The 49184-nt window shown below is 66.1% G+C and carries 43 protein-coding genes and 1 pseudogene; 22 read left to right on the forward strand and 22 right to left on the reverse strand.

All coding sequences use genetic code 11. The annotated features are described in order from the left end of the window. The 3 genes from OXK16_15365 to OXK16_15375 form a co-directional block, all read left to right on the forward strand. A partial coding sequence (locus OXK16_15365) for a hypothetical protein (GenBank protein MDE0377321.1) occupies nucleotides 1–191 on the forward strand: 191 nt, incomplete at its 5' end. Nucleotides 192–231: 40 nt separating this feature from the next. Next, nucleotides 232–1113 (forward strand): hypothetical protein, encoded by an 882-nt coding sequence (locus tag OXK16_15370; protein ID MDE0377322.1) that lies wholly within the window; start codon nucleotides 232–234, stop codon nucleotides 1111–1113. Continuing rightward, on the forward strand, nucleotides 1110–1370 hold the full coding sequence (locus OXK16_15375) for a hypothetical protein (GenBank protein MDE0377323.1): 261 nt from the start codon (nucleotides 1110–1112) through the stop codon (nucleotides 1368–1370). The genes OXK16_15370 and OXK16_15375 overlap by 4 nt, the downstream gene beginning before the upstream one ends. Before the next feature lie 67 nt (nucleotides 1371–1437). Here OXK16_15375 and OXK16_15380 read toward each other — a convergent pair whose 3' ends face one another. Then, on the reverse strand, nucleotides 1438–1866 hold the full coding sequence (locus tag OXK16_15380; GenBank protein MDE0377324.1) for a hypothetical protein: 429 nt from the start codon (nucleotides 1864–1866) through the stop codon (nucleotides 1438–1440). Between the two features lie 163 nt (nucleotides 1867–2029). Further along, nucleotides 2030–2878 carry an exonuclease domain-containing protein gene (locus tag OXK16_15385; protein MDE0377325.1) on the reverse strand — a complete coding sequence of 283 codons (849 nt, stop codon included), beginning with the start codon at nucleotides 2876–2878 and terminating at the stop codon, nucleotides 2030–2032. A gap of 310 nt (nucleotides 2879–3188) precedes the next feature. On the opposite strand from OXK16_15385, the gene OXK16_15390 reads away from it, so the two are divergent. After that, entirely contained in the window at nucleotides 3189–3518 is a 330-nt protein-coding gene (locus OXK16_15390; protein MDE0377326.1) for a hypothetical protein, read from the forward strand. Nucleotides 3519–4657: 1139 nt separating this feature from the next. Here OXK16_15390 and OXK16_15395 read toward each other — a convergent pair. The 3 genes from OXK16_15395 to OXK16_15405 are packed head-to-tail and all read right to left on the reverse strand — an operon-like array spanning nucleotide 4658 to nucleotide 9598. Next, nucleotides 4658–7141 carry an FAD-dependent oxidoreductase gene (locus OXK16_15395; protein MDE0377327.1) on the reverse strand — a complete coding sequence of 828 codons (2484 nt, stop codon included), beginning with the start codon at nucleotides 7139–7141 and terminating at the stop codon, nucleotides 4658–4660. A gap of 12 nt (nucleotides 7142–7153) precedes the next feature. Next, on the reverse strand, nucleotides 7154–8239 hold the full coding sequence (gene ald / locus OXK16_15400) for an alanine dehydrogenase (protein ID MDE0377328.1): 1086 nt from the start codon (nucleotides 8237–8239) through the stop codon (nucleotides 7154–7156). A gap of 30 nt (nucleotides 8240–8269) precedes the next feature. After that, complete coding sequence (locus tag OXK16_15405; GenBank protein MDE0377329.1) at nucleotides 8270–9598, reverse strand: aminotransferase class III-fold pyridoxal phosphate-dependent enzyme; 1329 nt, start codon at nucleotides 9596–9598, stop codon at nucleotides 8270–8272. A 63-nt stretch (nucleotides 9599–9661) separates the two neighbouring features. Between OXK16_15405 and OXK16_15410 the strand changes: the two genes are divergently transcribed. Then, complete coding sequence (locus OXK16_15410; GenBank protein ID MDE0377330.1) at nucleotides 9662–11140, forward strand: PLP-dependent aminotransferase family protein; 1479 nt, start codon at nucleotides 9662–9664, stop codon at nucleotides 11138–11140. Nucleotides 11141–11481: 341 nt separating this feature from the next. Here the strand turns inward: OXK16_15410 and OXK16_15415 are convergent, their stop codons facing one another. Then, complete coding sequence (locus OXK16_15415; GenBank protein MDE0377331.1) at nucleotides 11482–13908, reverse strand: FAD-dependent oxidoreductase; 2427 nt, start codon at nucleotides 13906–13908, stop codon at nucleotides 11482–11484. Between the two features lie 164 nt (nucleotides 13909–14072). On the opposite strand from OXK16_15415, the gene OXK16_15420 reads away from it, so the two are divergent. Beyond that, entirely contained in the window at nucleotides 14073–14330 is a 258-nt protein-coding gene (locus tag OXK16_15420; GenBank protein ID MDE0377332.1) for a hypothetical protein, read from the forward strand. A 10-nt stretch (nucleotides 14331–14340) separates the two neighbouring features. On the opposite strand, the gene OXK16_15425 is transcribed toward OXK16_15420, so the two are convergent. From OXK16_15425 to OXK16_15445, 5 genes are all read right to left on the reverse strand, one after another. Beyond that, nucleotides 14341–16566 (reverse strand): ATP-binding protein, encoded by a 2226-nt coding sequence (locus OXK16_15425; protein MDE0377333.1) that lies wholly within the window; start codon nucleotides 16564–16566, stop codon nucleotides 14341–14343. Between the two features lie 2 nt (nucleotides 16567–16568). After that, nucleotides 16569–17654 carry an ABC transporter substrate-binding protein gene (locus OXK16_15430; GenBank protein MDE0377334.1) on the reverse strand — a complete coding sequence of 362 codons (1086 nt, stop codon included), beginning with the start codon at nucleotides 17652–17654 and terminating at the stop codon, nucleotides 16569–16571. 185 nt (nucleotides 17655–17839) lie between these two features. Beyond that, a complete protein-coding gene (locus OXK16_15435) occupies nucleotides 17840–18277 on the reverse strand; it encodes an ATP-binding protein (GenBank protein MDE0377335.1) in 438 nt (145 codons plus the stop codon). Nucleotides 18278–18279: 2 nt separating this feature from the next. Further along, nucleotides 18280–19494, reverse strand: a complete 1215-nt coding sequence (locus tag OXK16_15440; GenBank protein ID MDE0377336.1) for a SpoIIE family protein phosphatase — start codon at nucleotides 19492–19494, stop codon at nucleotides 18280–18282. A gap of 83 nt (nucleotides 19495–19577) precedes the next feature. Beyond that, nucleotides 19578–19913 (reverse strand): STAS domain-containing protein, encoded by a 336-nt coding sequence (locus tag OXK16_15445; GenBank protein ID MDE0377337.1) that lies wholly within the window; start codon nucleotides 19911–19913, stop codon nucleotides 19578–19580. A gap of 552 nt (nucleotides 19914–20465) precedes the next feature. Here OXK16_15445 and OXK16_15450 point away from each other — a divergent pair. Beyond that, nucleotides 20466–20933, forward strand: coding sequence for a DUF2269 family protein (locus OXK16_15450; protein MDE0377338.1), 468 nt, complete (start codon nucleotides 20466–20468; stop codon nucleotides 20931–20933). 66 nt (nucleotides 20934–20999) lie between these two features. Here the strand turns inward: OXK16_15450 and deoD are convergent, their stop codons facing one another. After that, complete coding sequence (gene deoD / locus OXK16_15455; protein MDE0377339.1) at nucleotides 21000–21719, reverse strand: purine-nucleoside phosphorylase; 720 nt, start codon at nucleotides 21717–21719, stop codon at nucleotides 21000–21002. Between the two features lie 420 nt (nucleotides 21720–22139). Between deoD and OXK16_15460 the strand changes: the two genes are divergently transcribed. After that, the gene (locus tag OXK16_15460; protein MDE0377340.1) at nucleotides 22140–22883 is read left to right on the forward strand and encodes an IclR family transcriptional regulator; all 744 of its coding nucleotides are present in this window, start codon (nucleotides 22140–22142) and stop codon (nucleotides 22881–22883) included. A gap of 56 nt (nucleotides 22884–22939) precedes the next feature. Here the strand turns inward: OXK16_15460 and OXK16_15465 are convergent, their stop codons facing one another. Next, nucleotides 22940–23494 carry an HD domain-containing protein gene (locus OXK16_15465; protein ID MDE0377341.1) on the reverse strand — a complete coding sequence of 185 codons (555 nt, stop codon included), beginning with the start codon at nucleotides 23492–23494 and terminating at the stop codon, nucleotides 22940–22942. A 188-nt stretch (nucleotides 23495–23682) separates the two neighbouring features. On the opposite strand from OXK16_15465, the gene OXK16_15470 reads away from it, so the two are divergent. From OXK16_15470 to OXK16_15485, 4 genes are all read left to right on the forward strand, one after another. Beyond that, nucleotides 23683–25533, forward strand: a complete 1851-nt coding sequence (locus OXK16_15470) for an AMP-binding protein (protein ID MDE0377342.1) — start codon at nucleotides 23683–23685, stop codon at nucleotides 25531–25533. A gap of 55 nt (nucleotides 25534–25588) precedes the next feature. After that, nucleotides 25589–26569, forward strand: coding sequence for a D-glycerate dehydrogenase (locus tag OXK16_15475; protein ID MDE0377343.1), 981 nt, complete (start codon nucleotides 25589–25591; stop codon nucleotides 26567–26569). A gap of 74 nt (nucleotides 26570–26643) precedes the next feature. Beyond that, the gene (locus tag OXK16_15480) at nucleotides 26644–26853 is read left to right on the forward strand and encodes a type II toxin-antitoxin system HicB family antitoxin (protein ID MDE0377344.1); all 210 of its coding nucleotides are present in this window, start codon (nucleotides 26644–26646) and stop codon (nucleotides 26851–26853) included. Beyond that, nucleotides 26840–27064 (forward strand): type II toxin-antitoxin system HicA family toxin, encoded by a 225-nt coding sequence (locus OXK16_15485; GenBank protein MDE0377345.1) that lies wholly within the window; start codon nucleotides 26840–26842, stop codon nucleotides 27062–27064. Before OXK16_15480 ends, OXK16_15485 begins: the two co-directional genes overlap by 14 nt. 13 nt (nucleotides 27065–27077) lie before the next feature. Here OXK16_15485 and OXK16_15490 read toward each other — a convergent pair whose 3' ends face one another. After that, complete coding sequence (locus OXK16_15490) at nucleotides 27078–27728, reverse strand: thiamine diphosphokinase (protein ID MDE0377346.1); 651 nt, start codon at nucleotides 27726–27728, stop codon at nucleotides 27078–27080. Next, nucleotides 27729–29069: a hypothetical protein gene (locus OXK16_15495; GenBank protein ID MDE0377347.1), complete on the reverse strand. Its 1341-nt coding sequence runs from the start codon at nucleotides 29067–29069 to the stop codon at nucleotides 27729–27731. Between the two features lie 106 nt (nucleotides 29070–29175). Here OXK16_15495 and OXK16_15500 point away from each other — a divergent pair, with 106 nt between their 5' ends. The 9 genes from OXK16_15500 to OXK16_15540 all read left to right on the forward strand — a co-directional run bounded on the left by OXK16_15500 (nucleotide 29176) and on the right by OXK16_15540 (nucleotide 39187). Continuing rightward, entirely contained in the window at nucleotides 29176–29811 is a 636-nt protein-coding gene (locus OXK16_15500) for a NifU family protein (GenBank protein ID MDE0377348.1), read from the forward strand. A 408-nt stretch (nucleotides 29812–30219) separates the two neighbouring features. After that, nucleotides 30220–32037, forward strand: a complete 1818-nt coding sequence (locus OXK16_15505; GenBank protein ID MDE0377349.1) for a putative DNA binding domain-containing protein — start codon at nucleotides 30220–30222, stop codon at nucleotides 32035–32037. A gap of 110 nt (nucleotides 32038–32147) precedes the next feature. Continuing rightward, nucleotides 32148–33203, forward strand: coding sequence for a PstS family phosphate ABC transporter substrate-binding protein (locus tag OXK16_15510; GenBank protein ID MDE0377350.1), 1056 nt, complete (start codon nucleotides 32148–32150; stop codon nucleotides 33201–33203). A 101-nt stretch (nucleotides 33204–33304) separates the two neighbouring features. Then, nucleotides 33305–34264 (forward strand): phosphate ABC transporter permease subunit PstC, encoded by a 960-nt coding sequence (gene pstC / locus OXK16_15515; GenBank protein ID MDE0377351.1) that lies wholly within the window; start codon nucleotides 33305–33307, stop codon nucleotides 34262–34264. Beyond that, nucleotides 34261–35628: a phosphate ABC transporter permease PstA gene (pstA, locus tag OXK16_15520; GenBank protein MDE0377352.1), complete on the forward strand. Its 1368-nt coding sequence runs from the start codon at nucleotides 34261–34263 to the stop codon at nucleotides 35626–35628. Before pstC ends, pstA begins: the two co-directional genes overlap by 4 nt. Before the next feature lie 56 nt (nucleotides 35629–35684). Further along, the gene (gene pstB / locus OXK16_15525; protein MDE0377353.1) at nucleotides 35685–36476 is read left to right on the forward strand and encodes a phosphate ABC transporter ATP-binding protein PstB; all 792 of its coding nucleotides are present in this window, start codon (nucleotides 35685–35687) and stop codon (nucleotides 36474–36476) included. After that, nucleotides 36473–37162 carry a phosphate signaling complex protein PhoU gene (gene phoU, locus OXK16_15530; protein ID MDE0377354.1) on the forward strand — a complete coding sequence of 230 codons (690 nt, stop codon included), beginning with the start codon at nucleotides 36473–36475 and terminating at the stop codon, nucleotides 37160–37162. The genes pstB and phoU overlap by 4 nt, the downstream gene beginning before the upstream one ends. Continuing rightward, nucleotides 37159–37854 carry a response regulator transcription factor gene (locus OXK16_15535; protein ID MDE0377355.1) on the forward strand — a complete coding sequence of 232 codons (696 nt, stop codon included), beginning with the start codon at nucleotides 37159–37161 and terminating at the stop codon, nucleotides 37852–37854. The genes phoU and OXK16_15535 overlap by 4 nt, the downstream gene beginning before the upstream one ends. 109 nt (nucleotides 37855–37963) lie before the next feature. Further along, nucleotides 37964–39187 carry an ATP-binding protein gene (locus tag OXK16_15540; GenBank protein MDE0377356.1) on the forward strand — a complete coding sequence of 408 codons (1224 nt, stop codon included), beginning with the start codon at nucleotides 37964–37966 and terminating at the stop codon, nucleotides 39185–39187. A 388-nt stretch (nucleotides 39188–39575) separates the two neighbouring features. Here OXK16_15540 and OXK16_15545 read toward each other — a convergent pair whose 3' ends face one another. From OXK16_15545 to OXK16_15555, 3 genes are all read right to left on the reverse strand, one after another. Then, complete coding sequence (locus OXK16_15545; protein MDE0377357.1) at nucleotides 39576–40961, reverse strand: NAD-dependent malic enzyme; 1386 nt, start codon at nucleotides 40959–40961, stop codon at nucleotides 39576–39578. A gap of 101 nt (nucleotides 40962–41062) precedes the next feature. Next, nucleotides 41063–41554, reverse strand: coding sequence for a hypothetical protein (locus tag OXK16_15550; protein ID MDE0377358.1), 492 nt, complete (start codon nucleotides 41552–41554; stop codon nucleotides 41063–41065). After that, nucleotides 41551–42237 carry a DNA methyltransferase gene (locus OXK16_15555; protein MDE0377359.1) on the reverse strand — a complete coding sequence of 229 codons (687 nt, stop codon included), beginning with the start codon at nucleotides 42235–42237 and terminating at the stop codon, nucleotides 41551–41553. The genes OXK16_15550 and OXK16_15555 overlap by 4 nt, the downstream gene beginning before the upstream one ends. A gap of 214 nt (nucleotides 42238–42451) precedes the next feature. On the opposite strand from OXK16_15555, the gene polX reads away from it, so the two are divergent. Beyond that, nucleotides 42452–44194: a DNA polymerase/3'-5' exonuclease PolX gene (polX, locus tag OXK16_15560; protein ID MDE0377360.1), complete on the forward strand. Its 1743-nt coding sequence runs from the start codon at nucleotides 42452–42454 to the stop codon at nucleotides 44192–44194. 60 nt (nucleotides 44195–44254) lie between these two features. On the opposite strand, the pseudogene OXK16_15565 reads toward polX, so the two are convergent. The 4 genes and pseudogenes from OXK16_15565 to OXK16_15580 form a co-directional block, all read right to left on the reverse strand. After that, nucleotides 44255–45034 (reverse strand): annotated as a pseudogene (locus OXK16_15565) (alpha/beta hydrolase). A 75-nt stretch (nucleotides 45035–45109) separates the two neighbouring features. Then, nucleotides 45110–46093: an alpha-ketoacid dehydrogenase subunit beta gene (locus tag OXK16_15570; GenBank protein ID MDE0377361.1), complete on the reverse strand. Its 984-nt coding sequence runs from the start codon at nucleotides 46091–46093 to the stop codon at nucleotides 45110–45112. Between the two features lie 10 nt (nucleotides 46094–46103). Continuing rightward, nucleotides 46104–47072: a thiamine pyrophosphate-dependent dehydrogenase E1 component subunit alpha gene (locus OXK16_15575; protein MDE0377362.1), complete on the reverse strand. Its 969-nt coding sequence runs from the start codon at nucleotides 47070–47072 to the stop codon at nucleotides 46104–46106. A gap of 161 nt (nucleotides 47073–47233) precedes the next feature. Further along, nucleotides 47234–49027: a 1-acyl-sn-glycerol-3-phosphate acyltransferase gene (locus OXK16_15580; protein ID MDE0377363.1), complete on the reverse strand. Its 1794-nt coding sequence runs from the start codon at nucleotides 49025–49027 to the stop codon at nucleotides 47234–47236. Nucleotides 49028–49184: the final 157 nt, after the last annotated feature.

Raw genomic sequence — 49184 nt, forward strand, 5'->3', positions numbered from 1 at the left:
AAGTCTCTCTCTCTCTCTCTCTCTCTCTCTCTCTCTCTCTCTCTCTCTCTCTCTCGGAGAATCAGACGATCTACGTCACCGGGCCGGGAGCGTCCGTCGGCTTCTCAACACTCGTTACGGACAGCCCACCGGACCTGCACCTGCTGTCAGGCGGACAAGCGTTCCCCCGATACACCCACCCGAGCGGATGAATCAGGTGATCAGCATGACCGGACCAGGCTGGAAAGCCCCATTCTCGACGCTGATAAGCGACATCCCAGCGGACATCCAGTTCATGGGCAACGGTCAGGTGTTTTCCCGGTACACGTATCCGAAGGAGCCGAGCCGATGACCGCCGACACCGCCCCGACGCTGGACTTGGGAGACCTGGACCCCACCGGTGACCGGCCCGACGAGTCCGGCCGGGTGGACAACATCACCGACTGGTGCCTCAACCAGTTCCGCAGCCGCTACCAGGATCCTGCCATCACCAAAGACCACATCTGGGCGTACATATACGGGGTGATGCACGCCCCCGACTGGCGAACCAGATACGCGAACGATCTAAGCAAAGGTCTACCCCGCATCCCCTACGCCGACGACTTCTGGCCGTTCGCCGAGGCAGGCCGGGAGCTGATCGACCTACACGTCGGCTACGAAACCTGTGAGCCGTATCCGCATGTGCGAGTGTTGGTAGACGGACAGGCAGGCGACCCAGACCTCGAGGCTTACCGTATCGACAGGCCGATGCGGTGGGCCAGAACCCGCGGCGAAGACGGGAAACTCATCGACGACCTGAGCGTGCTCGTGGTCAACGACCGTTGCCGAATCGAAGACATCCCCCCTGAAGCACACGGGTATGTGGTCAACGGGAAAACCCCGCTCAGCTGGGCCATCGACCGTCTACGGGCAACCCGAGACCAAACGAGCGGGATCACCCGCGACCCGAACCAGTGGCACACCTGGGCAGACCGGCCCTACAACCTGATCGAACACCTATGCAGGCTGATCACCGTGTCCGTCCACACCGTCCGTATCGTCAACGGGCTACCCCCCTCGCTGCCCCCAGACAACCCGCACCCCGCCGGCAACGCCGAGCGCACCGCCCGCCTCGACGCCGAAGCCGACGCATGACCCTCTATCCGTATCCGCCGCCGCTGTGCATCGTATGCGAACGGTTCGAGCCCTACACCGAATCGTGCGCCGCCTACCCGGCCGAAGACGGGGGTATCCCCATCGAGATCCTGGACGGACAGTGGGACCACCGGAAGCCGGCACCCGGCGACCGTGGCATCCGCTTCGACCCTACCGACGGCTACGAAAAGGACTCGGCGGATGCGTGGCTCGCAGACGCTGTCAACCCCGACGCGGAAGCCATTACAACCGAATGAACCAGGGGCCGCCGCCCCAGGGCGGCAGGGACGGCACAAGGAACTGCCCCCAGACTACGCCGCGTGCCTAAACGATGATCCAGTCGCCGTTATCGAAGTCGAACTTCGAGCCTGTGTCACGAGCGAACGGCTCTACATCACATACCTTGTTCCCTCGGGTATTCCAACTGATCTCCCCGCCGTCGCTCGAGCAGATCAACTCCTTCTCGGCCACTGTGTCGGCATTCTCAACGGTCTCAGCCACGATCACGATGTTGTCGTTGACGGTCTGGATGCTGTCGTTGACGAACTCGGCCATGGTCACGATGTTGTCGTTGACAACCACGATGTTGCTGTTGGCAGCGCTCAGGAGATGGGTGACTCGCCACATGTAGAAGGCGGCCATGCCCACGCCCACAAGTATGAGCACGGCCACTACCCGCAGAAACCAGTCGCGCACGATCTTGCGGTGCGCCTCGGCTTTCATCGCGTCTACGTATGTCGGCTTGTCGGTCACGATGTCTCCTCTCTCCGGTTGAGTCTGTCGTCGCGGATGATTGCTCTACCCGTGGCGGGGGTCGGGTAGGTCCTTTGGTTGTTGTGGTTTCGGTCCGTACATAGGGCGCTCTGACGCGCAGGGTGAGATCGCTAGCAGAACTTTTGGCACGCTCCGGCGTCGGCTACCTGATTGCCACAAGTTCTACGAAGTCGTCTTCGGACAAGATGCGTAGGTCGGCACCTTGGGCCATCAACTCTTCCGCTTTGCGGTGTTTGCTGCTCTTGTCGTAGCCGGCCAGGACCGCCTTGTTCTGGAGGCCGACCACAAGCAGCGTAGTGTTCTTCGTGACAGCGTTACGCACATTGCATCCAGCGGCGGCGGCCAGGTCAGCTGCTTCCCTTCGGACCATTCCAAGACGACCCGTGAACACGACCGTTTCTCCATACAAGTTCCCTTCTGGATGCCCCGTCCGTGACACTGACGAAGACGAACCTGAACCCGAACCCGGGTAGATGCTGTGTCGCACTCGTTCCAACCACCCATTGACGGTCAGGCTGCTTGTGGCGCACGCTTGGAGAACAATCTGTGCGGCTGCTCTGGCATCTTCCAAGGCGTCGTGGTGCGCAAACGCGATACCGGGATCGTCAGCAACGTTCTTTAGGCCGTAACCACGGCGGCTGTATTGTTCGGGCCATGCCCGACGAACGATCCGGGCGCTGTCCAGCCATGTCACCGACAACGGTTCTAAGTCGTATCGAGCTGCTGCGCGACCCAACGCGACCCGATCAAAGGGCATGTGACTCACGAGAACCGCGCTGTCCAGGCTCACGCGCAGCCACTCCAATACTGCTGGCATGGTCGGCTGGTTCTTGACATCTTGTGGCGCGATGCCATGGAGCGCGGTATTCCACGGGTCGAACCAGTCCTCGGGATCGACCAGCGTTACGTATTCGTCAGTCATGGCACCGTCCACAACACGGACGACGCCAACCTGGCAGATGCTGGCATAGTCAGCGTTGGCGGTCTCCACGTCAATCGCCCAGAAGTTGATCTCACCCCTGGAACGACCCTCGTTCGCTTTCTTGCACGATTCCGCTGCATTGCCCTCAGCGGACGCGGGACCGTCACCGCCAGGTCCTGTCTCAACCCCCTGTTGGTCGTCCGGTCCTGCCGCGTGGTAGGCGACCCGCTGGCGCTTCTGCTTCCTTCTGAATATCACGGTTTACCTCTGTGTTGGAGCTACCGGGCGGCGGTGGGGTCTGTGAACGGGAGCCGGTCGGGTATCGCCCACTCGGCTGCCTCCAACCCGTCAGGGCTAAACAAGGCACACGCCTAATCCTATGACGGGCGAAGACGGGAAACTCGCCGACGACCTGAGTGTGCTCGTGGTCAACGACCGGTGCCGAATCGAAGGTATCCCCCCGGAAGCGCACGGGTATGTGGTCAACGGGAAAACCCCGCTCGGGTGGGCCATCGACCGTCTACGGGCGACCGGTGACAGAACGAGCGGGATCAGCCGCGATCCGAACTGGTGGTACACCTGGGCAGACCGGCCCTACAACCTGATCGAACACCTATGCAGACTGATCGCCGTGTCCGTCCAAACCGTCCGCATCGTTAACGGGCTACCCAACTCGCTGCCCCCGGATGACCCACACCCCGCTGGCTGAACTGTCGGCGAGGCCGGCTGGGTTGTCAGCCGGTCCGGCACGATTCGCGTGGAGAGTGCTGCCATGGGCGTCATACAGACACGATTATGGCTGATCGGTCTAGCGATCGAATCGCGGGCAGGCCCGCGTCGTTGATGACGTCTTCGCACACGCGGGAAGCCTCCACCGCGGACGATGAATCCGGACTCGGACACCGCTCTGACCTAAGTCCGGAGCGGAGAACTCCGAGGATCTGGACAGACTAGAGACAGGTGACCGGTCTGCTGCTGCCGGCGGATAGGAGGAGGGACCGTTCGAAACGGGGCACAGTAGGAATATCTAGCAGACTATGTAACATCATCATGTTTAAATAGGGGCACTAGCCCTTCGTAGAGTTCGTTCTGGACGGGTTCCACGGTGTCTTGCCACTGCTTGAGGTCCAATCCTAACCCTGCGATAATGATCTGTGCTGTATCTATGAGAAGATCAAGAGCCCTCAGGATAATCTGTGCGCGGCGCTCTGTCCGGTTCGGACTACCTAGTATGGGATCATGATTGTCGAGATAGCTCGTGGTGGCACCGAGTGATTCAATAGATACGTGGACTGGAGATGATTCATGACGAAAGATGATGTATCGATCTGGTCGTGCTAGTGCTTCAAAGATCTGTCTGGCCTTGGGGAGTCCCTTAATTGGCCCACTTTGTCTTTCATATTCGAGGATTCGCCGTTCTCGATTTGTGACGTGTTCACCTAATTCCATCGTGGCTGGTGGTACGTGGTCTGACTGATAGTCAATGGTCTTACGCAAGTGAGTGGTGCTGTCTTTGTATATTCTTCGAGCTCGGTCCATACGGTTGTCTCTATTGTCTGGTTGCATCATCCAAGCAACTCGTGACCATGTCTCGCTTAGTCCACGAATCAATTGACCGGCCTGTTCTGAGTAGAAGGGTTCTTCATCGTTACCGACAAGAATACAGATCGCCTTCACCTGTCGAACGGTGTGGACACAGAATTGAGCTAGAAGGAGTTCATAGTCCGGCCCGACCTTCTCCCTGTGGAGTCCGGATAACATCGCATAGAGTTGTGAAGCAAGATCGGTAAGACGTGCTGCTGACGCTCGCAACGAGATTGGCTCGTCACTTGTCGGTAGCATCCAAACTCATGTCCGGGTCTGGGCCGTGTAGAAGGGTCGGAGTTGGGCGGCGGCGGGGATGCGGGTTCCGGCCAGCTCGATGTCCCAGGACCCGCTCTCGATCCACTCCGGGGTCACGCCCTCCTCGTGGAGTACGTAGCCCATGGCCAGGCAGGCGCCGAAGGTGTGGCCGTACATTCCGGACGTGGTACGGCCGACCAATTGGCCGTCGCGTCGGATCGGCTCGTCGTGGTACGCGATGGCCTCCGGGTCGTCGAGCTTGAACTGGACCAGCCGTTTCGGCAGCGGGGTTGCGGCCCGCTGGGCGAGGAGGGTTTGGCGTCCCAGGAAGCCGCCTTCCTTGTCCCATGCCACCGCGAAGCCCAGCCCGGCCTCCAGCGGGGTGTCCTCGTCGGTGATGTCGTGGCCCCAGTGCCGGTAACCGGATTCCAGGCGAAGGGTGTTCATGGTGTGGTAGCCGGCGGGGTGGATGCCGTGTGCCCTTCCCGCCTCCATGACCGCGTCGAACAGGTCGACCGCCGCTTCGCGGGCGACGTACAGTTCCCATCCCAGTTCGCCCACGTAGCTGACCCGCAGAGCGCGCACCGGTATGCCGGCCACTGTCATCTCCCGTGACCATCCGAACGGGAAGGATGCGTTGTCGAGGGGGGTGTCGGTCAGGGCGCTCAGCAGGGCGCGGGATCGCGGGCCCATGACCCCGATGGTGGGGAGTTCCATCGTGATGTCGACCAGATCGGCGTCGTGGCCCCGCAGGGCTCGGCGCAGGGTGTGGTAGTCACGGTTGGCTGCTGCCGCTGCCGTCACCACCATGAAGTCCTCGGGGCCGGTGCGGGTGACGGTCAGGTCGGCCTCGATACCGCCCCGGTCGTTGAGCCACTGCGTGTAGACGACCTTGCCGATCGGCGTATCCACTTCGGCCCCGCCGATGTGGTTCAGGACGGCCAGCGCGTCCGGTCCCCGTACCTGGAACTTGACAAAGGAGGACTGGTCGTACAGCGCCACGCGCTTGCGGGTTGCCTCGCACTCGGCGGCCGACGCCGGATACCAGTTCTGCTTGCCGTAGGAGTACCGGTACTCGCGTTCCATGTCCCCCGTTGCGAACCAGTTGGGTCGCTCCCAGCCCGCCACCTCTCCGAACACCGCTCCCAGGTCGTCCAAGCGGTCGTGGAGCACGGACCGGAACACGTCGCGGGCCGACTCGAACTGGCGGAACGGCCAATGCATGGCGTACAGCAGCCCGAGGCTCTCCGAGATGCGGTCCTCCAGGTAGGTCTTCTCCCCCTGGAAGGGGAAGGCCCGGCGGAGGTCGACCGCCGACAGGTCCATCGGCGGGCGCTGCTCCGCTATCCAGTCCGCCAGCACCCAGCCCGCCCCTCCCGCCGACTGGATGCCGACCGAGTTGAAGCCGGCGGCCACGTAGAGGCCGTCAACTTCCGGGGACTCACCCAGGTAGTAGACGCCGTCGGGTGTGAAGGCCTCGGGTCCGTTGAGGAAGAGCTGGATGCCGCACTCGGCGAGGGCGGGGATGCGGTGGATGGACCTCTCGAAGATCGGCCCGACGTGGTCCCAGTCCTCGCCGAGGGTGCCGAAGGAGAAGTCCCTGGGAACCTCGTACTTCCAGGTCTTGGCCCTCGGCTCGAAGAAGCCGGCCATCAGCTTGCCGGTCTCCTCCTTGAAGTAGGTGTAGTTGGTCGGGTCGCGCAGGGTCGGCATCCCCGGCAGCATCCCGTCAAGCGGTTCGGTCACCACGTAGAAGTGCTCGCACGGATGGAGCGGCACGTTCACTCCCGCGGATGCCGCCAGCTGGCGGGTCCAGATACCACAGGCTAGGACCACGGTCTCCGCCTCCACGTAGCCTGCCTCGGTCTCGACCCCGACCGCCGCCTCGTTCTCCACCCGCACCCGCTCCACCGCGATTCCCTCGCGGATCGTGACGCCCCGGTCCCTGGCGCCCTTGGCGAGGGCCATCGTGGTGTCGACCGGGCTCGTCTGGCCGTCCCCGGGTATGTAGACCGTGCCCACCAGGTCGTCGATGCGGAGCAGCGGCCACATCTCGCGCGCCCGCTCGGGGTCGATGACCTCCATTTCCACACCGGCCGTTCTGGCCATCGACATGCCGCGCAGGATCTCCTCCCACCGCTCCTCGTCCGAGGCCACCGAGATCGATCCGGTGGTGCGGTAGCCGGTGGACTGCCCGGTCTCGTCCTCCAACTCTTCGAAGAGGCGGGCGGTATACGTCGCCAGTCTCGTCAGGCTGTGGCTGGACTTGAGCTGGCTCACCAGCCCGGCCGCGTGCCAGGTGGTGCCCCCGGTCAGGGTGTTCTGCTCCAGGAGCAGCACGTCGGTGATGCCCCGCCTGGCCAGGTGGTAGGCGATCGCGCACCCGACGATCCCGCCGCCGACCACCACCACCTGGGCCCGGTCGGGAAGGGGTCCGCCGGACGGGCCGCCAGGCGCGGGCGTGACCGTGGAGTGGCCGGGATCCGTCATCGGCCCTCGTGTTCACCCACCGAGCGCGGCCCTTACCGTCTCGTTGGTGATGAAGCCGCCCCTGGTGTTGAGGCCCTCCCCCAGCTCCGGGCGCTGCTCGATGGCGGCGTCGACGCCATGATCGGCCAGCAACCGGACGTAGGGAATGGTGGAGGCGGCCAGGGCGAAGGTGGCGGTGCGGGGCACGGCGCCGGGGATGTTACCGACTGCGTAGTGCACCACCTCGTCGATCATGTAGGTGGGGTCGGAGTGCCTGGTCTCCCGCGAGGTCTCGAAGCAGCCCCCCTGGTCGATGGCGATGTCGACCACCACGGAGCCCGGCTTCATGTCCCGCACGTCCTCGGCGGTCAGCACGCGGGGAGCTCGGGCGCCGGGTAACAGGACCGCGCCGATGACCAGGTCGGCCTCCAGCACCGCTGCCCGGACATCGGCTCGGTTGGCGATCAGGGTTGTCACCGCGCCTCGATACAGATCGTCGATCTCCCGCAGGCGGGCCGGGTTCAGGTCGAAGACCTTGACTCTGGCGCCCATTCCCACCGCCACCCGGAGAGCGTTGGCGCCGGCCATGCCGCCGCCGATCACCACCACTTCGGCGGGCTCGACACCCGGAACACCGCTCAGGAGCACGCCTCGGCCTCCACCCGATCTCTCCAGAAAGCGGGCCCCGACCTGGGTGGCCATCCGCCCTGCTATCTGGGACATCGGCGCCAGCAGGGGCAGGACGCCGCCGGGGAGCTTCACCGTCTCGTACGCCACCGAGGTGGTGTGTGCCCCACACAGCGCCGAGGCGACCTCCGGATAGGCGGCCAGGTGGAGGAAGGTGAACAGGATCTGGTCGTTGGACAGGTAAGCGAGTTCCTCCTCCTGCGGCTCCTTGACCTTCACGATCAACTCGGCCCCGGACCAGACATCGGTAGCGGCGTCGACGATGGAGGCGCCCGCTCGGGCGTAATCGTCATCGGAGATGTACGACCCCAGGCCGGCGCCCTCCTGCACCAGCACTTGATGACCCGACCCGGTCAGGGCTTCGACGCCGGCCGGCGTGAGGGCTACGCGGTGCTCATCCGGCTTGGTCTCGGTGGGTATCCCGATCCTCACGCGATCCCTCCACGGACGTTTACGGACTCGTTAGATGGTGGCGGCGAGCTGGACCAGGACCTGCGACACGCCGGCGATCATCTCGTCCAGCTCGGTGGTGGTGGCCACCAGCGGGGGAGAGAGCATGATCTTGGCGCCGCCCCGGTCGTCGACCCGGAGGTGCAGGCCGGCTTCAAGGGCCAACTTGGGGAGAGCCTCGTACACGGCCCGCTTTGTCTCCTCTTCGGAGTAATCCCGTCCTTCCTTGCGGCTATGCCCGAGAGCAAGCGCGTAAAGGTAGCCGGTACCCCGGACATCCAACACCTGGTCGTGGGCCTCCGCGAGGTCGTGGAGGCGCGCTTCGAACAGCGGCGCATTGCGGGCGACGTTCTCGATCACCCTCTCTTCCCGCATGGCGGTGATGTTGGCGACGGCGGCAGCCATGACCACCGGATGGCCTCCCCAGGTGGCGCCGTGCAGGAAGCTCCCGGCGGTCGAGTCCAGTACCTTGTCGACCAGCGGCCGGCGGACCAGGACGCCGCCGATCGGCGCGTAGCCCGAGGTGGCGCCCTTGGCGAAGGTGATCATGTCGGGCTCTGCGTCCACGACCTCCGATCCGAACCAGGCGCCGAGCCGTCCGAACCCGCAGATCACCTCGTCGGCGACCAGCAGCACCCCGTAACGGTCGCAGATGCGGCGTAACTCCCTCCAGTAACCGGCCGGAGGGACCAGGGCACCGCCTCCGTTCTGGACCGGTTCGGCGATGACCATGCCCACCTGATCCGCTCCCCGGCGCAGGATTTCCTCCTCGACCACTCGGGCGGCTTCCACCCCGTCCGAATAGCCGAGGGTGTTGGGCACGTGGGTGAAGCCCGGCAGGAGGGGCAGGAAGGGCTCCCTGACCGGTTTCAGACCGGTGGCCGAGAGTGCGCCCATGCTGGTGCCGTGATACGAGTCGATCCGCGAGATGACGCCGGTCTTGGTAGGCCGGCCGGCGGCCTGTTGGTACTGGCGGGCGAACTTGATGGCTGATTCGTTGGCCTCGGAGCCCGAGCTGACGAAGAAGACCGCGTCGAGGTCACCCGGCGCCAGGTCGGTTATCAACAAGGCGGCCTCGAGCGTGACAGGTGTGGTGGCCGACCAGGAGGGGAAGAAGGCAAGCTGCTCGGCCTGCTCGCTCATCGCCTTCGCTATGTCAGTCCTCCCGTGCCCTATCTGGACGACGAACAGCCCGGCCAGCGTATCCAGGTACCTGTTGCCGGCGTGATCCCAGAGGTAACAGCCCTCACCGCGGGCGAACACGGGGGCGGCGCCGGAGCGCCAGTACTTGGCGCTGGTGAAGTGCGGCAGGAGGTGGCTGAGATCAGGCGAGCTAGTCATGTCCCAAGTCTACCCGTCCGCCGGGCCTGGGTAGAGTGAGAAAGCCGATTGTCGGGGCGGTTGATGATGACGTCTGAGCAGCATTACGCGACGGTGGCCCGCCTGTCCGACTCCCTGAGCGACGAGACGGATAAGCCGCGCTATCGCCGTCTCAAGGACGGGCTGACCAGGGCGATCGAGCAGGGGGAGCTCCATGGGGGTGAGATGCTCCCCTCGTCCCGGGTCCTGGCGGACCACCTGGACGTCTCCCGCAACACCGTGAACCGGGCCTACCGGGAGTTGGCCGTGGAGGGGTTCGTCGAGCCGATCGAACGGGTCGGTTATGTGGTGAACGAGGGGCTCGGTGACGGCGCGGCCGGTGGGCCGGAGAGGGATGGATCATCCACTCCGCCCCGGGTCCGTTGGGATGAGAGGTTGGGCGCCCCGGCCGAAGGCGATGCCGAACGGACCCGGCCGGCCGATTGGCGCTCCTACCCGTATCCGTTCGTGGTGGGTCCCGGTCCGGAGGGGTTCCCGATCGGTTCGTGGACCAAGGCCATGCGCACGGCGCTGCGCGAGGAACACCGAGGCACCAGCCTCCACAACCTGGACGACCAGGATGACCCGCTCCTCGTAGAGCAGATCCGGCACATCATCCTTCCCGGTAGGGGCATCCAGGCCACGCCGGACCAGATTCTGGTGACGCTGGGAACCCAGCACGGGCTCCATCTGGTCGCGGAGGCACTGATCGGAGCCGGATCCACGGTGGGCATCGAGGATCCCGGCTATCCCGACGCCCGGAGGATGTTCCTCAAGCAGGAGGCGAAGCTGGTGCCGTTGCCGGTCGACGCCTTCGGCGTGACCGCTCCGCATGGTCTGTCGGGGCTGGACATGGTGTTCGTCACCCCGGGCCGCCAATTCCCTACCAACGTGACGATGACGATCGGCCGTCGGCGAAAGCTGCTGGCCCAGGCTGCCCGGGACGGCGCGCTGATCGTGGAGGACGACTACGACTCGGAGTACTGCTACTCCCGACGGCCCCCGCCGGCCCTCAAAGCCCTGGACACGACGGGGCGGGTCGTCTACGTCGGGAGTTTCTCCAAGTTCCTGGCCCCCGGGCTGAGACTCGGATTCGTGGTGGCCGATCCCGTCCTGATCGACCATCTGCGCCGGCTGCGACATCACATGCTCAGGCACCCTCCGGGGATCATCCAGCGCACCACCGCCCTGATGATGGAGGTCGGCGATTACGGGAGGGTGATCAGAAGGCACCGCCGGGTGCTCAGGTCCAAGTGGCAGGCCATCAACGAGGCGGTGGACGACCTCTTTCCGTGGCCGGTTCGGGGCACCGACGGCGGGATGAGCCTGTGGGTGGCCGGACCGGAGGATCTGGACGCAGCCGCCCTCGCCGATCGGGCCCTGGATGACGGGGTGGTGATCGAACCGGGCCGATCCTGCTTCCTGGGCCCGGACCGTCCTGCTCGCTACTTCCAACTCGGGTTCGCCGCCATCGATCGGGAGGCGATTCGCCCGGGAATAGAGCGTCTGGCCCGGTTCCTCTGAGGTAGATGGGCGTATCCCGCCGAACCGCCGCCGGCCCGACCTCCAACTCGGTGGGTGGTGGCTGTCGCACCCACGGGTATAGCCGGGTGGCGATGCTTAGGATAAACTATCGAATGGTAGGGGCGACAACCGAAGTCATCGCCCGCCACCACAACTTGGCGGGTATTGCCTGTTGGTACAGGACCGGGCTTCACACACTCGGAGCCGAGGAGAGACACCTCCTGGCTGCGGTTCGACTCCGCTGCCCGCCGCCGTTTCCCGCAGCCTTGCGAACAAGTGTAGCACATACTCTGTCATTGAAAGTATCCGCCAACGGGTATTTATCTTGGTTTGAGACGGGGCTAGCTACGCATCCGGACCCCTTGCGGATCGAACAGGGGAGCGGGCTGCAGGGTGGCCTTGCGCCGTTTCCCGAGGATCTCGATCTCGAAGCGCTGCCCGGGTTCGGCCAACTCGGACGGTACGTACCCGAGGGCGACCGAGCAGCCCACCGTGTGGGCGTAGCCCCCCGATGTCACCCAGCCCACCACCTCGCCGCCATGCCAGACCGGCTCGTCACCCACTGCGTCGGCATCGGCCGCGTCGACGACCATCGTGACCAACCGCCGCTCCGGACCTCTCTCCCGCTCCCGCCGGGCGGCCTCATCCCCTACGAATTCTCCCTTGTCGAGGGCTACGAACCGTGACAGGCCCGCTTCCGCCGGGCCGTAGACCGGCCGGTACTCCCGGGCCCAGGAACCGAATCCCTTCTCCAGCCTTAACGAGTCGAGGGCCCGGAGACCGAAGTCACGGATCCCGTGTTCCCGTCCGGCGTCGAGCAGCACCTCGTACAGGGCCACGAGGTGCTCCGGCCCCACCCAGATCTCGTATCCGAGGTCTCCGGTGTAGGTGAGCCTGCCGACCAGCGCCGGGACCATCCCGAGGTCCATGGCCTTGATGTCCATGAAGCGGAGGACGTCGGGGCCGACGTCCTGGTCCGCGACCGCCGCCAGCACGTGGCGCGAGGCCGGGCCGGCGATCGACAGTCCGACCATCGTCCGTCCGAGCGGCGCGACCTCTACCCGGCAGTCGGGGGGAATCCGGGAGAGGAACCAGCGCATGTGGTAGTCCTCGGCGGGACCCGAGCCGAACACGATGTAGTGGTTCCCGAGGTTGGCAACGGTGAAGTCGCCGATCAGCTTGCCCTGGTGGTTCAGCATCGGGCTGAGGGTGATGCGGCCGGGCGGCGGGACGTTGTTGGCGAGGATCCGGTCGAGCCATGACACGGCATCCCGACCCTTGACCCGGTACTTGGCAAACCCCGAAATCTCGATCATGCCCACCCCGCCACGGACCGCGGCGCACTCCGCGGCGACCACCGGGAAGGCGTTGGAACGACGGAACGTAACCTCCTCGACGGGCTCCCTACCGCGATCCTGGAACCACAGAGGCACTTCGAGTCCGAACGCGGCGCCCCACACGGCACTTGCCTGCGTGTACCGGTCGTAGAGAGGGGTGGTGTGGAGCGGCCGGGCTGCGGGCAGTTCCTCGTTCGGGAAGGTGATCTTGAACCGCCTCGAGTAGTTCTCGCGCACCTTGGCGTTCGTGTACTCGATGGTGGCCCAGTCGCCGAAGCGGGCGGCGTCCATCGCCCACACGTCGAGCCCGGGATCCCCCTCTGCCATCCAGTTGGCCAGGGCCAGGCCTACTCCGCCGGCCTGGCAGAAGCCTGCCATGACCCCCACCGCCAGCCAGAGGTTGCGTATCCCCTTGACCGGACCGATACACGGGTTGCCGTCGGGGGAGAAGACGAACGGACCGTGCACGATGTTCCGTATTCCGGCGTCGGCCAGGGCGGGGTAGTGGGTGAATCCCGCTTCGAGCTCGGGGGCGATCCGATCGATCTCCGGTGGTAACAACTCGCTTCCGAAGCTCCACGGCGTTGCCCGGGGGGACCACGGCTTGTGATCCTGTTCGTAGGTGCCCAACAGGATGCCGCCGGACTCCTCCCTCATGTAGATCTCACCGCCGAAGTCGACCACGGTGGGCAGCTCCTTCCCCGTGGCCTCGCGGTGCTCGGCGACTGCGGGCACGGGTTCGGTGACGATGTACTGGTGGGCCATGGCCAGCAGCGGCAGTTCCAGGCCGACCATCCGCCCTACTTCGCGACCCCAGAGCCCGCCCGCGTTGACCACGTGCTCGGTGTGGATGTCTCCCCGGCTGGTACGGACGTCCCAGGTGCCGTCCGCACGCTGCGATAGGGCTTCGACCATCGTGTTGCGAACCACGGTGGCGCCGCCCACCTCCGCGGCCCCGGCGTAGGCCCGCACGACCCCCGACGGGTCCACATGGCCCTCGTGCCGGTCCCACATGGCTCCCACGAAGAGCGCCGGGTCCATCAGCGGGAAGATCTCGGCCGCTTCCCGGACGGAGATGAGCTCGGTCTCCATCCCCAGGTACCGGCCCCTGGCGTGCACCGTCCTCAGCCAGTCCATCCACGCGGGGGAGTCGGCCAGCTGCAGACCGCCGGTCAAGTGGAGACCGCAGTCCTGCCCGGAAATCCTCTCGACCTCGGGATACAGCTCGACGGTGTACCGCTGGAGGGCGGCTAGGTCGACGCTCCCGTTGTGCGTGTGTATGCCTCCTGCCGCATGCCATGACGATCCGGCGGCCAGCTCGAGACGCTCGACCAGCATCACGTCGGTCCAGCCCGCCTTGGTGAGGTGGTAGAGGACGGAGCAGCCGACCACGCCGCCGCCGATCACCACGGCCTGAGCCTCCGACTTCAACGTGGGGTCACCTTGATGGGGAGGTCGACGTTCATGCAGGAGGCGACTTCCTGGGCAGACCCGGGAAGGCTGGACAGACCACTAGAGTCGGGATTGCGGGCGGGCTGCGGTAACGTGGCCGGTCCCGTCTGGGTTGCCTGTTCTTGCGGGGTCGAGAGGTGAAGATGGCGGATCACAGTTCGGATCAGGTTCGGGAAGGCGACGGATCGCACGATGCCGGTAGCGATCTGGCCTTCGGTATGGCCATCATGAAGGGCTCCATCGTCGGTCTACCCCTGATGATCGTCTTCATGACCGTCGCCGTCTGGTTGATGACCGGTCAGAGCTGGCAGACCTCGGTGGCTACCGCCTTGCTGCCGGGTGTCCTGTTCGGCGTTTTCGGCGGCGGTTTTCTCGGCATGATCCGGGCGATGGACCACTGAACGAGGGCTCTCACCCGTCCTCGTAGTCGTCATCCTCGTCGTCATCGTCATCCTCGTCGATCAACCGGTCCGCGTACGCCTGATCGGCTTCGGACGCTCCCTCGGGCCGTCTGAGTGGTAGGTCGACCGTCATCTGCGTGAACTCTCCCTCCTCCGACTCGACCGAGATGGCTCCGCCGTGCGTCCGGACGATGTCGCTCGAGAGCGCCAGACCCAGGCCGGTGCCCTTGTCGGTGGGCTTGGTGGTGAAGAAGGGATTGAAGATCTTGTCGATCACGTCCTCAGGGATGCCGTCCCCGTTGTCGCGGATGATGACCTGAGCCCGGTCGCCGACCCGTTTGGTCTTCAGCCAGACGGTGGGCATGTAGGGCGTGCCGTCGCGGGGCGTCTCCTGGATCGACACCCGCTTGAAGTCGACGGCCTGGCAGGAGTTGCCGACCATGTTGAGGAACACCCGGCCCAAGTCCTGCGGGATGGCCTCCATGTCGCCCACGTCGGGATCGAAGTCGCGCTCGATGGTCAGCTGGAAGTCGGGATCCACAGCCCGGGCGCTGTGGTAGGCCAGTTGGGCGTGCTCGTTGAAGACGGTGTTGAGATCGACGGTCTGCCACTCGCCACCACCCCGGCCCATCATCAGCATGTCCTGCACGATCCGGTTGGCCCGCTCGCTGTGCCGGCGGATCCGTTCGAGGTTGTCGGTCAGGTCCTCGACGATCTCGGCTATCTCGTCCTCGTCCAGGTCGTCCTCCTCGAGGATCTCCTCGAGTTCCTCCAGCAGTTCCTCGGAAGCCTCCGAGAAGTTCTTCACGAAGTTCAGCGGGTTGCGGATCTCGTGGGCCACCCCGGCGGTGACCTCACCGAGCGCCGCCAGCTTCTCCTGCATCACGATCTGGTCCTGGGCCCGCTCCAGCTCGGAGAGGACCTCCTCCAACTGGCTGTTCTTCTCGACCAGCTCGGCGGCCATCTTCTCGACCAGGTTCAGGCGCTGAACCTCGAGCGCGTGGCGGCGGAAGACCTCCAGGGCGGCGGCCATGTCGGCCACCTCGTCCCGGCCCTTGATGTTGACCTCGCCTTCGAGGTCCCCGTCGGCCATCTGCCGCATGCGAGCCGACAGTATGTGGATCCGGCGGAGCAGGACCCGGCCGACGAAGCCGTAGCTGATGGCGAAGGCTGCGAGCACGCCGAGGATGCTGATCGTCACCAGCAGGGCGCGGCCGGTGTTGATGGCGTTGTCGGATGCCTGGTTGGCCGCGTCGGCCGCCTGGTTTGCGGACGTGACCAGGCCATCGACCTCCGTCGTCAACTGTGCGGCCAATTCGGTCGTGTGGAGCAACAGGGCGTCCTGGCTCTCCTCCAGCCTGAGCTTCTCGATCAGGAGGTCGAAGCCGTCCCCCTGGGTCGTAGCCGTACTGAGCAGCTGATCGAAGAGGGGGGTGAGCGAGGCATGCAGATCGGTTCCCTCAATGGCGCCCAGGCTGATCGCCAGGCGCCCGGAGGTGGATTCGAAGCTCTCCTGGAGGGGTTCGATGTAGGCCGCGTCCGAGACGCTCAGGCCGCTGGATAGCAGCTGGGTCGCCAGCGTGGCCTCCGACTTGAGCGACGCGAGGTGGCGGTAGCGGTTGAACTCGGTCTCCGACAGGTAGAGGGTCCGGCTGACCGGCGGCTCGCCCAGATCGCGAAACCCGGTCAGCTGGTAGAACAACTGGTCGTCGATGGCGGGGACGATTATGTCGTCGAGCCGGGAGCGCAGGTCGATTATCAGCAACCTCAACGCCTCGGCTCGCTGGACGAGGGCGTGACGCTGGGAGAGCTGTCCCTGGATCCGGTCGATGTTGAACAGCAACTGGAAGAAGACCGCCTGCGCATTGGGGATGTAGGTCTGGATATGGTCTTCGGTTCTCGCCAGCCTTTGCAGTAGGAGGATCTGATCCTCGAAGCCCTGCTGGGCCTGGCGGATCTCCTCGGATATGGCGTCGACCTCGGTCGGCTGGGCGGCTACCAGCCTGGGAGCTGCCGCGGCGAGGGTCCGGCTGTACTCAGCCATCCGGAACGCCGCCTCCATCTCGGGCAGGCTCTCGCTCTCCACCCTGGCCTGGGCGGCGCCGACCCGGTTGAACGAGACCCAACCGACGAAGCTGGCCGCAATGGTCAGAGCGACGACGGCTCCGATCCCGATGTACATCTGGGTGGATATGAGGGTGCGGAGCGCCCAGAGACGACCGAGCCAGTTCGCCACGGCTACATCCTCTTGATCTCTTGGGCCGGTTCGTACTCGCCTTCGCTGTTGATGAAGGTGAGGAAGACGCGGTCCGAGCCCTGGTTGTCACCTGCGCCGAAGTTGAGGGGGAACCCGTCGATGTCCATGGCGCCGCCGTTCAGGATGCTGTCCAGGAAACAGGCGCGCGTCGGCTCGGGTCCGCATGCCTCCAGGCCGAAGATGGCCAGCCGTCCCGACAGGTAGCCCTCCAGGGAAACGAAGCTGGGCGAGGCATCCGGGGCGTAGGCCGCCAGGGCGTCTATGTATGAGGCCACGACCGGTATGGACGTATCCGTGGGGAACGGGACCACCTGGGTGACGAACACGCCCTGGCCGTCCGGGCCTAGCTCTCTCGCCAGGGCGTTGCTTCCCACGAAGGAGATGGTGATGAAGATGGGATCGAAGCCGATGTGTCTGGACCAGGCGATCAGGGCCGCCACAGGCTGGTAGGCGCCGACCACGATGACCGCGTCGGGGTTGCCCAGGGTGAGGTCGATGAGGCCGGTCTTGATGGCCGTCGTGTTGCGAGGGTAGATCCCCACCGACACGGGCTGCATGTCGCGGCGCTCTAGTGCGGCCTGGGCGCCCTGCAGTCCGGTCCGGCCGAACGAGTCGTCCTGGTACATGATCGCTATGCGATCGATCTCCAGGTCCTGGGTGAGGCGGGCCACCATCTCCTCGGTCTCCTGGGCGTAGGACGCCCTGAGGTTGACGATATTGGTCCAACTCTCGGACCGGAGGAAAGCAGCTCCGGTGAAGGGCGCTACGAAGGGGACATCCGCTTCGGCTGCCACCGGCGTGGCTGATCGTGATGTCGGGGTTCCCACCTCGCCTATCAGGGCGAATACCTGCTCGTCCTCGATGAGCTGGAGGGTGTTGGCGATGGCCAGTTCCGGTTCGTACGTGTCGTCGAGGCTGATCAGTTCGAGGCGGCGACCAGCCACCCCGCCGTTCGCGTTCACCTCGTGGAAGGCGGCGTTGATCCCCAGGCTCATCTCCAGCCCCAGTTCCTGGGCCGGGCCGCTGAGGGCAGCCGACTGGCCGAACAGGACCCGCTGGTCGTCCACACCCGGGGTGGTATGGCCCGAGGCGGCCGTGGTTGCGGAGGAGGTGGTGGTGGGATCGGTGTCTTGGGGGCCTTCGCCTGCCGGCTGCGACCCGCAAGCGGCCACTGCTAGGACGAGAATGCCTGAACCGATAGCCCGAAGAGTCCGTGACCAGCGGCTCCGGTCCCCTAACCGGTCGGAACGCCCTATTGGGCGCGCCTTATGGTGATGGTCAGATGATTCCAACCCTCTTCCCTTCGATACGCAAGGTCGTCCACCATCTCCCGGATGAGGAAGATTCCCAGACCGCCTATCGGTCGATCATCCATGTCCGCGTCGGGGTCGGGGATCGGCGCGTCCTTGGTCGGGTCGAAAGCAGCGCCGTTGTCATGCAGCTCGATCACTATCTCCTCGATACCGGGCGTGATCGATACCTGGAACTCGGACAAGCCCTGCTGCCGACCGTAGGTCATCGCGTTGAGCGCCAGCTCCTCCAGGCATAGCTGGACCAGGTAGAGCAACCTGGGGGACCACTCGTCCTCTCCCCCTATGCCTTCGATCTGAGCGGAGATACTCTCGAGCATCTCCGCGTTGGTCTCCTGCGTACCCTGCTCGAAGTCCAACGCCAGCGAGCGCGAAGCCATCGCTACCTCGGGATCCTGGAGATGGTCAGGCAGGTGATGTCGTCCGATTGGGGCGTGCCACCGGCGAAGGAGTGCACGGATCGGAAGACGGCCTCGTTGGTGTGTTGAGCAGATGCGGGCGGCTCTTCCATGAAGATCGCCTGCAGGCGCTCCACGCCGAACTCCTCGTTGTCAGCGTTCATGGCCTCGGTGACACCGTCGGTGTACAGCAGGAGCGTGTCGCCCGGTTGCAAGGTGAGGGTTCCCTGCGCGAAGGGCGCCCCTTGGAGGATCCCCAGGGCGATCCCCCCGACCCGAGGAACGAACTCCGAGCTCCCATCGGCGTGGATGAGCAGGGGAGGGTTGTGGCCGCCGTTCGCGTAGATCACTTCGCCGGTCATCGGTGAGTACACCGCGTAGAAGACCGTCACGAACATGGCCGTCTCGTTCTCCTCGGTCAGGAGGTCGTTGACATCGGACAGGACCATTCCGGGCTGTGGCAACCCGATAGCAGTTCCCTTGAGGAGGGTCCGACTCGACATCATGAAGAGCGACGCGGGCACGCCCTTGTCGGACACGTCGGCGATGGCGAGTCCGATGTGGTCTCGCTCCAGCATGAGGATGTCGTAGAAGTCTCCGCCGACGTTGCGGGCGGGTTCCATGCTGGCGTGAATCCCGTACCTTTCGTGCTGCGGGAACTCGGTCGGCAGGATGGACTGCTGGATCTTGCTGGCCACGTCCAGTTCGTTCTGGAGCACGACCAGCTGGTCGCGGGAAGCCAGAGCCTCCCGCCACTCCACCAGGTTGCGGAGGGTTCTCGCAATGGTGTGGCGCAGGTCCTTGAAGTCGAGGGGCTTGGTAACGAAGTCGAAGGCGCCGCGGTTCATGGCGGTGCGGATGTTCTGCATGTCGCCGTAGGCGGAGATGATCACGGAACGAATGTTCGGATTGACGCTCGGTATCTGTTCCAGCAACGTCAGGCCGTCCATCTGGGGCATGTTGATGTCCGACACCACCATGTCGATGTCGGGTTGCGCGTTCAGTTTCTCGAGGGCCTCGATGCCGTTCTGCGCGAATTCGAACGTGTACTTGCCGGAGCGGATCGGACGGCGCATCCGCTGGAGGATGAGGGGTTGCAGGTCCGGCTCGTCGTCGACGACCAGTATCTTGTACGGGTAATTGTGGCTCGTCTCCGGGCTTTCACTGCCGGACCGGCGGGATTGCTTTTCCGATGCCATGACTCGACCTCGATGATGCTCGCTATCCGGGGAGGGGCGGATAGCCGGGTATTACAGTCACCGAAACAGGGTTCGCCCGTTTCCTACTTGAGCGAGCTGACAGCATCGGCTCCGGAGTCGAAAATGGCGATGATCTGGTCGAACCCGCTTATGGTGAAGATCTCCTTGACGGAACTGGAGAGCGAGCACACCCCGAACCCGGTCTGCTTCTGACGGAGCTCCTTGGCGAGTAGCAGGATTACCCGCAGGCCGGCACTGCTGATGTAGTTGATGCCGCCGAAATCAAGAACGACCCCGTTGTCGTCGTCGCTGACCACCGCCTGAATGGACTCCAGGAACTGGGCGGAGTTCGATCCGTCAATGCGGCCCTCGGCATTGATCACGAGCACCCCGTCGGTCCGTTCGGTGTTGATTTCCATGGTTTCCCTTTCCTGGATCGTTGGTGTCGACGCTGCCTAGCAGGTATCGGAACGCATCAGTTGCCCGAATTCTCCACTCTATCGACTTTTGCCACTGGTACGCGATTTGAGGGTGTTGGTTCGAGTCGCCGACGGAGGATTCAACGTCAATTCGCCTCCTGATCAGAGGAACGCCGATGACTGCGGCCCCGGGGCACCCGAACGGTAGGATAGTGTCTCACCCAGGGTCTTGCACCCCGATACCTCCTCGATCCTCCCGAGGCCGCGCCCGTGCCGGGAGGGCCTGCCGTGCAGGGTGTCCACCGCCACCGTACCACGGGGCGGCAGGGCGACCTTACCGCGGTGCAGGGGCGGCTCTACGCCTCGCATAAAGGCATCGCATTACCGGCCGCCGGCGGGGGCTCCGAGGCCGCTCGCGCTCCTTGCCGACTCCAAGATGATCGGGACGAGAAGGACCCGGTGGTCTGTGTGCCAAGAAACCTGGTGTGCTCTGGATGCCATCGGTGTCGCGTCGCTGCCGACGCCACACCGCACTAGCCTGGCATGGCCTGCGTGGAAGGGAGCCCGATGTACGAGTTGATGGAATTCCTGCATGTCCTGGGCGCGGCGGCCTGGTTCGGCTCCAATCTGGTGCGGGCCTTCGCTCGCGGCCCGATGACCAGGGTGGACGCCGCCGCCGCTGCCGCCTGGCACCGCGTCACCGTCTCCATGGGACGGGTGATCCACACCCCGGCGTCGATCGTGGTGTTCGTAACCGGCTTCGGCCTCGTCGGGTTGTCGGACCGCCTCTACAGCATGACCGACCCGTTCGTGGTGGTCGGGATTCTGGCCGTCGTGATCGGCGCGGTGCTGGCGATGACCGTCATAGGTCCGAACGGGAGACGGATCGCGGCCGCGTACGAGCGGGCCGACCATGAGCAGGCCGCAACGATGTCGCGTCGCTCCAGCCTGGTGGGCTGGGTGGATACGGCCGTGCTGGCTTTCGCCATCCTCGTGATGGTGACGCGCTGGGGCGCCTGACTCTTCCGACACTTCCCGGGGGCCGAGCCGGCGTCCGGCCCGGCGTGGAGGGCTGAGAAGGCTCGTTCAGGCCTGTTCCAGGTTGTGGTTTGCCTCGAGCGCGATCCTCACCATCTGGTCGAAGGTGCGCTCCCGCTCGGCCGAGGAGGTCTGTTCCTCGGTCACGAGGTGGTCCGACACGGTGACGATGGCGAGTGCCTGGGCTCCTTCTTCGGCCGCGATGGCGTAGAGCGCCGCCGCCTCCATCTCCACCGCCAGCACCCCCATCCGTTGCCAGATCGCCAAGGCGTCGTTGTAGCTGTTGTAGAACAGGTCGGAGGAGTGGAGGTTCCCCACGTGGGTGTCGATACCCATGCCGTCGGCGGCATCGGAGGCAGCCCGCAGAAGGGGGAAGCTGGCGGTGGCCGCGTAGTCCCAGCCGTTGTAACGGGTCCGGTTGATGCCCGAGTCGGTGCCGGCGCCGATCGCCAGGATGACGTCTCGCATCTTCACGTCGGTGGATATCCCGCCGCAGCTTCCCACCCGGAACAGCCGCCTCACCCCGTAGAAGCGGGTCAGCTCGGTGAGGTAGATCGACGCTGACGGCATCCCCATGCCGGTGCCCATGGTGGACACGGGATTGCCCTTGTAGGTGCCGGTGAACCCGAGCATGTTGCGAACGGCGGTCACCTCGGTGACGTCCTCGAGGAACGTCTCCGCGATGTAGCGGGCCCGGAGCGGGTCGCCGGGCAGCAGGATCGTGCGGGCAAACGCGTCATCCTGAGCTGAAATGTGGGGGGTGGCCATGGATGCCTCCTTAGCCCTGATTCTTCATGTTTCCAGTCGCACCGACGCACATTGGGCGCGTCAACTTCATGAGTTTATTCCTGCCGCCCCAACCCCGGCCAGGTGAAGGCACGCCAGGCCGAGTCAAACGACCGAATAGCCACACCCCAGGTCCGGAGTCCGGAAACAGGCGCGCCATTCACCGTTCAAACCCCCGATCCATGAAGAATCGGGGATTCAGGGCGATCAGGACCGGCCAAACAACCGGCGCGGGAGGCGAGGTTAACCGAGGTGCTCGCGACCAAGGCTCTCGCCAATGGGATTCCCTCCCGATCAGCCCGGACCGGGAAACGTGCCGGTGTTCCTCGATGCGGTCGCGGTCCACGATGTGGTACGTTCCCCACGCGGGGTGGTACGTCAGACATTGGGGAGATCCGGCAAATGGGCAGGGTGCAATCAATCGACCGGGCCTTCGCCATTCTGGACGTCATCTCGACTTCCGACCTGGGAATCACCCAGTTGGCCGAGCGGGTCGGAATGCCCAAGAGCACCGTGGCCCGGCTGGTCAAGACCCTGGTGGAGTTGGACGCCGTGGAGCGTGTCTCGCCCGGTTCCACCTACCGGATCGGTCCCCGCCTGGCCGGTCTCTCGGCCGGCAGGAGCCGCTCAGCCGAACTGGTGGCCCGTTCCCGTCCCCACCTGAAGGCGCTGGCCGACGGTCTGGGGGAGGACGCCGGGCTGGCGGTGCCGGACGGCAACCGGGTTCACTACATCGCCCAGGAGGATGCCCTCAACAACATCGTGGTCAGGGACTGGACCGGCACCCTTCTACCCATGCACGTGGTCTCGTCCGGCCTGGTGATCCTGGCCCACTGGCCGTCCGAACAGCTGGATAGCTACATCGCCGCCAGCCCCGAGTCCTACACCCGCTATACGGTGACAGACCCCCGCCTGATTCGGAAACGCCTGAAGTCGATCCGGACCAAGCGCCACGCCTGGGTCGTGGACGAGTTCGTCGAGGGGATGAGCTCGGTTGCCTCCCCCGTCTACGACTGCCAGATGAGGGTGCTCGGAGCGATCCACGTCCACGGCCCGTCATACCGTTTCCCTGGCTCGGCCGACCGGGACGCCATCGCCGCCCGCGTGACCGAGGCCGCCGAGCGAGTCTCGATCGCCCTCCAGTAGAAGGCCGCTCTGAACAAATAATAACCAGCACTAGCAACTAGTAACTAGCAACTAGCTCAGGGGGTGTCGTGCCGGCGGGTCGCGATCACCCGTCGCGCCATCGGTTCGAAGAACTCCAGCGGCAGGGACTCGTAGTCGGGGTCGAAGCAGTTCTGGTCGTAACGGGCGCAGAACTCCACCGTGTCGTCGTACCACGGGTGATCCTTGTACCTGTCGCGGGCGTTGCGATCCCCACCGAAGTAGTGGAAGTAGTAGTAGCCCTGGAAGAGGCCGTGGTGCCTGATGATCCAGTAGTTCTTCTCTGATATGTAAGGACGCAGCATGTCGGCCGCCACCTGGCTGTGGTTGTAGGGGGAGACGAGATCGCCTATGTCATGGAACAGGCAGCACACCACGAACTCCTCGTCCTTACCGTCCCGGTAGGCGCGGCTGGCCGACTGGAGGGAGTGCTCGAAGCGGCTGACCCGGTAGCCGGTGTCTCCCTCGTTCCATTGGACCCACTCGAGAAGGCGGTCGACGTAGTCGGTATGGAGTTGGTGTTCCATCCTCTCGAGGAGTTCGTACTCCTCCTGCGTGCCGTCTTCCATCCGGGTGAACGAAACCTGTTCCACGACCATCCCCGCGCGTGACCGGATACAGGATACAGGCAGGAAGCGTGTGACCGTTGCCTGCCTGGTGGGTATTCCAGGTGCCGTGGTGGGGACTGCCGGTCTCCTGAAACGGTCCTCCAGCTACCCGTGTCCTCTCCCGGGTCGGGTTAACATCGCGACGGCGGGTATTTCCCCAGGGGAGGGCAGCGATGAACACCGGAGTCGAACACGAACGCCAGGCCATAGGGGCAGCTATCGGCGACATGACCTTGGTCGGATTGCTCGGCCGGAACGCCGAGCGGTTCGGTGACCATCCGGCCATCCGGTGGAACGCCGGCGAGGAGACCCGAACGCTGACCTGGTCCGAGTATCGGGGCCAGGTGGTGGAGGTGGCGGCCGGGTTGCGCACCCTCGGAGTCGAGGCCGGGAACTTCGTCGCCATCATGGCCGGCAACCGGCCCGAGCACGTGATCGCCGACCTCGGGATCGTTCATGCGGGCGCCGTTCCGGTGTCGCTGTACAACACCCTGGCTTCCGAGCAGATCCAGTACATCGCAGGTCACTGCTCCGCCCGGGTGGCGGTGCTGGAGAACGCCGACTACCTGGAGCGTTGGCAGGGAATCCGGGGGGACCTGCCCAACCTGACCCACATCGTCGTCATGGAGCCGCCCGAGGACGGTGACGATGAGCGGATCATGTCCTGGGAGGATCTCCGGTCGGCGGGCCGGGAGGCACTGGCGGGCGATCCGGAGCTGGTCGATCGGTCGTCGGTGGCGGTGGCGCAGGACGACCTGGCCACCTTGATCTACACGTCCGGCACGACCGGAGTGCCCAAGGGGGTGATGATCAGCCATCGCAACGTGCTGTGGACCCTGGAGTGCGTCGCCCGCACCTACCCCCTGCCCGATCACTTGCGGCTCGTCTCCTACCTGCCGCTGGCGCACATCGGCGAGCGCATGGCCAGCCACTACGTCAGCCTGTATTGGGTCGGAACCGTCCGCTACATCCCCGATCTGACCGAAGTGGCGGCGGCGGTCCAGGAGACCCGCCCGCACGTCTTCTTCGCCGTGCCCCGGGTCTGGGAGAAGTTCCATGCCGGCCTGATGGCGCGGGTCAACGCCGAGCCCAACGCCCGGCGGCGGGCCCTGGCGCTCGGCGCCATCGAGTTGGCGATCGAGGGGCAACGGGCCGAGCAGGAGGGCCGCCACCTCGGGCTGGTCGACCGCCTGAAGCTCGGACTGTTCGATCGCATCCTGTTCTCCAAGAAGTTCCGGACCGGTCTCGGTATGGACGCGCTGAAGCTGGCCATCTCGGCCGCGGCGCCGATCTCGCCGGATCTGTTGCTCTTCTTCCGGGGTATCGGCCTACCGGTCTTCGAGCTGTACGGGATGACCGAGTCCTCCGGTCCCGGCACTTCCAACGTCCCGGGGGCCAACCGGATCGGGACCGTGGGCCGGGCCATGCCGGGGGTGGAGCTGTCCATCGCCGATGACGATGAGATCATGTTGCGCGGCGGGCTCATCACCGAGGGTTACTACCGCGACCCGGACACGACCGCCGCCACGTACGGCGAGGACGGATGGTTGCGCACCGGCGACCTGGGACGGCTGGATGACCACGGCTACCTCAGCATCATCGGGCGCAAGAAGGAGATCATCATCACCGCCGGGGGCAAGAACGTGGCCCCGGCCCGGCTGGAGAACCTCATCAACGAGCATGCCCTGGTCTCCCAGGCCTGCGTGGTGGGCGACGGTCGCCGCTACCTGACCCTCCTGGTGGCCCTCGACCCCGACCTGGCGGAGGGATGGGCCGAGAGCCAGGGCGTGGAGTACGGCAGCTTCGACGAGTTCACCCGCCATTCGAAGGTGCTCGCGGAAGTTGACCGGGTGGTGGAGTCGGCCAACGCCCGGGTCTCCCGGGTGGAGCAGGCTCGCAAGTGGACCGTGGTGTCGGAGAAGTGGTCGGCCGAGTCCGGCGAGCTCACCCCGTCGCTCAAGATGAAGCGCCGGGTGGTACTGGAGCGCTACTCCCGCCAGATCGAGGACCTCTACGAGGACTGAGCCCTCCGGTGCGGTCGGGACGGGGCGCGAGCGCCGGGACCGGGTGGTCGGGGGCATGACCCGGGCGCAGGTGGTGGTCACCCGACGGCCACCCGGGGCGGTCGTGGAGATGCTCCGGGCGGTGGCCGAGGTGTGGTTGTTTCCCGAGAACCGAGCCATCCCGCGCGCCGAACTGCTGGCGAGGGCGCCTGATGCCGACGGCCTGTACTGCATGCTCACCGAACGCATCGACGAGGAGTTGCTGGAAGCCGCCGGCCGGCTCGAAGCCATCAGCCAGATGGCGGTGGGCGTGGACAACATCGACCTGGCCGCATGTACGGCTCGGGGCATCCCGGTCGGTTACACCCCCGACGTCCTGACCGAGACCACCGCCGACACCGCGTTCGGGCTGCTGATCGCGGCGGCTCGCCGGTTCAGGGAGGGTTTCGAGGAGGTGGTGGAGGGCCGTTGGGGGGAGTGGGACCCGTTGGCGCTGGTGGGCCGGGACATCGCCGGATCCACCCTGGGCATCGTGGGCCTCGGGCGGATCGGACAGGCCATAGCCCGGAGAGGTGCAGGGTTCGGCATGCGGATGCTCTACACCAAGCGGCGCCGGGACCGCCGCGCCGAGGAGGTGCTCGGAGTGGAGTACCGCACCCTGCCCGAGCTGCTGGCGGAAGCGGATCACGTGGTGGTGGTGACCAGCTTCCACCCGGGCACGCACCACCTGATCGACCGGGATGCCCTGGCGGCCATGAAGCCGACCGCCACCCTGGTGAACGCGGCCCGGGGCCCGGTCGTAGACACGGACGCGCTGATCGAGGCGCTGGCCGGGGGCGCCATCGCCGCCGCCGGCCTGGACGTGACCGACCCCGAGCCGATCCCGGCGGATCATCCGCTGGTGGCCCTGCCCAACTGCTTCATCGTCCCGCACATCGGGAGCGCCACCGTCCGGACCCGCATCCGGATGGCGGAGAGGGCGGCGGCCAACCTGGTGGCGGCCCTGGAGGGGCGACAGATGCCGTATTGCGCCAACCCCGAGGTCTACCACGCCTGACGGGTTTGACGCCTCTTCCATCGCCAGTGTTCGGGTTGTTAGCCTTGTCACCTCGGAGAATACGGGGGCTACCCATGCAGGAGATACAACTAACCGCGGTTATCCGGCAGGAGGACGGTTGGTTCGTAGCGCAGGCATTGGAGGTCGACGTCGCGAGCCAAGGTGAGTCGCCCGATGTTGCGCTTGACAACCTCGCTGAGGCGTTGGAGCTTCATTTCGAACCGCCCTGTTCGACCGTGGCACCACAAGTTCATCACCTCCGAGTGAAGGTTGGAGCGGCTTAGCCCGCTCCCCTACAGGCAGGTCGCTCGCAAACTGCACGGAGCGGGGTTTGTAGAGGTCAGCCAAAAGGGCAGTCACGTCAAGTTCGTGAGGCGGGATGGCGATGAGATTCGCACCGCCGTTGTTCCGCGTCACAGGGAAGTGCGAGTCGGAACCTTGAGCAGCATACTGCGCCAGGCGGGACTGAGCGTTGAGCAGTTCAACCGCCTGTAGATTGCTGGATCTGTCAAGCGGTGGCTGACCGACCCTGGTTGAAGATGGCTAGAACGGCGCCCTCGGCCACCTCGATCTCGAGCTCCTCGCCCGACGCGACGTTGCTGATGCCCACCGAGCCGTGAACCCGGAGCGAGGCGTCCCGGAGCGGCCATCGGGCGTGGCGGATGTGCACGCCTCCGGCGTCTCCCCCGATCGGGATGAGGCTGAAGAGTTGCCCTGGCGTGGTGGCGATGGACCTGCTACCCCTTATGACGTGGGCCGTTTCCCGCTCCATGACCCAGCTGACCCGGACATGGCGGGCCGCCGGGCTCCCGATCACCCCGACGTTGCCCAGCAGGTGGTCGAGCCGCCCGCCTCCGCCGCCCACGAAGACGATCTCGCGTGGGTCGTTGCGGAGCGCTACCTCTAGCGCCAGCTCCAGATCGGTGGCGTCCTTGTCGGGGGAGTGGGCTTCGATGACGGTCTCGCCGTCGAATATGCGCTCCATGGCGCTTGCGGATATCGAGTCGAGGTCGCCCACCAGGAGGTCGACGGTCACGGCGGCGGCGGCGGCGATGTCGGCGCCCGAGTCGGCGGCTATGACGAGGTCGGCCGGTCCGAGCCGCTCGATCCGTTCCGGCGTGACCGGATCACCCCCGGCGAAGACGTGGACGACGGTCATTCAGGTTCGCGGCGCGAACACCGCCATGGATCCGGCGCCCAGGACGACGGGACGCTCCTCCTCGAGAGGCTGGAGGAAGACGTAGTCGTCTCCCCGGTCGGAGGCGGCGTACACGAAGGCCGAGCTGTCCGGCGCCCAGAGCGTGTGGCTGTGGCCGTACTGGTTCCAGAAGGGGATGTAGCTGCGCAGGAAGTTCTCGGTGGGGGCGATGCCGGGGTATGAGGTGATGGCGCCGTCCTGGTACACGTCCATCGAGAGCCGGCTCGCCTCGCCGCTTATTCCGAGCAGGAGGATCTTGCGGCTGTCGGGGCTCCACTGCCAGGCCACCGTGTTGGGGGCGTCGAGCTCCGCTACCTGACCGCTACCCGGCTCCACCAGGTACATGGAGGTGGGGCGGGCCAGGTTGTGGAGCGAGTAGGCCACCTGCCTGCCGTCGGGGGATACCGCGAAGGCGAAGAAACCGGCTCCCGTCGCGATCACTTCGACCTCACCGCTCACCAGGTCATGGATCACCAACTCGTCCGGGGGCTCCTCGATCTGGTTCCGGGCGGGGCGCACGTACATGATCGAGTGGCCGTCGGGCATCCAGGACGGCGCCTGGTAGGCCGACCAGACGAAGTCGAAGGTGGCTACGGGGGTGATCTCTCCGGAGGCCGGGTCGATGATCTGAAGGCGGGAGTTGTCGAGGTGGGTAAGCAGCCGCGAGCTGTCCGGCGACCAGTGGAAGTAGTACGAGAGGGCGGAGTCCACGATCTCCACCATCCCCGTGTCCAGGTCGAGGATCGCCAGGCCGACCTCGGAATCGGTGGCTCCCAGCATCGCCACGAAGCGACCGTCCGGACTCCAGTGGATGTAGAACACCACGAAGGGTGTCTCGTAGGCGGCCAGGGTTCCGCCGCTTCCAGGCCCGATGACCAGCCAACTCTCGGTAGTCGAGGCTCTCGAGAAGGCCACCAGCTGGCCGTCCGGCGACCAGATGGGCTGGGCCAGGAAGCCATCCGCCCTCTCCACGTACAGGGCGTTCCGCTCGGCTCCGGGGCCGACGACGGTGATGCCTCCGCCGAACCGCCCGTCGACCAGCACCGGGGCGGTAAGCGCCTCCATCCCTTGGGCCGACCGCTCCGGCGCGGCCGGCATGGTCGTCGTGTCGGCTGCCGAGACGGTCGTGGCGCCGGTCCCTGTCGCGGCGGGCGCGGTGGTGGCGGTGGTCGTTGCGGCGCCGTCCTCCGCTGCTGCGGCGGTGGTCGCCTCCGTGGAAGGACTTCCCTCGAAAACGACCTCGTTGCTCGAGGTGGAGCAGGCCGGGCCGAGAGCCATCATCGCCGCGACGAGGGCAAGCATTCCTGGTCGCCACGATCGGGCCGCGCCTGCTCGGAGGCTCATGTGTGGACTGTACCCGACTCGCCACGGCAACGGTTGGCCGGACGGGTGGCTACCCTTGCTGACCATGAGCACCAACGCATTGATGAACTTCAGCGACGAAGCCCTTGAGCGGATCATCGAGATCCGTGACCAGGAGCCGGGCGAAGACGAGTACGGCCTGCTGATCGAGATAACCGGCGTCCAGGGACTCCAGTTCGGATACTCGTTGTCGTTCGTCCCGCTCGACGAGGCCGAGCCGTCCGATCACGTGGAGCGCCACGGTGATCTGGCGGTCGTCATCCCGTCTGCGGACACCGAGAACATGACCGGCGCCCGGCTGGCCATGTCGTCGAACCCGATGACCCCGGGATTGGCCATCGACAACCCGAACAACCCGTCGCCGGACATCCCGGACTTCGACGCCGGGGACCTGACCGGTCCGATCGCGGAGCGGGTCCAGCAGGTCCTTGAACACCAGGTGAACCCGGCGATCGCGGCCCACGGAGGCCAGGCCAGCCTGGTGGGCGAGGAGAACGGTGTGGTCTATCTCCAGATGGGAGGAGGCTGCCAGGGTTGCGGGATGGCCGCCATGACCCTGCGCCAGGGAATCGAGCGGATCCTGCGCGAGGCCATCCCCGAGATCGTCGAGATCGTGGACATCACCGACCACCAGGGCGGCGAGAACCCCTACTACGCGGCATCCCACGCCCATTCCCACTAGGAGGGTACTGAAAAATGTCCAGCTGTCCCGACACTCGGCAATGAAACCCCAGGTCAAGGGATCGCGGACCAACACATCCCCGTCTTTTTCAGCACCCTCCTAGCCCGCTCAGGCTAGGCCAAGCCTGACGTAACGTTCCTGAAAACGCCTCCGGCCTGGAGAATCCTCAACAAGCGCGGAATGCGCTGCGAGGCGGCGCCCCTGGGACGCGGAGGCGAGCGGGTCGCCTGTCACGTCGCCGCGCCGGTCTTAGAGCCGATCGTGCGGGTCGATCCATCCACATATTCACTGTCAAAAACCCAGGAGAAATCCCTGACCACCGTTTCATCTGTCTTTTTAGATCAGAAAGTGTGGTAAAGTGCCGGCAGACCTGCCCAGCCACATTTTCAAGACCAGAGCGAGGGTGCGATGTCTACAGGATTCGGAGCTTCGGCCGCCCTTGATGACCAGATCCAACTCATGCTCGATCTCTTGGCGCAAGGTCGCCCTCCCGCGGAGATCGAAACGGCCCATGTGGACGTCAAAGAGGAGCCCGGCCGTCGCGACCGGCGCGGCAAGTCCCTGCCGGCAAGCCGCGAGAACGAGGAGGCTGCCGGGTACCTCACGGGCGAAATGGCCTGCATGGCCAATACCCCCGGGGGTGGCGCGATCATCTTGGGTGTGTCCGACGACGGTGTCAGGATCGGCACAGGGCTTGATCCGGAGTGGCTCCGCCACCGCATATTTGAACTGACACAGCGCAAGCTGACCGTCTCTGCCCGACCCTTGATGTTGGACGGCTGCCGCTTGCTGGTGCTGTCCACGCCCGAAGCTTGGGAGCCGATCCCTTACAGGGGTCGCTATCGCTGGCGTTTGAACGACGACTGCGTTGATGTCGATTTCACATCGTGGAATGACAGGCGGCTGCTTCGCGGAGGCTTCGATTGGTCGGCCCAGCCGTCATCTAACTCACTGGCCGACGTCAAGCAGACCGCTGTCGACATCGCCAGGCGGTACATGCGCGAGAACGGCAACGGTAGTGGTGACGGCAGCCATCTGGCGATGGCGACGAGTCAGGACATGATCCGCCGTCTCAACCTTGTGGACGCAGACGGCCGACTGACCAACGCAGGATCGCTGCTCTTTGTGGGAACTCCCGAGATCGGAATCGACTACGTTCGGCGGGAGCTCCCCGGTGGCGACAGCACGCATCGGGTGCCCCGTGCCGGTCGGCCGTGGTCGAGCGGCTTCAGCGCAGGGTTCGGGCCGTCCTTCAGCCGGGAGGAGGTGGGCCGCCGCCCGTTGCTAGAACAGTTCGCCGCGGTGGAGCAGGCCATGGACGTGGCGAACGCCGTGGTTCATGTGCCGGACGGCTTTGCGGCGCATCAGATCGATTCCATCCCGCTGAGAGCCATGAGGGAGGCGCTGGTCAATGGCATCGTCCACCGCGACTGGAACTCCCCGCAACCGACGACCGTCGAGCATGTCGGGTCCGTCCTGACTGTCACCTCGCCGGGGGGCTTCGTCGGTGGGGTCGCCCCCTCGAACATCATCACGCATCCTGCGGCGCCCCGTTATCGAAGTCTCGCCGAGGCCATGGCGGCTATGCGGTTGGGCGAGCGGGAGGGGATCGGCGTGGACCGCATGACGGCGGACATGCTCTCTCTGGGTCACCCGCCGCCGGTGTTCTCGGAGGTTGACGGCCCGTACGTGCGGGTCGCGCTGATCGGCGGCAAGCCGGATCTGGAGTGGCTCCACTTCATCGGCGGGCTCGAGCCCTCCTCGCGGGGTGATCTGGACCTGCTGCTTCTCGTGAACTGCCTGATCGACCGCGGCTGGGCCGATGCCAACTTGGCGGCTCCGGTTCTGCAAAGACCTGTCCAGGAGACGTTGTCGATGATCGAGCGGGTTGCTGATCGAGTTCACATCGACGGAAGGCCGATCATCGAGAATGTCCACGGCATTCCCGAAGGTCACCCGCCTGCCCTCCGGCTGTCGGACGGTGCCCGCAGGCAATTCGTCCGCAAGCTCGAGCGATTCGCCACGCGCGCCGGACGGGAGTCGGTGATGCTGGACTACGCCCGGGCGAGGGGACGCATCTCCTCGACCGAGGCCGGCGACCTGGCGGGTGTCACCGCGTCTCACGCCGCCCAGATGCTTGCCGCGCTGGCTGATGCCGGGCACCTGGTGGGGAGCCGTCCCAACCGGCGGGGCCGCGGCTTCCACTACCTGCCAGTGCGGACGTGATCACGTTTCCGATTGCTGGGCAAGGTTTACCTCGCGTTCACCCTGGAAGACCGGTCCCTTAACCCTGACGGCTTAGCGTTCCCTCCGGATTGAGGGTTCAGAGAGCATGGATGCCGATCGGCAACGTCTGGCGCCCGCTCGCGCTCGTCGCGTTTATGGCGCTGGTTGCCGCGGCATGCGGTTGGGGACCCGACTACAGCCGCGTAACCACCGTCGCCACCACCCTCCCTACCCAAGGGGCTGCCTTGCAGGGTGGTGGTTCGGCGTTGTCCGGCAGCCGTGGTCTGCCTCCGTCCGATCCGTTGTCGGTGTCCGGGGACATCGTCGTGGCCGGTTCATCGACGGTGTTTCCGTTGGCGGAGGCGATGGCGGCGCGGTTCGAGGACGAGGGCTACTCGGGTCTGATCACGGTCGATTCGATCGGCTCGGGCGCCGGGTTCGAGCGGTTCTGTTTGGCCGGCGAGTCGGACATTTCGAATGCATCCCGTCCCATCAAGGACCAGGAGGTGGAGCAGTGCCGGGCGATCGGTCGGGAGCCGATCGAGTTCCGGGTGGGGACGGATGCCCTGGCGGTGACGGTCTCGCCCGGGAACACGTTCACAACCGATCTGACGGTTGCGGAGTTGGCGGTGCTGTTCTCGACGGCGACGACTTGGCAGGATGTCCGGGCCGGGTTCCCGGCGAATCCGATCCAGCGGTTCATTCCGGGTACGGACTCGGGGACGTTCGACTACTTCGTGGAGGAAGTGTTCCACGAGGATGAGGGTCCGATCCTGGCGGCCGGCAACACGCAGTTCTCGGAGGACGACAATGTGCTGGTCCAGGGCATTTCGGGGGATGGTTGCGATCCGTCGAATACCGCGACCACTTGCGCGGTCGGCTTCTTCGGGTATGCGTACTACACGGAGAACGGCGATCTGTTGAGGGTGTTGGATGTCGAGGGCGTGGAGCCGACCACGGACTCGGTGAACGCGAACACCTATCCGCTGGCCCGGCCGTTGTACATGTACTCGACGGCTTCGATCATCGCGGAGAAGCCGCAGGTCGGGGCGTTCCTGAACTTCGTGCTCCAGTTCGTGAACGAGGAGGTCGGCGAGGTCGGATACTTCCCGGCGCCCGACAGCGTCCTCGACGGCGCGGCCGCCGAGCTCAACGCCGCCCTGTAGATGGGTACCGCAAGAGTGTCCGGTTGGCCCGACTCTCGGCAACGAGACGGCGGGATGGATAGTCCCGGCCGCCGAGGGGAGACGGAACCATCGCGACCCGTGTGACATCGGAGGCCCCACCGCCGGCCGGTTCCCTCCGTAAGAGGCGGCGGCCGGGCGAGGCGGTGGTACGTGGTCTGCTGTTCATCGCAGCCGCCCTGTCGATCCTCACCACGGTGGGCATCGTCTTCGAGTTGGGGAAGGAGGCCCTGCTCTTCTTCAGGTCGGAGGAGGCGTCGCTGGCCGGGTTCCTGTCCTCCACGCAATGGCAACCGGCCATTCTGGACTTCGGGATCTGGCCGCTGGTCCTGGCCACGCTGACCACCTCGGTCACGGCCATGGTGGTGGCGTTGCCGGTGGGTCTGGCCACCGCCATCTACCTCAGCGAGTACGCCACCCCCCGGGTGAGGGGCACCATCAAGCCGGTGCTCGAGATCCTGGCCGGCATCCCGACGGTTGTCTACGGCTACTTCGCCCTCACCTTCATGACCCCGCTCCTCAGGTCCATCCTGGGAGTCAGCGTGGTGGAGATCTTCAACACGGCATCCGCCGGAATCGTGGTGGGCATTCTCATCATCCCGCTCGTCAGCTCGATGTCCGAGGACGCCCTCCACGCGGTGCCGATGTCGCTCCGGGAGGCGTCGTATGCGGTCGGGGCCACCAGGTTGGAGACCTCGCTGCGGGTGGTCCTGCCGGCTGCTCTCTCGGGTATCACGGCAGCCTTCGTGGTGTCGATCTCCCGGGCCATCGGCGAGACCATGGTGGTGGCGATCGCGGCCGGCGCGGGGCCCAAGAACTTCACCTTCGGCGAGGACAGCCTGTTCGGCTACATCCTCAACCCGTTCGTGGCGGGCGAGACCATGACCGGGCACATCGTCCGCATCAGCGGGGGTGACCTGAGCTACAACTCGATCGACTACAACTCCATCTTCGCCATCGGCCTGGCGCTGTTCGTCATCACCCTGACGCTCAACGTCCTGAGCCGCCGGTTCGTGGCCCGATTCCGCGAGGTGTACGAGTGACGACGTCCGGCACGGAAGTCAACGGCGGGGCCTCCGACCTCCTGCAGACCTCCGCGCAGATGAGGCGCCGGCAGCGCCGGGGACTCGTCGCGAGGCTCGCGCTGCTGGGCGCCCTGATGGTGGCCGTGGCGGCGCTGGTGACCCTGATCGTGACCATCCTGAACTCGTCGTTCGGCCTGGTGGCCGTGGAGAACGAACGCTCCCCGGGCGAGTTGGTGGCGAGCCGGGGATACCCGGAGGGCACCGCGCTCGGCGACCTGACCAAGGGGGATCTGGTAGCCCTCCTCGAAGCCGAGATCTCGACCAACCTGGGCCGCCGGTTCGAGCGGGAGCAACGCTTCTTCGGCGACCGGATGGTCTTCGAGGATCTGTACGTGCTCAACGACCTGTGCATGACGGACGACCCCCCGCCGGCCTGCTACCTGCCCGCCCGGAGCCATTCCCAGGTGGAGGCGCTGGTGGTGGAGCGGGTGGTGGAGCCGACCATCGTAGGCACCTGGTCCTTCTTCTCGTCAGTGTTCAGCCGTGACGACGTCGAGGCATACGCGGCGGAGAAGTACCCCGGCGCGGCACTGGAGTTCCGATCCTGGCTCTCGTGGGACTTCGTGGTCAGCCCGCAGTCGCCGGAGCCGGCGATCGCCGGGATCCGCACCGCCCTGCTCGGGTCGCTCTGGGTGGTCCTGATCACCCTGGCCTTCTCTTTCCCCATCGGGGTCGGCGCCGCCATCTACCTGGAGGAGTATGCGCGCGAGAACCGGCTTACCGCCATCCTGCAGACCAACATCAACAACCTGGCCGGCGTGCCCTCGATCATCTACGGGATGCTCGGTCTGGCGATCTTCGTCCGTACCCTGGAGCTCATTACCAGCGGTTCGTTCCTGGGGACGGGCGGTGAGGCGACCGCCAACGGCCGGACCATCGTCTCGGCCGGTCTCACGCTCGGCCTGCTCATCCTGCCGATCATCATCATCAACGCCCAGGAGGCGATCCGGGCCGTTCCGGGCTCGCTGCGGCAGGCGGGCATGGCGCTGGGGTCCACCAGATGGCAGACAGTGCGCTCCCACGTTCTCCCGAACGCCCTTCCCGGCATCCTGACGGGCACCATCCTGGCCGTCGCCAGGGCGCTCGGGGAGACCGCACCCCTGGTCGTGGTGGGGGCATCGACCTTCATAACCACCGATCCGAGCGGCCCGTTCTCGAAGTTCACGGTGCTGCCGATCCAGATCTACCAGTGGACCAGCCGACCTCAGGACGAGTTCCGCAACATCGCCGCCGCAGCCATCCTGGTGCTGCTGGTGCTGCTCCTGACGCTCAACACGGCGGCGGTGATCCTTAGAAACAAGTATTCTCGGAGGACAGAATGACGACCGTGGGCAAGCCTGAGGTGAACGAGAATAAGCGCGTCGACCTGAACGTTCCGATGGAGACCACGACCGGGCCGGCGCTCGAGACCTTCGCCATGGAGGCGGTGGACCTCAGTGCCTACTACGGAGAGTTCCGGGCTGTCCGGGACGTCAACCTGTCGTTCCGGGACCGCCAGATCACAGCCCTGATCGGACCGTCCGGATGCGGTAAGACCACCCTGTTGCGGACCCTCAACCGGATGAACGACCTGGTTCAGGGCGCCCGGGCGGAGGGCGAGGTCCGGTTCCACGGGCAGAACATCTTCGACGCGTCGGTGGATCCGGTCGAGTTGCGGAAGCGGGTGGGGATGGTCTTCCAGAAGCCCAACCCCTTCCCCAAGACCATCTACCAGAACGTGGCCTGGGGCGCCCGGATCAACGGGATGAAGCAGGACCTGGACGCCCTGGTGGAGCACTCCCTCCGCCAGGCCGCCCTCTGGGACGAGGTCAAGGACAAGCTCGACGAGAGCGGCTACTCCCTGTCCGGCGGCCAGCAGCAGCGTCTCTGCATCGCCCGCGCCATCGCGGTGAAGCCCGAGATCATCCTGATGGACGAGCCGACCTCGGCGCTCGATCCGGTTGCGACCCTGCGGATCGAGGAGCTGATCCAGGAGTTGAAGGTCAACTACACGATCATCATCGTCACTCACAACATGCAGCAGGCGGCCCGGGCTTCGGACCACACGGTCTTCCTCAACATGGACTCCGACCGGGCCGGGTACGTGGTGGAATCGGGCACCACGGGCACGCTCTTCACGAGGCCTGCCCGCCAGGAGACCGAGGACTACATCACGGGCCGGTTCGGATGACCGAGTTCCGCAGCCTCTTCCATTCCGAGCTCAACCAGCTCGAAGTCCTGCTGCTCGACATGTCGGCGCTGGCGGAGGTTCAGATCAACAACGCGGTGGAGGCGCTGCTGCAGGGCGATGCGGAGCTCGCCCACCAGGTGGTGCTGGGGGATCTCGAGATCGATCGGCTCTACGTGGAGGTGGAGCGGCGCTGGCACGAGGTGATGGCCCGCCAGACCCCGGTCGCCTCGGATCTGCGGCTGATGTCGCTCATCCTCCAGGCCGGGCACAGCCTGGAGCGGATGGGCGACCAGGCGTCCAACATAGCCAAGATCGTGGAGGCCACGTCCACCCTTCCCACCAACAGGACCATCCTGCTGCATATCCGGGAGATGCGGTCGATCGTCGTGCCGATGGTGGAGACGGCCATGGAGGCGCTGGTCAAGAGGGACCTCAACCTCGCCCTCCGGCTCCCGGAACTGGATGATCCGGCGGATTGGTTGAACCGCAACATGTGGAAGGAGGTGGCCGCCTGCGCGTCCAATCCGGAGATGCTTGAGTGGGCCGTCCACATGATGCTGGTGTCGAGGGCCCTGGAGAGGGTGGGCGACCGGGCGGTCGACATCGGCGAGCAGGTGGCGTTCCTGCTGACCGGCGAGCAGCACGAGTTCCCGGAGGGCTGGGTACCCGCGCCCGGGTCCGCATGAACGGGACGTCGATCCTGGTGGTCGAGGACGAGGAGACCCTCGCGGAGTCGCTCCGCCACAACCTGATCCGGGAGGGTTACGAGGTCACGGTGGTGGACGACGGTCGCATCGCCCTCGATACCTTCCGGGCCAAGGCCGCCGATCTGGTGGTTCTGGACCTGATGTTGCCCGGACTGGGCGGCTTCGACGTGCTGAGGCAGATCCGGGCCTCGTCCGAAGTGCCGGTGGTGGTGGTCACCGCCAAGGATTCGGAGCCCGACGTGGTGGCCGGCCTCGAGCTCGGCGCCGATGACTACGTCACCAAGCCCTTCTCCATGCGGGAGCTGATGTCCCGGATCAGCGCCAACCTTCGCCGGGCCTCCCGGGGTGTCCACCCTCCCGATTCCCTGGTGCTGGACGGTGGGCCGGTGGAACTGGACGTGGATCGCCATGAGGTCCGGGTCAAGGGCGAACTGGTGGACTTCCGGCCCAAGGAGTTCGAGCTACTGGAGGCGTTGCTCCTGCGCAAGGGCAGGCTGGTCCATCGGCAGGTCCTCCTGGAGGACATCTGGGGGGTGCCCTTCTTCGGCGACCCCAAGACGCTCGATGTGCACATCCGTCGCGTGCGAGAGAAGGTCGAGGATGATCCCCGTTCTCCAAAATGGATCGTCACGGTTCGGGGCCTGGGGTACAAGTTCGTCGTTGAGGGCTGACCCGAGGCGACGCCGCCCGGGTGGGGCCGGTAGCGGTCGGACCGCGGCCCTCCACCGGATCGTCCCCCTCCGCTCCGCGACCGCTCCACCCACCCGGGGGCCGTGAGCGATGGCTTCCCCGGTCCCTGCTGCTACCCGCCGTCTCGGCCCGGCGCTGGCTCGGTGGGTCACCTCGGCGAGCTTGGTGGCAGCCGGCGTCGCCGCGCTGCAGGCGCCTGCGCCGTGGCCGTGGGTGGGCATGGGCGGCCTGGCGATTGGGGTGGTCTCCCTGGCGCTCCAGTACCGGACTCATCGCCGGGAGCGGAGCGCCGCCGAGACCCGGATCGAGGAACTTGAGGCGGATGCGCTGGAGCTGTCCAGGAGTCGGGATCTGTACGGATCGCTTCTCTCGGCCTTGCCGGTGGGCGTGGTGGCCGTTCAATCCGGGCAGGCCGTGTACGCCAACCCGGCCGCCATCGAGGTACTCGGCGAGCGGGTGACCCAGGCGGATGCACCCATGCCGGGCGCGGTGCGGGATGTCATCGACGGAGCGCTTTCCGGCCGATCCTCGTCGGCTCAATTCTCGCAGGGACTGCCCCGCCGGGTGATGGAGGTTGCTGCCCGACCGGTCGGAGAGGGTCTGGTGTTGCTCCATCTGTCGGACATAACCGAGCGGTCCCGGATCGACCGGATGCGCCAGGACTTCGTGATCGCGGCGTCACACGAGCTCAAGACTCCGGTGGCGGCGATCAGGGCGGCGGCCGAGACGGTCCTGATGGCGCTCGAGGAGGATCACGATGTGGTGTCCAGCTTCTCGGGACGCATCCTCGACAACGCGGTCCGGATGTCGAGGACCGTCTCCGATCTCCTCGACCTGTCCCGTCTGGAGTCGGGCATCCTGCCGTTCGAGGCCTGTGACCTGGCGGAGGTGGTGGGAGAGGTAGTGGAGCGGTTCCTCACCGCACGCCCCTCGATCGAGTGGGATGCCGAGCCCACCCCGGTCATGGGCAGCCCCTCCTACCTGGCGCTGGCGTGCCGGAACCTGCTGGAGAACGCGGTGCGCCACACCCCGGATGATGGTTGGATCCGTATCACCGTAGGCGCCGCCCAAGGCGTGGCGACCGTGGTGGTCGCGGACGACGGAACCGGTATTCCCTCGGAGGAGCTGCCGCGGATCTTCGAGCGCTTCTACCGGGTCGACGCGGCGCGCTCGCGCGCCACCGGGGGGACGGGCCTGGGACTGGCGATCGTCAAGCACGTGGCGGACCTGCACGATGGGCGCATCGAGGTGGAGAGCAGGCTGGGGCAGGGTTCCACCTTCCGGCTCCGCATCCCGGTTCGGTCCCCTTCGTAACCCGGACTCCTCCACCCTGACCCCCCGCTCCGCTCGCGTCCGGAATGGCCCGCCAGGGCACGGTGACGCAACCGGGCAGGTCCCGGTGGGTCGAAGGCGCTAGCCGACGGCCCCCAAAGATGGAGATCCGATGGAGCGGATGAAACGTGTCACACCCCCGTTGTACGTTGCCGATCGCCAAGCACCTACACCGGCCGATGCGTCTACCGATCGGAACGGCCGGCCCGCAGGGAACACACGGGCTTCGTGGAGCGAACCGCCGATCCCGGCAGCCGGCCGGGCATGGCCGACCACGCTCCGAACCAGGACAGGTGGTGGCGGGGGAGGGCCCGGCGGGAACGCCGCTCCGGCGGCGCGATTTTCGCGTTCTTGGCCGGAGTAAAGCCCCTCAGAGGTGCGCGGCCGACTCCACGGCCTCGGCCACCCGTTTCACCACGCCCGGGTTGAACACCGACGGGATGATGTAGCTGGCGTTGATCTGCTCGGGCCGTACCACCGAGGCGATGGCGCGGGCGGCGGCGACCTTCATGGCTTCGGTGATCTTCGTGGCACGGGCGTCCAAGGTCCCGCGGAAGACCCCCGGGAAGGCCAGCACGTTGTTGATCTGGTTGGGGTAGTCGGAGCGGCCGGTGGCCACCACCGGCGCGTAGTCGCGCGCTACCTGGGGATCGAACTCGGGGTCGGGATTCGCCAGCCCGAAGACGATGGGATCGGGCGCCATGCGTTTGATCTCCCTGGCGTCGAACAGGTCGGGGCCGCTCACGCCAACGAACACATCCATGCCTTCCAACGCCTCGAGGATGCCGCCCGTACGTCCCTCGTGGTTGGTGTTCTCCCTCAGCCAGATCTTCGAGGCGTCCCTGAACGTCCGCTCCGCGCTGATGATGCCGCCCCGGTCTAGGGCCACGATGTCCGCGATGCCGGCCGCCTCGAGGAGCTTGGCGACCGCCACGCCGGCCGCGCCGGCGCCGCTCATGGCCACCTTGACATCGCCCATCTCCTTGTTCACCACCCGTAGGGCGTTGGTCAGGGCGGCCAGGACCACGATGGCCGTACCGTGCTGGTCGTCGTGGAAGACCGGGATGTCGAGCGACTTGCGGAGCCGGTCCTCGATCTCGAAGCAGCGCGGCGCGGCGATGTCCTCGAGGTTGATGCCCCCGAAGACCGGCGCCAGCATCTCGACCGCCCGCACGATCTCGTCGGTGTCCTGGGAGTCGAGGCAGATCGGCCAGGCGTTGACGTTGGCGAAGCGCTTGAACAGGGCGGCCTTTCCCTCCATGACCGGTAGGGCGGCCACCGGCCCGATGTTGCCGAGTCCGAGCACGGCGCTCCCGTCCGTGACGATGGCCACCGAGTTCCCCTTGACGGTGAGGTTGCGGGCATCCTCGGGCCGCTTGGCGAGCGCCCGGCTTACCCGGGCCACACCCGGGGTGTAGGCCATCGACAGTTGGTCGCGGTTGCGGAGCCGGATCCGGGTCTGGACCTCGAGCTTCCCACCCAGATGGAAGAGGAAGGTGCGGTCCGAGACCTTGTGGACCGATATCCCCTCGACCGCGGCCACCGCATCGGCGATCTCGTCAGCATGGTCGTCATCGCGGGTGTTGGCGGTCACGTCCAGCACCAGCCGGGTGGCCTCCGATTCGACGAAGTCGAGCGCGGTCACCACCCCGCCGGAGCTCCCGATGGCGGTGGTGATGCGGCCGATGGCGTGCTGATCATCGGCCGGGGCGTACAATCGGAGGGTTACCGAATATCCCGCGCTTGCCAGTGTCACTTCCGAGTCTTCTCTGCTGTCCTGGGTTTGGAGACCTTACCCGGTCGATCCCTTTGCCGGTGGCTCAGCTCTTGGTTGCCGATTCCGCGTTGGCATGGCATTCATGGGAGTGTGGCTCGGACCCAAGCCGGAAGCTCTTCGATGGGGCGCATGCTGTCCTTGCGCTTGGTCAGCTTGAACGTGACGCTCTGACCCTCCGCCATCCTTACGAGTCGTCCGGCTCTCCCCTCTGCCACATGGCCCTTCCGCCACGCGTTGAACCGTATGCTCGCCGGTGCGATACCCAGACACATGAGGTACTCGTAGTCCCGGTCGAGTCGGACATGGTTGAACTGGAAGTTCCCGCCCACGTCCTCCGAGGCCGTTTTGACCTCGAAGCGGGCGCCTTCAATGGTCATATCGGTGGGAGTGACGCGGGCACCGTTGCCGGTATTGATGCCGTTGCGGTTCAGGTATCGGTGGAGGGAGTCCTCACCGATCTGACCTCGGTTGGTATTAGCGACGGACCGAAAGCTCTCTAGGGGCGCACCGGTCCACTTCGATGGCGGGGAATGATCGCTGATGACCTCGATGAGCAGTTCGACCGCGCTCATTGGGGAGGCTTCCACACTCCTCGACGATCGTCTCGCTTCCAAAAGACCAGGAAGTAGGAGTGGTTCTTCCGCGCATGAACCTGCCGGACGGCGCGGCTGACACCCGGCCGGTTATTCCTCACGATGACGAACAAGTCCTCCGCAACGAATCCGAGGCGCTCATATGCCTGCATGATTTCCACGTGGGTGAACCGTTGGCGGTTCGAGCACACCTCGTCCTGGCACTTCACGATGAGCACGCCACGGTCGCGGAGCACGCGGTGCGCCTCCCTTCCGGCATCCACATACAACTCGAGAACTGCCTCGTGGTACTTGCTTCGAGTGCGGTTCCCGGTCTTGTTGTTGCGGTAGTAGTCCTCGAACGGTGAGGCGGATCCGTGCGCGGTACCCCCGGGTGTGTGCATGTATGGGGGATCGAGCACCACGCAGTCGATCTCACCGTCTGTGTATGGCAGATCGCGGCAGTCGATCCCGTCCCGGATGTCTGAAGCTCGTAGTTCGTACTGTTCCGGTGGTATGCGACGCCAGAACACCCCCTTCCCATAGGTCACGTCGGCGACGATGCTCCCCGGTTTGACATACAGACCCAGAATGCTGGGGAAGGCGCGGTCGTTGCCGACGGTAAAGGCGCTCAGAACCAGATCGTTGGTTGGCTCACCGTTACGGACGCTGCGGCCACTCACCGGAAAGAGTGTACGGGTGGTTTCCGCCGTCTCGGGGCTTGCTGGCATGTCTGGTTCTCCTCGTTCGGTACATTAGCTTGCGGCGAGGGGCCTTCGTGACTCGCCTAGGCGTGCCGAGCGGGAACAGCGTCCTCGGAGTACGAGAGGTGCTTCGGCACCACCCCAGCGTCTGGTGCGGCCACCATCGGTCATCCGAGGAAGGTAGAGGAAGGGTGTGACAACCAATTCCGATATAGCCGCCATCTTCGACGAGTTGGCCGCGCTCACGCGGATCGCTGACGGGTCTGCCCAGTCGTTCCGGGCCAGGGCCTACGAGTCGGCCACGAAGACGATCAGGGGGCTGCCCCAACCCGCCGCCGAACTGTCCGCGGCGGACCTGATGCGGGTTCCCGGGATCGGCAAGTCCACGGCGTCCATGATCCGCGAGTATGTCGAGAACGGCCGGCTCGGCCGGCTCGACACCCTTCGCAAGGAGTACCCCCCGGCCTTCCAGGAGCTGGTGCGCATCCCGGGCCTCGGTCCCAAGCGGGCGGTCACATTGCGAGCGGCCCTGGGCGTGGACTCGGTGGAGGCTCTTGTGGTCGCGCTCGACGCGCGGGTGGTGCGGGAGCTGCCGGGCTTCGGCCGGAAGACGGAGGAGAACCTGCGGCGGGCCATCGACCGGCTGGGTTGGACAGGCAAGGAGCGGCGGACCCCGATACTCGTGGCCATGCGCGAGGCCGAGCGCCTGGTCGCGGACCTGGGCCGGCTGCCCGGCGTGGACCGGGCCGCCTACTGCGGGAGCCTGCGGAGGTTCCGCGACACGGTGGCCGACCTCGACCTCCTGGTGTCCACCTCCGATCCCGCCCCGGTGGCCCGGCGCCTGGCAGGCCGGTCATGGGTCAGCGAGGTCATCGGCTCGGGCGAGACCAAGACCTCGGTGCTGACCCACGCGGGCCTCCAGGTGGATGTCCGCATGGTGCCCGAGCATCAGTGGGGAGCGGCCCTCCTCTACTTCACCGGTTCCAAGGAGCACAACATCCGGCTACGAAGGCTGGCCATCGAGCGGGGCTGGGTGCTGAGCGAGTACGCCCTGTACGAGTCGGAAACGGAAGCCGTGGTGGCGCAGCAGACGGAAGAGGACATCTACCGGGCGCTGGGGATGGAGTGGGTGCCGCCGCCGATCCGGGAGGACCAGGGGGAGATAGAGGAGGCCCTGACCGGTCGGCTGCCCGACCTGATAGAAGAAAGCGACCTCCGCGGCGACCTCCACGTTCACTCCGACATGTCGGGGGACGGGCAGGACTCCCTCGAGGCGATGCTGGACAAGGCGGTGGCCAAGGGGCTGGAGTACATCGCCATCACGGACCACGCCGAGAACCTGGCCATAAACGGGGTCGGACGGGACGAGATGCTGGCCCAACGCCGGCACATCGCCCGCCTTCGAGACCGTTACCCGGGGCTAAGAATCCTCCACGGGGTGGAGCTGAACATCGGGCGCGACGGCTCGCTGGATTACGACCATGACTTCCTCATGGACTACGACTGGTGTGTCGCCTCGGTCCACAGCCATTTCGACCTCCCGCACGAGCAGCAGACCGTGCGGGTCATCTCCGCAATGGCCCACCCGGCGGTCGATGTGATCGGTCACCTTCAAGGACGGAGGATCGGTCGCCGCCCGCCCATCGACCTCGAGGTGGGAGCGGTGCTGGAAGCGGCCGAGCTGACCGGCACGGCCATCGAGATCAACTCCCACCTCGACCGGCTCGACGCGACCGTAGAGGTGTTACTCCAGGCCCGGGGGAGGGACGTGCGGTTCATCATCTCCTCGGACGCCCACGACACGGGGGAACTGGATCAGACGGCTTGGGGTGTCCTCCAGGCCCGACGAGGCCGGGTGAACCGCGACATGATCGCCAACAGTTGGCCGGTGGACCGCTTCGTCGCCTGGGCCCGGGCCCGACGGCACGGCCGCTAGGCCGTTCGTCGGGGCGGACGCCGGGTCCATGAACTCCGCCACCACTTCCAGCAACAGATCCGGGGCTTCCAGCATGGCTATGTGGCCGACCCCGACCAGCGGCCGGTAGGACCAGTCCGGGCGGAGGGCGGCCAAACGTTCCGCGGCGCTGATCGGCACCACCTGGTCGTGCGTGCCATGGATGAGGAGGGTCGGGGCGCTGACCAGCAGCGCCGTCCGGCGCCAGCGCGAGAAGGGCACGAGGTTTGCCATGATTGACCGAAAGGCCTCCAGGTAGGCGTGCGGCGGCCAGGGCATGGCGTTCCGCTCGGCGGCGACCTGGGCATGGAGCCGCCTGACCCTCGCCGACATCCTCCCCTGCGCGCCGGCCAGCAGGTCGAGGGCGGTGTCGGTGGTCTGCTCGGGAGTCCCTTGGCGCCGGAGCCAGTTCACGTACATGAGGTTGGCGCCCGGTACCAGATACATGAGCATGGAGGTGATCCAGGCCGGAGGGAGACCCTCCAGGTCGGCGGTCGATCCCGGCGTGTCGATCAGTACCAGGCGGTCCACCAGGTCGGGGCGTTGCCCGGCGAGGATCATGCTGATCATGGCGCCCATCGAGTTCCCGATCACCAGCGCCGGCCCGCCTCCCTGGTACTCGATGAAGTCGGCCATGAGTCCTGCCTGAGCCTGCATGGAGGCGCTCCGCCCGGCCGGAGGGGTGCGGCCGAAGCCGGGTAGCTCGGGCGCCACCACCCGGCCGTAACGGGTCAGCGGGACGGCCGTCTCCATCCAGTTGACCGCCGATCCGCTCAGCCCGTGGACCAGCAGCACCAGCCGGCCCTCCCCTCCGTACTCCATGCCGTGCAAGGGGCCGTGCAGGTCGATCGTGAAGCGCTCCATCCGGCCAGGGTACCCGGCCGCCGAGCCTGCGGATCAGTAGGCGACGGTCTCCCGGATGGCGGCCATGATGTCGTCGGCGCCGGGGCGGTAGGCGTCCTCCAGCGGGGGACTGAACGGCACCGGCACGTCGAGGCCGCCCACCCGGTGGATGGGCGCATCCAGGTACTCGAAGGAGGTCTGGCCGAGATCCGCCGCGATCTCGGCGCCCACCCCGGCCAGCCGGTTGGCGGCGTGTACCACCACGGCCCGGCCGGTCTTGCGCACCGACGCCGTGACCGTGTCCCGGTCGAGCGGTTTCAGGGTGCGGAGATCTATGACCTCCACGGCGATCTCGGGCGCCAGTCCGTCGGCGGCCACCAGGGCCTGGCGCACCATCTCGCCGTAGGTGATGACCGTGACGTGATGGCCATCCCTTGCTATCCGGGCCCGGCCGATCGGGGTGGCGCGGTCCCCCTCCGGAACCTCCCCCCGGAGGCTCCGGTAGAGCGGCTTCGACTCGAAGTAGATGACCGGGTTGTTGTCCCGGATGGCGGCGAGCAGGAGCCCTTTGGCGTCGGCCGGCGTGGCCGGGGCCACCACCTTCAGGCCGGGGGTATGGACGAACCACGCCTCCGGGTTCTGGCTGTGGAAGGGGCCGGAGCGGATCCCCCCGTCGGCCGGGGCCCGGATCACCCACGGGACGGCCGCCTGCCACCGGTAGTGGGTGGTGGCGGCGTACTGGACGATGGAGTCGAAGCCCGTGGAGATGAAGTCGGCGAACTGAACCTCGATCACGGGGCGGAGCCCCATCAGACCCATGCCGGTGGCGGCTCCGATGAAGGCCAGCTCGGTCATCGGTGTGTTCATCACCCTCCGGGGGCCGAACTCGGCCTCCAAGCCCTTGGTGGCCTTGAAAGCACCCCCGAACTCGCCCCCGATGTCCTCGCCCATGACCAGGACGTCGGGATCACGCCGCATCTCGGTCCGTAGTCCGTCCCGGATGGCCTCGATATAGGTCATGGTGCGGGTGCTGTCCATGACGGGGTCCTCAGGCGGCGTACACGCCGTCGGTGACGGTGCCGGGGTCCGGCCATTCGCTCGACTCGGCGAACTCCACGGCATCGGCCACGATCTCGCGGCACTTCTCGGCGACCCGGGCAAGGTACTCGCGGTCGACCAGGCCGCGCGAGGTCAGCTTCTCCTCGTGGAGGAGGAGAGGATCGCGGGCCTCCCATTCGTCCAGGAGCGCCTGCGGGACGTACTCGGCGCCGTCGTGGATGGCGTGCCCCAGCATCCGCATGGTCCGGGCCTCGATGAGGGTGGGCCCGCCACCCTCCCGAGCCTTGGCCACCGCCGCCTCGACGGTCCCGTAGACCTCCTCCACGTCGTTGCCGTCCACGGTCCGTGACTCCACCCCGTGCCCGCTGGCCCGGACGGCCAGGTCGTCGATGGCCATCTGCTGGTGCAGCGGTGTCGAGTAGGCGTACTGGTTGTTCTCGATGACCACCACGAACGGGGCTCGCTGCACGGCCGCCAGGTTGAGCGACTCGTGGAACACGCCGGCGCAGGATGAGCCGTCGCCGACGAACGTCAGGGCCACGCGGGGCTCGGAACGGTAGGAGAAGGACATGGCCGCCCCGAGCGCCACCGGCATGGTCTGGGGGAGGTGGCTGATGAAGCCGATGAGGTTGAGGGACAGGTCTCCGCATCCGTGGAGGTTGCCGTCCCGGCCCCTTGTGACGCCGGTGGCCCGGCCCAGCTGGTTGGCCATGAGCCGTCGGGGGGTCATGCCTCTCACCAGGTAGCAGCCCAGGTCGCGGTGCATCGGAGCGACCACGTCGTCCGGCGCGAGCGCCACGCCGGCGCCCACGCTGATCGCCTCGTGACCTCGCTGGTTGAAGGTGGTTCCCACACCCCGGCCCTGCTTCCAGAGGTTCACCAGCTGGTCGTCCATCGTGCGGGTGAGCCGCATCCAGTAGTGCAGGTCGACGTTGAGATCGTCAGGTAGCAGGGTCACGTATTCGATATTAGGAGCATGCTGAAAAAGACGGGGATGGTAGGCCCGTCACGCAATGACGGGTGCTCTGTTGTCGGTATCGGGCCGACCGGACATTCTTCAGCACGCTCCTAGAGCGTGCTCGCACGCCGCTGCGTGTGGCAATGGCCGGTACCGCCGACCTATCGCCTACCGGATGCCGAGCACTGATCCAAGGTCTTGATGGCCTCCAGGAACCGGCCCAGCTCGGCGGCGAGCGCTTCGCGGTCCGGCCGGAGATTCGCCTCATCCGTTGCCGCCGGATCATGCCGTGTCGCCAATCTGAGACCGGCCGATAGGAGGGGAAGGGAGGCGGCCTCGGCCGATATCCGATCCTGGCGGACGTAGGCGAGGCTGCGCTCGAGGGCTGATCGCAGGAAGCCCCTGCCGTCTGATGGCCGACCGCCCGGCTCCTCCGCCAGGCGTCCGGCCACGACCCAGTAAGCCTCCAGGAAGTGGCGCACCGCCCAAGGGGCCCGGTGGGGGCGGAGTCCGTCCAGCACCGGCGCCGGCCCCTCGTGGAGGAGGAGGGATTCCCAGGCCGGGATCCGCCTGGCGAGTTCGCTGAAGACCTGGCCCGAGAAGGCCTCCCGGTCGGGGAGGAAGAAGTCGGTCTCGAGGAGGCCATGCAGCGCATCCAGCCCGTCGTGGAAGCCTTCGAGCACGGCGCTCCCTGTCAGCCGGCCCGCCGCGGCGACCGCCACCTCCGCCGCCGCCGGCACAACGTAGTGATGGGCGATGGTGTTGCGATAGTAGGAGGCCGCCAGGCGCTGGTCGGGCTCGATCCGGTAGGTCGGTGACGCCCCGCCCGGCCCGGATGCGTCCTGGTCGATGGCCACGATCCCCCGGCGGGCCAGCGTGCGGACGATCCTCTCGACTCCGGCCCGGTCGAGCGCCGCCAGGCCGTCGGCGGTGGGCAGCCGCCGGGCGCCGGCATCCCTCACCAGCTCGTCGACCACCTCGCGGAGCCGGGCCATGGACAGCCCGAGAGGATCGGTGTCTCCAAGGAGGGCCGAGGCCACCAGGGACGTGGCGGTCACGGGCGTGGCCCGGTTGATCCTCGCACAGATCTCGGCCCCCAGAGCCTCGATCATGCCGCGGCGGTCGGCTTCCGGGTGGCCGCCGAACAGCTCTGCCATCGACAGGGGCTCGCCCAGGCGGACGTGGATGTCGCCGTAGTCCCTGCCCATCCTCAGGATGCTCTTGACCATCCACACGACGGTCTCCCGCCGCTTGGTCGCTCCGCGCTGCTCCGCGACGTAGGGCTCGATCTCCTCCACGTGGTCGTAGCTGATGGAGACCGGTATCGCCCATATGTCGTCGCAGCGGCCGTTCCACAGGGCCTCGGCGGCGTAGGTGAGCAGGCCGTAGGTGGGCGGTAATACCTTGCCGGTCCGGCTCCGGGTTCCCTCGAGGTACCACTCCACCGGGTGGCCCTCTTCGAGGATGTGGGCGAGGTAGGCCCGCAGAACCCGCTTGTAGATGGGCCGGTCACCGATCCGGCGGCGGATGAAGAAGGACCCCGACCGGCGAAGTATCGGCCCCAGCAGGAAGAAGTTCATGTTTATGCCCGAAGCGGTGTAGTTGGGCGGTCGCCCGCTCCTCCACAGGACGTGGTGCAGCACCGCATGATCGAGCTGGGACTTGTGGGATGGCAGGAAGACCAGCGGATGGCCGGTCTCCAACCCTGCCAGTCGCTCCAGGTCCCCGGGGTCGTAACGGACGTTGCGGTAGTTCCGGCGCCACAACAGGCCGGCCGCCCATCCGCCGAACCCGGCTACGACAGGTGAGGGAGTGGTGTGGATCTCCCGCAGGTACCGCTGGGCGGCCCGCATGGCCTCCCGGTCGGTGCGGCCGGTATCACTGGCGATCCGGGCGAGTTCGGATCGGAAACCGGGATCGGCGAGGACGCCGAGACGAGCCGATCGGGGGATCATTCGGCGGTCCCGGATGGGAGGGCCGGTACGCGGTTGCTACCGGGAAACGGCACGGTATTGATGATACGAGCCGGAACCGGCTACCGGCTACCGGCAACCCCAGATTCTCGGGCCGCCAGCAGCTTCCGGTTGAGCTTGCCGGTGGTGGTCTTGGGCA

This window comes from bacterium (assembly GCA_028821235.1).
Taxonomy (GTDB): Bacteria; Actinomycetota; Acidimicrobiia; order Spongiisociales; family Spongiisociaceae; genus Spongiisocius.

Excerpts from the sequence above, each read along its gene's own strand:
- OXK16_15510 (MDE0377350.1), top strand. The coding sequence starts at position 32,148 with ATGCCGATCGGCAACGTCTGGCGCCCGCTCGCGCTCGTCGCGTTTATG.
- OXK16_15390 (MDE0377326.1), top strand. The coding sequence starts at position 3,189 with ATGACGGGCGAAGACGGGAAACTCGCCGACGACCTGAGTGTGCTCGTG.
- deoD (MDE0377339.1), bottom strand. The coding sequence starts at position 21,719 with ATGGCCACCCCCCACATTTCAGCTCAGGATGACGCGTTTGCCCGCACG.
- phoU (MDE0377354.1), top strand. The coding sequence starts at position 36,473 with ATGACCGAGTTCCGCAGCCTCTTCCATTCCGAGCTCAACCAGCTCGAA.
- OXK16_15495 (MDE0377347.1), bottom strand. The coding sequence starts at position 29,069 with ATGCTTGCCCTCGTCGCGGCGATGATGGCTCTCGGCCCGGCCTGCTCC.
- OXK16_15475 (MDE0377343.1), top strand. The coding sequence starts at position 25,589 with ATGACCCGGGCGCAGGTGGTGGTCACCCGACGGCCACCCGGGGCGGTC.
- OXK16_15460 (MDE0377340.1), top strand. The coding sequence starts at position 22,140 with ATGGGCAGGGTGCAATCAATCGACCGGGCCTTCGCCATTCTGGACGTC.
- OXK16_15440 (MDE0377336.1), bottom strand. The coding sequence starts at position 19,494 with ATGGCATCGGAAAAGCAATCCCGCCGGTCCGGCAGTGAAAGCCCGGAG.
- pstB (MDE0377353.1), top strand. The coding sequence starts at position 35,685 with ATGGAGACCACGACCGGGCCGGCGCTCGAGACCTTCGCCATGGAGGCG.
- OXK16_15375 (MDE0377323.1), top strand. The coding sequence starts at position 1,110 with ATGACCCTCTATCCGTATCCGCCGCCGCTGTGCATCGTATGCGAACGG.
- OXK16_15405 (MDE0377329.1), bottom strand. The coding sequence starts at position 9,598 with ATGACTAGCTCGCCTGATCTCAGCCACCTCCTGCCGCACTTCACCAGC.
- OXK16_15550 (MDE0377358.1), bottom strand. The coding sequence starts at position 41,554 with ATGAGCGCGGTCGAACTGCTCATCGAGGTCATCAGCGATCATTCCCCG.
- OXK16_15480 (MDE0377344.1), top strand. The coding sequence starts at position 26,644 with ATGCAGGAGATACAACTAACCGCGGTTATCCGGCAGGAGGACGGTTGG.
- OXK16_15470 (MDE0377342.1), top strand. The coding sequence starts at position 23,683 with ATGAACACCGGAGTCGAACACGAACGCCAGGCCATAGGGGCAGCTATC.
- OXK16_15540 (MDE0377356.1), top strand. The coding sequence starts at position 37,964 with ATGGCTTCCCCGGTCCCTGCTGCTACCCGCCGTCTCGGCCCGGCGCTG.
- OXK16_15420 (MDE0377332.1), top strand. The coding sequence starts at position 14,073 with ATGGCGGATCACAGTTCGGATCAGGTTCGGGAAGGCGACGGATCGCAC.
- OXK16_15410 (MDE0377330.1), top strand. The coding sequence starts at position 9,662 with ATGATGACGTCTGAGCAGCATTACGCGACGGTGGCCCGCCTGTCCGAC.
- OXK16_15435 (MDE0377335.1), bottom strand. The coding sequence starts at position 18,277 with ATGGCTTCGCGCTCGCTGGCGTTGGACTTCGAGCAGGGTACGCAGGAG.
- OXK16_15500 (MDE0377348.1), top strand. The coding sequence starts at position 29,176 with ATGAGCACCAACGCATTGATGAACTTCAGCGACGAAGCCCTTGAGCGG.
- OXK16_15505 (MDE0377349.1), top strand. The coding sequence starts at position 30,220 with ATGTCTACAGGATTCGGAGCTTCGGCCGCCCTTGATGACCAGATCCAA.
- OXK16_15490 (MDE0377346.1), bottom strand. The coding sequence starts at position 27,728 with ATGACCGTCGTCCACGTCTTCGCCGGGGGTGATCCGGTCACGCCGGAA.
- OXK16_15535 (MDE0377355.1), top strand. The coding sequence starts at position 37,159 with ATGAACGGGACGTCGATCCTGGTGGTCGAGGACGAGGAGACCCTCGCG.
- OXK16_15445 (MDE0377337.1), bottom strand. The coding sequence starts at position 19,913 with ATGGAAATCAACACCGAACGGACCGACGGGGTGCTCGTGATCAATGCC.
- OXK16_15570 (MDE0377361.1), bottom strand. The coding sequence starts at position 46,093 with ATGGACAGCACCCGCACCATGACCTATATCGAGGCCATCCGGGACGGA.
- OXK16_15395 (MDE0377327.1), bottom strand. The coding sequence starts at position 7,141 with ATGACGGATCCCGGCCACTCCACGGTCACGCCCGCGCCTGGCGGCCCG.
- OXK16_15580 (MDE0377363.1), bottom strand. The coding sequence starts at position 49,027 with ATGATCCCCCGATCGGCTCGTCTCGGCGTCCTCGCCGATCCCGGTTTC.